This is a genomic window from Mesorhizobium sp. RCAM 05104, from assembly GCF_059683645.1.
Window position 1 is genome coordinate 2080050 of record NZ_CM185033.1, and the last position, 57671, is coordinate 2137720.

Genomic DNA, 57671 nt, shown 5'->3' on the forward strand with positions numbered 1-57671 from the left:
ACGGTCATTTCATCGCCTTCATCGATGCCAAGGGCAACATCGAAGCGGCATCGGAAGGGTTTTCGGCCCTTGGCATCTTGCCAGGCACGCTGGCTGCCCTCGTCGCTGACGTTGCGTCAGGGAGCGACCGCATCGTCAAGCGCCTCGTTCCCGGCCGCACGGCCTCCTTTCCGGCTGGTCTCGCAAGATTGACCGAGGAACGGCATCTGCTGGTGGTGATCGACGAGGACCAGCTCGACGACAGGACCACAACCGGCGAACGCCCTGAATCCATTGCCGAGACCGCACCGGCTGGCAACGCTGTTGTCCAGCCGCAGCCGAGCCAGCACACCGGGACACCGACGGACGGACCGGGCGCCACGCAACCGGCCGAAGCTATCCCGGCATCGGAAGTGCATGAGATCGCCGACGCGGCCGGGCAGGCTCCGGCGGCAGTGAGCACGCCGGGGCAGCACGATCATTGGTACTTCAAAACCGACGAGGACGAGGGGCAACAGGCGAGCCGACCGCCCCAACCCGAAGCGCGGGCCGAAGAGGCCGTCCCGGAGAGTCCCGAGGAAAACACGAGACGGAATGACGTCCATGCCCCCTCGCCGACCGCGACTCCGGCCGCTCCGGCGATAGACCGCGCCGCGGCGCCGATACGCTTCGTCTGGCGCACCGATGCCGACGGCAAGTTCAGCGCGCTGTCGCCGGAATTCGCCGAGATCGTCGGCAAGCCCGCAGCCGACATCATCGGCAGGCGCTTCAAGGATGTCGCGGCAGCCTTCGGCCTCGATGCCTCCGGCGAGATCGCCGGTCTGCTGGAGCGGCGCGACACGTGGTCCGGCCGCTCCGTGCTGTGGCCGGTCGTCGGTACCGATCTCAAGATCCCTGTCGACCTGGCCGCCCTACCCGTCTACGGCCGCAGCCGTGCCTTCGAGGGTTTCCGCGGCTTCGGCGTTGCCCGCACCGGCGACGCGGTCGTCGATCCCGAGGCCATCGGCATGGCGCTCGTTCCCAATGGCCATGCGCCGGCGGCGCAAGAAACCGCCGAACCAGCGCCCGAGGCGCCGAAGACGCCAGACCCCTTCAAGGGCGAGGTGCCAGCGCTGACCATCGTGCCGAAACCGGAGCGGCGCTTTGCCGACAAGGTGATCCGGCTGGCCGAACATCGGCAGCCAGCCAATGACAAGGGCCTGTCGACGCTGGAACGCAGCGCGTTCCGCGAGATCGGCGAGCGGCTGAAGAAGGACAGTTCCCCAGTTGAGCCCCCAGAGGCCGAGAAGCCTGAGCTGGCGCCAGCAGTCCAGGCAGAGCCGCAATCCGAGGCCGGAGGCACGATCCTGTCGACGCAAGATGGCGGCCCGACTGCGGACGCCACCCCCAATGCTGGACCGGTGGATGCGGACCTCGAGCCGGCGGCTGACGCCGTGGGCGAGGCAAGCGCCGCCGAGCCCGCCGATATCGAGGCTGAGGACGAGAAGGATCTGGCACGGCTCGACGGCGCAGATCCAGATGAGACGATAGGAGAGGAAACCCTCCGGCCCAGTCCTTCGGGCTCGCTGCTCAACCTTGCCGACCGCGACGATGAACCGACCTATGTCGCCGACAACAGCGACGATGCGCCGGTATCCGCGGAAGCGACTGAGGGTTCAGCCAAAACCGCAGCTGGCGATGCCGAAGCGCAAACGGCGGCCGGCGGCACACCACAGGTGAACGACCCGGCCGCGGACGACGACAGCATGACGTCGGCGGATTTTCGCGACGCCGAGGACAATGAGGATTGGGCGCAGGCCGACGAGGAGGCCGCCGCGCCTGATAAACAGGCCGCTGCGTCCGCCGAGGAGACTGACAATCCGAGCGATGCCCTGGAGGCGCGCGTCGAACGGCCACGCCTTCAGGTGCCCCCGCTCAAGGTCGAAGGGTTCGTGCCGTCAGCGTTTTCGGCCGGGGATGAAAACCGGGGCCCTGATACCTCGCTCCTGGGCAAGCTCCCGGTGCCACTGCTGATCCATTCGGGCGATCAGCTGCACTATGCGAACGAGGAATTCCTCAACCTGACCGGCTACGAGGCGCTCGATGACCTGGCGGATGCCGGTGGTCTCGGCGCACTGTTTGCCGACCCCTACGCCGATGACGGCGCCTCTGACAGCACCGATCGCGCGCTGCGGCTGAAGACGCGTGGCGGAGAGGAATTCCCGATCGAGGCCATCCTGCGCTCGGTTCCCTGGCGCGACGGCAAGGCGCTGATGCTGGTCGTGCGCCGCTCCGGCGAGGATGACACGCCGGCAGCCCTGCATGCCATTGGCGACGAGCAGACGCAGCCGGACGTTTCGGAGCTCAAGGCACGCATCGCCGAGATGCGCACCATCATCGACACCGCGACCGACGGCGTCGTGCTGATCGGCCGTGACGGCACCATCCGCTCGATCAGCCGTCCGGCCGAAGCGCTGTTCGGCTTCGACAGCGACGAGGTGACCGGCAAGCCGTTCGCCTCGCTGTTTGCCATCGAAAGCCAGCGCGCGGCGCGAGACTATCTCAACGGACTGTCCGAGCCCGGCGTGGCTAGTGTGATGAATGACGGCCGCGAGGTGATCGGGCGCGAGGCGCAAGGCCGCTTCATTCCACTGTTCATGACCATCGGCCGGCTGCCCAACGATAGCGGCTTCTGCGCCGTCGTGCGCGACATCACGCAGTGGAAGCGGGCCGAAGAGGACCTGACGCAGGCGCGCGCGGTGGCCGAACGCGCTTCCTCGCAGAAGACCGATTTCCTCGCCCGCATCAGCCACGAGATCCGCACGCCGCTCAATGCCATCATCGGCTTTTCCGAATTGATGGTCGACGAGAAGTTCGGCCCTGTCGCCAACGACCGCTACCGCGACTATCTGCGCGACATCAACCGCTCGGGCAATCATGTGCTCGACCTTGTCAACGACCTGCTCGACATCTCGAAGATCGAGGCTGGCCAGCAGGAGATGGCCTATGAGGCGGTGTCGCTCAACGACACGCTGGCCGAGACGGTGGCAATGATGCAGCCGCAGGCCAATCGCGAACGCGTCATCATCCGCTCGAGCTTCGCTTCGCGACTGCCGGAAGTGGTGGCGGACCTGCGCAGCGTGCGCCAGATCGCGCTCAACATCCTGTCGAATGCCATCCGTTACACCCAGGCTGGCGGCCAGGTGATCGTCTCGACCGCCTATGAGACGTCGGGCGACGTCGTCATGCGGGTGCGCGACACCGGCATCGGCATGAGCCAGGCCGAGATCGAGCAGGCGCTGAAGCCGTTCAAGCAGATCAACGCCCTGAAGCGCGGACGCGGCGACGGCACCGGGCTTGGACTGCCGCTGACCAAGGCGATGGTGGAGGCGAACCGCGCCCGGTTCACCATCAATTCGACGCCAGGAGAAGGAACCCTGGTCGAGGTCGCGTTTCCGTCGACCCGCGTGCTCGCGGAATAACCGCGCCCGCAATTCCGGACGGAAAACCGTTTCGCACTTTTCCCGGAATTGCCCCGGCAAAAGAAAAGGCGCCCAGAGGACGCCTTAAGAGATGGGATTGCTGTCACAACGGGGGCTTGAGCGAATTCAGATCCTCCGGGGATGGGGAGGAACGGGATTTCTCCCTCAAGTTACATGCGACTATCGACGCCGGGCCTTAACAACTCCTTACCGGCGCGGCGGAAAATTTACGAATGTGTACCACTCATGAAATCTAGGTAAATTCTACCGACAGGTTTCGTTAACCATCACGACTGCCCGGTCACTCGGCCAGTTGCGGCAGGTTCTTGAACAGTTCCAGCGCTTCGGGGTTGGCCAGCGCCTCCTTGTTCTTGATGGCGCGGCCATGCACCACGTCGCGCACCGCAAGCTCGGTGATCTTGCCCGATTTGGTGCGCGGGATGTCGGTGACGGCGACGATCCTGGCCGGCACGTGGCGAGGGCTCGCCCCGGTGCGGATTTTGGAGCGAATACGTTTTTCCAGATCGTCGTCCAGCCGCACACCCGCCGCCAGCCGCACGAACAGCACGACGCGCACGTCATTGTCGAAATCCTGGCCGATGCACAGCGCCTCCAGAATCTCGGGCATCTGTTCGACCTGGTTGTAGATCTCCGCCGTGCCGATGCGCACGCCGCCCGGATTGAGCGTGGCATCGGAACGGCCGTGGATGATCAGGCCGCCATGGTCGGTCCATTCGGCGAAATCGCCGTGACACCAGACATTGTCGAAGCGCTCGAAATAGGCCGCCCGGTACTTCTTGCCCTCGGGGTCGTTCCAGAAGCCGATCGGCATCGCCGGAAAGGCCTTGGTGCAGACCAGTTCGCCCTTCTGCTGCCTCACCGGCTTGCCGTCGTCGTCCCAGACATCGACGGCCAGGCCGAGGCCGGGACCCTGGATCTCGCCGGTCCACACCGGTTGCGTCGGAACGCCAAGCACGAAGCAGGAGACGATGTCGGTGCCGCCGGAGACCGAGGCCAGATGGACATCCTTCTTGATGCCGTCATAGACGAAGCGGAAACCCTCCGGTGACAGCGGCGAGCCGGTGGAGGAAATCGCCCGCACGGTCGACAGATCATGTGTGCGGATCGGCTCGAGACCGGCCTTGCGCACGGAATCGATGAATTTGGCCGAGGTGCCGAAAAAGGTCATCTTCTCGGCATCAGCGAAGTCGAACAGTACATTGCCGTCGGGATAGAAGGGCGAGCCATCGTAGAGCAGCAGCGTGGCGCCTGACGCGAGGCCCGACACCAGCCAGTTCCACATCATCCAGCCGCAGGTGGTGAAATAAAAGAAGCGGTCGCCGTCGATCAGCCCGGCATGCAGCCGGTGTTCCTTGACATGCTGGATCAGCGTTCCGCCGGCCGAATGGACGATGCATTTGGGAATGCCCGTCGTTCCGGAGGAAAACAGGATGTAGAGCGGATGCGCGAACGGCAGCCGCTCGAAGCCGACGGGCTTGACGGCAAACGGCGACAGCGCCTCTTCCAGCGCCACCGCCTTGTCGATGGTTGCGGCAACATCGGTCGAGGTGCCGAGATAGTCGACGACCAGAACCTTGCGGACCGTGCCAAGCTTGGCCGCAACCGCGGCGATCTTGTCGGCGACCTCGATCGCCTTGCCATTGTACCAGTAGCCGTCGGGCGCGATGAAGATGACGGGCTCGATCTGACCGAACCGGTCGAGCACGCCCTGCTCGCCGAAATCGGGAGAACAGGACGACCAGACGGCGCCGATCGAGGCGGCGGCCAACATGGCGGCAACCGTCTCCGGTATGTTGGGCATCATCGCCGCGATGCGATCGCCCTTTTTCACCTTGAGCGAGAGGAAGAGCTGCTGCAAACGCGAGGTCAGCGCATGCAACTCGTTCCACGACAGCCGGCGTTCGACCTTGTCCTCGCCGCGAAACACGATGGCCTCGCCAGAGCCAGTCTTCTTCAGCAGGTTCTCGGCGAAGTTCAGCGTTGCGTCCGGGAAGAAGGAGGCGCCGGGCATCTTGTCGCCGTCGACGAGCAGGAACTCGCCCTTGTCGCCGACTATGCCGCAGAAATCCCACACCAGGCTCCAGAATGCCTCGCGATCGTCGACCGACCAGCGGTGAAGGTCGGCGTAGGAGGAGAAGCTACCGCCGGTTTTCGCGGCTGCTGCCTTCATGAAAGCGGTCAGCGGCGCGGCGTCAATCTGGTCTTGCGTCGGGGTCCAGAGTGGTGCGTCGGCAGCCATGATCGTTCCTCCTTAAAGCGTGTCGCGTCTGAGAGAATCCATGCAGCGCGCTTTAAACTCTGCTTTAGGCATGCCGCTGTCCCAAAACCGCCACGAACCCTCTCGGCGCAGGCTTTGGGCGACATGCGTCAGGCTGCATCGCTTATGCATATCGCAGCGCAGCAGAGCAAGATTTTGTTCGGCCGATACGGCCAGATGTGCGCAAATGCCATCGCCGGGCCATAAAGACTTGAAATGCGTCGGCCCTAAGTCGTAGTGACGACTGGGGTTACACCCGTCAGGCGATTTTGTCGGAATGAAAGCATACGAGGCGAGATGCCATCCCCTTTGATCCGGCGTGGCGTATGGGCGATCGGCACCGCCGTGATCGTCATCGCGCTGATCGTTGCCGCCCTGCCGCTGATCGCTTCCACCCGTATCGTGCGCGACCGCATCGCCTGGGAAATGAGTGCGTGGAGCGGCTTCCGCGTCGCCATCGAAGGCTCGCCGCGCATCGAGGTCTGGCCGAATTTCCGGGCGATCCTGACCGATGTGACGCTTTCGCAATGGACGGACATCGACGCACCGCCGGTCGTCGAGGCCGAGCGGGTCGAGGTCGATCTCTCCGCGATGGCGGCACTGCGCGGCGACGTGGTGTTTTCGACGGCGCGGCTGGTGCGGCCGACGATCCGGGTCCAGCGTATGGCGACCGGCCTCTTCCTGCCCGCCGTTCCGACCGGCGGACGCATTGCGCGTTCCATCGACACGGCGCGCGGCGTGGTCAATGCCGACCCCGCCAAGCCGGACCTCGACAAGCTGCCGGCCGACACTTTCGGCACCGTGGAGTTCCGTGACGGCCGCATGGTGGCTTCCGTCGGCGGCAAGGATGTCGAGGTCCTGAGCAGCCTGACCGGCCAGGCGACCTGGGCGGCGATGAACAGCAATGCGACGCTGTCGGCGACCGGGATCTGGCGCGGTGAAAGCGTCGCCCTGGATGTCGCCTCGCCGAAACCGCTGGTGCTGTTTGCCGGCGGCACGGCGCCGCTCACGCTGTCCTTCAAGGCAGCGCCCGCCACCTTCTCTTTCGACGGCACCGCCAGCATGTCCGAGAACGCCTATTTCGATGGTCAGGCCAAGTTCTCGGCGCCGTCGTTGCGGCGGGTTCTGGAATGGGCGCAGGCCGGCATCGCTCCGGGCGCCGCGATCGGCTCCGTCAGCATTTCGAGCAAGGTCACGGCGACGGCCGGGCGCGTCAAGTTCGACAACACCGCGCTCTCCCTGGACAACAATCCGGGGATGGGGGCGCTGGACCTCTCGCTTGGCGAGGCACAACCGGTGATCTCCGGCACGCTCGCCTTCGATACACTGGACCTCAGGTCGTTCCTGTCCGCCTTCACGCCGCTGGCGCCAACCGCTGGGGCCGGTCAGGCCGAAATCGACACAAGTTTCGCCGACCGGATCAACCTTGATCTCAGATTGTCGGCGGCGCACGCCACGGCGGGCACCATTCAGTTGGCCGACGTCGCCGCCACCGCCCAGGTCAAGGATGGGCTTTCCGTCTTCGATATCTCCGATGCCTCGGCCTTCGGCGGCAACATCCAGAGCAGCCTTCGTTTCGACCGCAAACCGGAGGGCACCCAGGTCGAGATCCGGCTGCTGGCCTCCGACATCGACGGCGGTGCTTTCGCCACCGCAGCGGGGATGACGCGGCTGGTGCCGGTCGGCACGGGAACCGTCTCGGTCATCCTCAAGGGACCCGGCAGAACCTGGGACTCCATCTTCGACAATGCCGACGGCTCGGTCACGGCAACCTTCGGACCCGGTGCGTTGAGCAAGCTCAATCTGCCGGCCTTCCTCAAGCACACCGAACAAGGCGGCTTCTTCGCGCTCGACGACGTTTCCGACGGGACGCTGCCGATCGACGGCGCCGAGATCAAGGCCAGCATTTCGAAAGGCGTGGCGCGGATCGACAAGGCCGAAGCCAATTCGGCGAAGTACAAGATCTGGCTGTCCGGGATCGCGTCCTACGCGGGACGGGGACTGGCCCTGTCCGGCGGCGTCATTCAGGCGGACCAGGCGGCAGCGCAGACCAATGGCCAGCAAGGCCCCAACCAGTCATCGTTCTTCGTCGGCGGGACGTGGAGCACGCCGTTCATTTCCCCGATCAGCCGCGGCGTCTCGGGGGAATAGACCGCATCACCCGCGCTGCGCGGCCTGTTCGTCGAGCTGACGCTGCACCTCGCGCCGCTTGTTAGCAACCGAAGCGATGATGACGCCGACCGCGACAACGGCGATCAGGATGGTGCAGGCGGCGTTGATCTCCGGCGTCACGCCGAGACGAACCTGGCTGTAGATCTTCATCGGCAGCGTGGTGGCGCCAGGCCCGGAAGTGAAGCTGGCGATGACCAGATCGTCGAGCGAAAGCGTGAAGGCCAGCATCCAGCCGGACACGATCGCCGGCATGATGACCGGCAGCGTGATCTGGAAGAAGGTCTTCACCGGCGTTGCGCCAAGATCCATCGCAGCTTCTTCCAGCGAGCGGTCGAAGCTTATCAGGCGCGACTGCACGACGACGGCGACGAAGCACATGGTCAAGGTGATGTGGGCGAGCGTGACGGTGAGGAAGCCGCGGTCGAGACCGACGGCCACGAAGAGCAACAGCAGCGACAGGCCGGTGATGACTTCCGGCATGACAAGCGGCGCGAACACCATACCGGAAAACAGCACCCTGCCCCTGAACCGCGTGTAGCGCGTCAAGGTCAGCGCCGCCAGCGTGCCGAGTACGGTCGCCACCGTGGCCGAAATGACGCCGACGCGTGCCGTGACCCAGGTGGCGTCCATCAGGCCCTGGTTGTGGAACAGCGACACGTACCATTTGGTCGAGAAGCCGCCCCAGACGGTGACAAGTTTCGACTCGTTGAAGGAAAAGACAATAAGCAGGACGATCGGCAGGTACAGAAAGGCAAAGCCCAGCACGATCGAGGTGATGTTGAAGCGGCTCCAGGTGGTGTTCATTTGTCCTGCTCCTGGGCACGCGCCTGGGCCTGCTGGAAGAGCATGATCGGCACGGTCAGCAGCAGCAAAAGGATGACCGCAACGGCCGACGACACCGGCCAGTCGCGATTGGCGAAGAATTCGTTCCACAGCGTCTTGCCGATCATCAGCGTCTGCGATCCACCAAGCAGGTCGGGAATGACGAACTCGCCGACAGCGGGGATGAACACCAGCAGACAGCCGGCGATGACGCCGGGCAGCGACAGCGGGAAGGTGATCTTCCAGAACGCGCTGGTCGGCGGGCAGCCAAGATCCTTGGCCGCCTCGATCAGCGAATAATCCATCTTTTCGAGCGACGAATAGAGCGGCAACACCATGAACGGCAGGTAGGAATAGACGATGCCGATGAAGATCGCCGTGTAGGTGTTGAGGATGATCAGCGGCTGGCTGATGATGCCGGTGGCAAGCAGCAACTGGTTGAGCAGGCCCTCGGGCTTGAGGATGCCGATCCAGGCATAAACCCGGATCAGGAACGAGGTCCAGAACGGCAGGATCACCAGCATCAGCAATGTCGGGCGGATCGTTGCCGGCGCGCGCGCCATGCCATAGGCGATTGGGTAGCCGACGAGCAGCGTCAGGACCGTCGAGATCGCGGCAATGATAACGCTTGTCACATAGGCATTGAAGTACAGCGCGTCCTGCGTCAACCACACGTAGTTATCGATGCTGAGTTGCTTCAGCTGGTCGAAAAACCCGGAAATGCCGCCACTGAAATCAAGCACGGGTGTATAGGGCGGCATGGCGATCGCCGTCTGCGACAGCGAGATCTTGAAGACGATGATGAAGGGGATGAGAAAGAAGAACAGCAGCCAGACATAGGGGATGATGATGACCAGACGGCTGACGAAGGCCGCCCCCAACGTGGCCAGAATGGATTTTCCGGCACTGGTTGCCGGAGAGGCTGATGCGGTGACGGCGGCGTTCGACATGATCGCCCCCTACCGCGTCAACACGACGCCGGCGTCGGGCCGGAAAGAGATCCAGGCCCGGTCGTTCCAGCTCAGCGGATCCTCGGTGATGCGTGCCGCGTTCATCGTGCTCGCCCGCACCATCTGCCCGTCGTCGAGCCTGACGTGGTAGACAGTCATGTCGCCGAGATAGGCGATGTCGTAGACTTCGCCCTCGAGCGCATTGACGGCATCGACCGGCTTCTTAGACGAAATCTTGATCTTCTCCGGCCGGATGGCGAAGACGATGTCGGCGCCCGTAGCGGTGTCGACGGCGTTGTCGACGACGATCTGGGCTCCGCTGGCGCCGGCGATGCGTGTTGTCTTTGCCGTCCGCTCGGCAACCTTGCCCTCGAACATGTTCACGTTGCCGACGAAGTGGGCGACAAAGCGCGAGGTCGGGGCTTCATAGACTTCGGCCGGCGTTGCCACCTGCATCACCTCGCCCTTGTCGATGATGGCAATGCGGTCGGCCATGGTCATGGCTTCTTCCTGGTCGTGGGTGACGACGACGAAGGTCAGGCCGAGATTCTGCTGCAGGTCCATCAGTTCGAACTGCGTTTCCTCGCGCAGTTTCTTGTCCAGCGCGCCGAGCGGTTCATCGAGCAGCAGCACCTTCGGCCGCTTGGCGACCGAGCGGGCAAGCGCGACACGCTGGCGCTGTCCGCCGGACAGTTGATGCGGCTTGCGCTTGGCGAACTGTTCGAGCTTGACCAGCCTGAGCATTTCGGCGACGCGCTTTTCGATATCGGGCGCGGACATGCCTTCCTGCTTGAGGCCAAAGGCGATGTTCTTCTCGACCGTCATGTGCGGAAACAGGGCATAGGACTGGAACATCATGTTGACCGGCCGCCGATAGGGCGGGATGCCGCGCAAATCCTGGCCATCCAGCAGGATGCGACCGGAAGTCGGCTCCTCGAAGCCGGCGAGCATGCGCAGCAGCGTCGATTTTCCGCAACCGGAGGCACCGAGCAAAGCGAAGAACTCGCGCTCGAAGATGGTCAGCGACAGATTGTTGACGGCGGTGAAGTCCCCGAACTTCTTGGTGACGTTGTCGAACTGGATATATGGCTTGGCGTTCGGATCGTTCCATGGCGCGAAATCCCTGCGGATGCTGCCAAGCGATTTCATGTCCCACTCCGTCTTGGTTCTTGCTTCTTGCCCCAGAAAAGAATTGGTCCCGGCAGGGGGCTGCCGGGACCGTGTCGGATTGCCTACTGGCCAGTGACGATCTTGGTCCAGGTGCGGGTGACGACGCGCTGGGTCTTGGGGTCGTAGGGCGAGACCGTGTAGAGCTTCTTTATCGTCTCGGCATCGGGATAGACCGAAGGATCATCCAACAGTGCCTTGTCGACGAATTGCTGCGAAGCCTTGTTGCCGTTTGCGTAGAGCACGTAGTTCGACGATTTGGCGATGACTTCCGGCTTCATCATGTAGTTGATGAACTCGAGCGCCTCGGCGACATGTGGCGCATCGGCAGGGATCGCCATCTGATCGAACCACATCTGCGCGCCTTCCTTCGGTACGGAATAGCCGATCTCGACACCCTGCTTGGCCTCGACCGCACGGTTGCGGGCCTGGAAGACGTCACCCGACCAGCCGACCGCCAGGCAGATATCGCCGTTGGCGAGTGCGTTAATGTATTCGGAAGAATGGAACTTTCTGATGTACGGCCGAACCTTGAGCAAAGCCTCCTCGGCCTTGGCGATATCGTCGGGCGAGGTGCTGTTCGGGTCGAGGCCGAGATATTTCAACGCCGCCGGAATGATATCGGCCGGCGAGTCCAGCACGTAGACGCCGCAGTCCTTCAACTTGGCCAGGCTGTCGGGATTGAAGAACACATCCCAGCTGTCGATCTTGTCGGTGCCGAGCGCGGCCTGCACCTTCTTGATGTTGTAGCCGAGACCAACGGTACCCCACATGTAGTTGACCGAGTATTCGTTGCCGGGGTCGTATTTGGCGGTTCGCTCCGAGACCGTGTCCCACATGTTGGAAATGTTCGGCAGCTTCGACTTGTCGAGCTTCTGGAACACGCCGGCCTGGATCTGGCGCGCGAGGAAGTTGCCGCTGGGCACGACGACGTCGTAGCCGCTGCCGCCGGCAAGCAGCTTGGTCTCAAGGATTTCGTTGGAATCGAAGGTGTCGTAGACGACCTTGATGCCGGTTGTCTTGGTGAAATCGTCGATGATCGAGCTGTCGATGTAATCCGACCAGTTGAAGACGTTGACGACACGGTCCTCCGCGTGGCCCCCGACAGTGAAAAGTGTCAGAAATGCCGAGGTTGCCGAAAGCCAGAGCGCTTTGCGGATCATGCTATTCTCCTTTGATGAGTGTTCCTTCGCCGGCTCGTCGCGGACCCCGCGCGACCGGGCATTTGTTTCAGACTATTGGGCTTTCCAGGGGGCGACAAGCGCGAACTGCCGGCACAATGGGGGTGGTTCGATGCGCGGCAGGTGATGGCTCCGTGTCCCTGTCTCGGCCTGGGAGGCGTGCCGATGCCGTCAGAGGCTTTCGCCGTGGCGTGGGCAGAGATACGATGATGTGGTCCGGTCTCGATCTGACCGGCAGGGAGACTTGGCAAGATAAGCCTGTCTTGTTGTTGCCGTATTCCCAGCCTGCCCGGGCGGCAACGACGTTGTCAATGGCAAAGCTGCAGACCGCGTCAATTAGGCGACGGCACCCCGGTGACCCCCGCGCGCACGGGCCGTGTCTGGCGCTTGAACTCTAGCCCGATATGGACGAGCAGCGCCGTGACCACCACCGCGCCGCCAACGATGGTGCGCCCGGACGGCACCTCGGAATGAATGAGCCAGACCCATATCGGCCCGAGGATCGGCTCGAACGTGCCGAGCAGCGCCGCGATGGCCGCCGGGATCAGCCGGGCGCCGGTGGCGAAGAAGGCGAGGCCGAGGCCGAGATTGACCACGCCGAAGGCGAAGAGAAAGCCCATGTCGCCGGCCGATACGGTGAAGGTCGAAGCCTGCGAGGCGGCAAAGCCCGCCGCCAGGATCGTACCGAGACAGGTCGCCGGCGTCATGCGCACGCTGGAAAACCGCCGCGTGATGACGGTGGCGATCGAGAACATGAACGCGATCAGCAGCGCCAGCCCGTCGCCGATCGGCGAAACGGCGCCGTCAAGGGATTCCGACACCATGATGGCGACGCCGGCGATGACGGCGGCAATCGCCAGCCAGGTCGAGACAGTCACCCTTTCGCGAAAAAGTGCCCAGGCAAAGAGCGCCGCCAGAAGCGGCACGCCGGCCTGCATCAACAGGATGTTGGCGACGGTGGTGTAGGCAAGTGCCACGACGAACGCGGTCGATGCGATGGCGAAGCAGAACCCCACGGCAAGGCCGGGAAGGCCCATGTCGCGGAACAGTCTCAGCGTGCCTCGCCAGCCGTCGCGCCAGACCATGAAGCAGAGCAGGAACGCGGCAGCCCAGACGGAGCGCCAGAACACCACGGTCCAGCTGTCGTCGACGCTGATGAAGCGGGCGATGGTGCCGCCAAAACTCCACATCAGCGCCGACAGGAACACCAGCAGGAAGCCGATCCGCTCCTCCCGTTGCGGGGCGGGCGCTGCAACAAGGCTCGGCGATGATGCTGTGTCGGTCATGGGCGCGACTGTCGAGCTTTTGTGGACGGGACGATGCGCAAGGGACGACAGAAAAGTACCCTGTTCGCGTAACGCAAAGGCGACGGCCAGGGGTGAGCCAGAGACCGGCGACAATTGTGGCACCTTGCCACGGCGTCACTGGAAGTCGAAGGCACTCAAGCCCGTCACCATCTCGTCGAGGCCGAGGGGACGCGTCACCGGCGGTTCGGCGCGCGCCAGGCAGCCGACACGCTCGCAAAGCCGACAGGCAGGTCCCACTGGCGTCGCAGCAACGTTGCCGGCCTTTGCGGTGATTGCCGTGCCAGGAAGTGCCGCGCCATAGACGATGTCGTCACGAAAGCCGATGTCGCAACCGAGCAGCAGCGCCGTGCGGCGCGGGCGCTCGGAGAATGCGCCTTGCGGTCCCTCCAGCGTGCGGGCAATGCACAGGAACTCGGCGCCGTCGGGCATTTCCACCGCCTCGACGAAAATCTGGCCGGGCTGGGTGAAGGCGACATGCACAGGGAGCTTGGGACAGCCGCCGCCGAAGCGGCTTTGCGGAAAGCCCTGGCTACCGGCCTTGCGAAAGCGATTGCCGGCATTGTCGACCTCCAGCATGAAGAACGGCACGCCGAGCGCGCCTTGCCGCTGCAGCATGGTCAGCCGGTTCGCCGCCTGCTCGAAGGAGACGCCGAAGCGCGAACGCAGGACGTCGATGTCGTAGCGCGTGCGCACGGCAGCCGCATGAAAGGCCTGGTAGGGCATCATCAGCGCATGCGCCGCATAGCGGCCGAGTTCGAAGCGGGCGAGGCGGCGGGCCTCGTCCGTGCTCAACTTGAGTGCCTGGATCTCGCCGGCGACCGCAACCGTCATGCGGATCAGGCAGGCTTCCATCGCGACCTCGCGCAGCTGGTCGAACGGTGACAGGCGTTCGGACAGGAACAGGCGCTGCGAATGGCGATCATAGCGACGGCGCCAGTTCGGCATGGTGGCGACAGGCAGCACCTTGACCACGATGCCGTATTCGCGCTTCAGCCAGGCCTTCAGCGCACCGAACAGGTCGTCGCCGGGATCGAGCACCGAGGTGAATGCCGCGGCTTCCTCTTCAAGCGCCGCGAAATGGTTCGGCCGCCGCTCGAAGATCTCGTGCACCTCGTCGATCGGCAGGCGGGCACCGGAAAGGGCCGTCGCCCGCCCCTCGCGCGCCAGCAGCTCGTTGAGGTCGGACAGGCGCTCGGCCTGCTCGCGATAGGCGCGAAACAGCTTTATCACCGCCGCCGACGCATTGGGCGCCGCCTCGGCAAGCTCGATCAGCTCCTGATCGCCGGGCAATTCGCCAACCAGAAGGGGATCGGTGAACACTTCCTTCAAGGCGGCGACAGACCCCCTTGCCTCGCCCTGCAGTTCGTGTGGGTCGACCTTGTAGACGGACGCCAGTTTGAGGATCAGCTGCACGGTCAAAGGCCGCTGGTTGCGCTCGATCAGGTTGAGGTAGGAGGGCGAGATGCCGAGCCCCTCGGCCATCGCCGTCTGGGTCAGGCCCTTGGCGTTGCGGATACGGCGTATGCGCGGCCCGGCAAATATCTTCTGATCAGCCATCGACTGTCCTTGACAGGAATTTACACGACCTTCGCGGAATTTTGCTCCGCCGCCCTTTTACAATAATGACAGATTTACAGCAGCTCCCTGTCAAACACAACACAGGTTTTCTCTTATATTTCGCCATTTTCTTTGAATTCCCTGGCGCATTTTGCACCGCAATGTAAATTCAGTCACATTCCCAGGTCCAAATAACTGGCGCCCGGACACATCGCAGCAATCCTTCGGAGTGACCAATGACTGATTTTTACAACCTTGTCCCATCGGCACCGGAAGGTCGCTTCGACGGCATCGAACGCCCCTATTCGCCGGAGGATGTGAAGCGGCTGCGCGGGTCGGTGCAGATCCGCCAGAGCCTCGCCGAAATGGGGGCCAACCGGCTGTGGAAGCTCATCCACGAGGAGGACTTCGTCAACGCGCTCGGCGCCATGTCCGGCAACCAGGCGATGCAGCAGGTCCGCGCAGGACTGAAGGCGATTTACCTGTCGGGCTGGCAGGTTGCTGCAGATGCCAACACCGCCTCGGCGATGTATCCGGACCAGTCGCTCTATCCGGCCAATGCGGCACCGGAACTGGTCAAGCGCATCAACCGCACGCTGCAGCGCGCCGACCAGATCGAGACCTCCGAAGGCAACGGGCTTTCGGTCGACACCTGGTTCGCGCCTATCGTCGCCGATGCGGAGGCCGGCTTCGGCGGGCCGCTCAACGCCTTCGAGATCATGAAGGCATTCATCGAGGCGGGCGCTGCCGGCGTTCACTACGAGGATCAGCTGGCATCGGAAAAAAAGTGCGGCCATCTCGGCGGCAAGGTGCTGATCCCGACGGCGGCGCATATCCGCAACCTCAACGCCGCGCGCCTGGCAGCGGACGTGATGGGGACGCCGACCCTGGTCGTCGCGCGCACCGACGCGGAAGCCGCGAAGCTGCTGACCTCCGACATCGACGAACGCGACCAGCCTTTCGTCGACTACAGCGCCGGGCGCACCGTGGAAGGTTTCTATCATGTCAGGAACGGCATTGAGCCCTGCATCGCCCGCGCCATTGCCTATGCGCCTCACGCGGACCTGATCTGGTGCGAGACATCGAAGCCGGATCTGGCGCAGGCCAAGAAATTCGCCGAGGGCGTGCGCAAGCATCACCCGGACAAGCTGCTCGCCTACAATTGCTCGCCATCGTTCAACTGGAAGAAGAATCTCGACGACGCGACGATCGCCAAGTTCCAGAAGGAGCTCGGCACCATGGGCTACAAGTTCCAGTTCATCACGCTCGCCGGCTTCCACCAGCTCAACTACGGCATGTTCGAACTCGCCCGTGGCTACAAGGCGCGACAGATGGCGGCCTATTCCGAGTTGCAGGAAGCGGAGTTCGCGGCGGAAGCCAACGGCTACACCGCGACCAAGCACCAGCGCGAGGTCGGCACCGGCTATTTCGATGCTGTCTCGATGGCGATCACCGGCGGCCAGTCGTCGACGACCGCCATGCATGAATCGACCGAGCACGCGCAATTCAAGCCGGCCGCCGAATAACGAAAGAGAACACCGAGGAAACGCCCAGCAGGGCTGAGACACAGGAGAAGACCAATGGCATCGATAAGCCGCGTCAAGGAACGCGCCGAAGAGCAGTCCACCACGATGAGCGTCGACCAGCAAGCGACGATCCGCATGCTGGCCAACGATCTGCACCGCCTCAACCAATCCGTGATGAAGGCGGTCGAGGCAGGCGTCTCGGTCGAGCTCGTGCGCTCGGCACGGCATCACGGCGGTGACGGCAACTGGGGTGATTTGCTGATCCCGGTGATCGTCACGCAGCAGAGCCACGGCTGATCGAATCCGCTCAACCCACCCTTCACCTGCGCAGTCTCTGCGCAGGTGAATTTTCTTTTACGCAACGCATCGTGTGGACAGGCCAGTACAGTAGCGTTGCTTGAAATCACTGCCGCTGGAGACGGTTCCGAACTGTTTTATTTCAACTTGACATGGGCCGCGATCTCACGCCAATTGCGCTCCAGATTTCAACTCTGCATTGAAATGGGAGCGAGCTTCTTGGTTGACTTGGGTGCCCAGTGAATCGTGAGGATGAGACTCCAAAACGCCTGAATTTGGTGACCCGCGACCCGAGGACCGAGACGATCCGTGATCCGTCACACGTGCTTGTCGTCGGGAGATCGCCAATCAACCGGGTGGTGATTTCGAAGATCATCGAGCGATCCGGGCTCAAGCCAATCTCGGAATCGCCCGACACGGCGGCCAAGGTCTTGCGGTCCCTCATTCCGGGAGCCGTTGTCCTTGATGGCGGCGCCGACAACAAGGACTGCGACAACCTGATGTCCGGCATCGATGCGTTGCGGCGGGCCTCGGGCAAATCGCTTCCACCGGTGATCCTGCTTTCAACCAAAAATGGCACGCCGGAGAGCCTGGGCCTGTCGAGCGTCATCGACGTGGTGGTCGCCAAGCCGATTACACCCGAACGGTTGCAGCCGGTGATCGACCGCCTGATCAGCCGATAGAATAATTCCAGGAAAAGTGTGTAGCGGTTCTCCGTCCGGAATTGTGCAAAACAAATAGCCGAGGCCCACGATCAGCCTGGGTTCATGATGCTATTGACCAGCCCGGGCAACTGTCCGAGATCGGATATCAGGCGGAACCTCGGCTCGGCAACCGGAGCCTCGATATGCTCCAGCGCCCAGGTCAGTTCATGTGGCACATGGACACCCCAACCGCCGGCCTCGATGGCGGGCACGACGTCGGACTTCAGCGAATTGCCGACCATCATGCTTCTTGCGGGACCATCGCCGTGACGACTGAAGAGGCGGGCATAGGTGGCGGCATTCTTGTCACTGACGATCTCGACCGCGTCGAACAGATCCCCCGCCCGGATTGCGCCAGCTTGCGCTCCTGGTCGAAGAGGTCGCCCTTGGTGATCAGCACGAGGCGGAATGCGCCGGCAAGCTTCTCGACAGCCTCGCGCGCATGCGGCAAGGGTTCGATAGGATGGCTCAGCATCTCGCGACCGGCATCGAGAATCCCTGATATGACCGAAGCCGGCACGCGGCCTTGCGTGACCTCGATCGCCGTCTCGATCATCGACAGCGTGAACCCCTTGATGCCGAAGCCATAGACGGCAAGGTTGCGTCTTTCGGCCTCCAGCAATCGTGCCGAGATATGTCCCGCCTCGCCATGGTCGGCAAGCATGGCGGCAAAGCGCTTCTCCGTCATGCGGAAGAACTGCTCGTTCTGCCAGAGCGTGTCGTCGGCATCAAAGCCTATGGTGGTCAGTTCGCTGTTGTTTCGCATCGATGCCTTCCGGGCTGGGAAGCGCCCAAACCTAAGCCGACCGGCGCGATTTTCAACCGGGACGAGGAATGCCGGTCATGGCTCCCCTTCCCTTCCTCAGGGGGGCACGGCTATACTCCGAAATCCGCAACCCAATCTGGTGAATGATGCCGCCTGCAAAAAAGGAAGTCCGTCCGTCGAGCCGCGGAGGACGCGCCCGTACGCCTGCCTTCGTGAAAAACCACCGTGGCGTCAAGAACTGGAAGGAAGTCAGCGCCTGGCTGGAATGGCGCGGCATCGAGGATATCGAATGCATCACACCTGATCAGGCGGGTGTGGCGCGCGGCAAGATGATGCCGTCGAAGAAATTCACCTCCAACACGTCGCTGGCATTGCCGTCGGCCGTGTTCATGACGACGATTTCCGGCGGCTATCCCGAGGATGGCAACGGCTTTCACTATCCCGAGGACGACGGCGACCTCAAGCTGATGCCTGATCTGTCGACGCTGACGGTTGTGCCTTGGGAGGAAGACCCGACGGCCGCGGTCATCTGCGACCTCGTCCACCAGGATGGCCGCTCGGTCGAGTTTACGCCACGCAACGTCTTGAAGCGCGTGGTTGCAGCTTACGACAAGCGCGGCCTGAAGCCAGTGGTGGCGCCCGAAATCGAATTCTACCTCGTGCGCAAAAACCCGGATCCGGATTATCCCCTGACCCCGCCTGTCGGCCGCTCGGGGCGTGCAATCGGCGGTGGTGCCGGCTATTCGATCGCCGGCGTCAACGAGTTCGATGAACTGATCGACGACATCTACCATTTCTCCGAAAGCCAGGGCCTCGAGATCGACACGCTGATCCACGAGGAGGGTGCCGGTCAGCTCGAGATCAATCTGCGTCACGGCGACCCGATCGAACTGGCCGACCAGGTTTTCATGTTCAAGCGCACCATTCGCGAGGCGGCGCTCAAGCACGAGATCTACGCCACCTTCATGGCCAAGCCGATCCAGGGGCAGCCGGGCTCCGCCATGCATATCCATCAGTCGATCATCGACAAGAAGACCGGAAGGAACATCTTTTCGGCGGAGGACGGGTCGGAAACCGAAGACTTTTTCCATTTCATCGGCGGCATGCAGAAGCATGTGCCGAACGCGCTGGTGATGTTCGCACCCTATGTCAATTCCTACCGCCGGCTGACGCAAGCGGCGTCGGCTCCGGTCAACAACAAATGGGGCTATGACAACCGCACCACTGCGTTTCGCGTGCCACGCTCGGATCCGGCGGCACGGCGCGTCGAAAACCGCATCCCCTCCTCCGATGCCAATCCCTATCTGGCGCTGGCGGCATCGCTGGCCTGCGGGCTGATCGGCATCACCAACAAGATCAAGGCCGAGCCTCCCGTCCTGACCACCGCCAATGCCGACGAGATCGACCTGCCGCGCGGCCTGCTCGAGGCCGTCGACCTGTTCGAGGGCGACAAGGAACTCTGCGCGCATCTGGGCAAGTCCTTCGCCGCGACCTATGCGGCGATCAAGCGAGCGGAATTCGAGACGTTCATGGAAGTGATCAGCCCGTGGGAGAGGGAATATCTGCTGCTGAATGTGTGACGCGAATAGCGAATAGCGAATAGCGAATAGAAATGACGAGGCAGGTGACGTAGCCCGGAGTCCACTCTCAAATCTTCCCTATTCCCTACTCGCTATTACCCCCTTCCAAATCCCCGAGTCTTTGCCGATCATGCCCTACCAATCCCCCATCTCCCCCGGCCGTTCCTGGTACGAGGACACCGTCGGCCATCGGCCGGAGTACCCGACGCTCGACGGCGACCTGACATGCGACGTCGTCATCATCGGCGGCGGCTTTACCGGCCTGTCGGCAGCCGCCCACCTTGCCAAGGCGGGCACCAATGTGGTGCTGATCGAGGCCCACCGCTTCGGTGATGGCGCATCGGGCCGCAATGGCGGCCAGCTCGGCACCGGCCAGCGCGCCTGGGCCGAAGAACTGGAAGCCGAGTACGGCTTCACCCGCGCCAAGGCGTTGTTCGATCTTGCCGAAGAGGCCAAGACGCATCTCATCGAATTCGCCGCCGCCAACCAGATCGATATCGACTATATGCCCGGCCAGATGTCCGTGGCGCACAAGCCGCGTTATGTCGATGACTACAAGGCGCATGCCGAGATCATGGCGAGCCGGTTTTCTTACCCACATATCTCGTTCATGGATGCGAAGGAGACGGCGGAGCGGCTGGGCTCGACGCATTATTTCGGCGGAACGCGCGACACTGGCACCGGCCACATCCACCCGATGAAGCTGGTGATCGGCACGGCGCGGGTGGCGGCGCAAGCCGGCGCCCAGCTGTTCGAAGGGACGTCATCGACCGGCATCATTTCCAGCGGCGGCAAGGTGAAGGTTTCGACGCCGAGAGGCACGGTGTCGGCGCAGAAATGCCTGATCGCGGTCAACGCTCATGGCGGCGCGCTCGAACCGGTAAGTGCCGCGCACATCATGCCGATCGGTTCGTTCATCGGTGCGACCGTGCCGCTGGGAGCGGATTCGAAAGTGCTGCCGGGCGGCGAGGCCGTCGATGATTCCCGCTTCGTCGTGCGCTATTTTCGCAGATCGAAGGACGGGCGGCTGCTGTTCGGCGGACGCGAGATCTATGGCGTCAACGATCCAAAGGATATCCACATCCACATCCGCCGTCAGATCACGGAACTCTACCCGGCGCTCAAGGATGTCGAGATCACGCATGGCTGGGGTGGCTATGTCGGCATCACGGTGCCGAGAAAGCCGTTCGTGCGCGAAGTGATGCCCAATGTCATCTCGGCTGGCGGCTATTCCGGCCACGGTGTCATGCTGTCGAACTTCTTCGGCAAGCTCTATGCCGAAACCGTTGCCGGCAACCGCGACCGGCTGAAACTGATCGAGGACCTGAAGATTCCGCCGTTCCCCGGCGGTCGTCGCTTCCGCGCGCCGCTGCTTTTCCTCGCTCTCAACTGGTTCGCGCTGCGGGATCGGATCTAGCAGCTCGGTCCAATGTAATAATATTGTAACATTTGTTGCCCGGCCGACGCATTGCGCAATCCGCGTCAAGGGCGCAGAATCCTGAGCATTGGCGCACTGATGCCACAATCGCGGGCGAAAGATGCCGGTTCTGGGCGATTGTTCGGGGATTGCTGCGGGCCTGCCCGCGTTGATTTTGGGACCGATGCCGATCCGATGCCGGACTTCCGGCACCGATCGAAAGAACATCGGCCCGCTTATGGAGGTGGCGAGAGTGAGAGAGCCCTTCAGTTTCGGCACGCCGGAACGTCGGCGCTTTGCCATGCAGTTCGGATACGACATGCGGCCGTCCTTCTGGCAGGAAGTCCGTTCCAACTCGCATCTGGTGATCGCCGCGATCGGCACCGCCGCACTGCTTGGCGTTGCCGCAGTGGCGCTGTGGCTGGCAATGCCGGCCAGTGAGAGGCAAGCGGCGGCGAGCCCCGAGCAGACCATTCCGACCATTCCGGTGAAGACGACGAAAATCGCCCCTGTGGGGGCTGCGGTGGCCACCGCGGCCGTGCCGCAGGCGGCACGCAAGTCCAATAAGGTTTCACCGACGGTGGCGAGAGCGGAAGCCACCATGCAAGCGCTCGCGGCCAATGATCCCCGTTGGACCAATTCGCAGTCCAAGGCCGCCTCCGCCCCCAGCCAGGTGGCGAACCAGACCGAACAAGCGCCGGACAAACCGGCGGCGTTCGCGCAGCCGGCAGCCGAGACCGACGCCACCACCGAACTTGCCAAGGTTGCCGCACCCACCAGCGCGGCGGGCGGCGATCCCGATGGCGCGCAAACCGCCGCCATCCCGGCGGTGCAGCCGCAAGCGTCGGAACAGCAGCCCGAGGCAACCCGGAATGACAACAGTCAAGCCAAGGCGAAGCCACCGAAAGTGGTGGCCGCCGGAACCGGCCGCATCCTGAGGGCCGTGACCATGCGCAGCGGCCCGAAGAAGAACGCGGCCGCCATCAGCACGGTGCCCGCCAAAACCTCGGTGCAGGTGATGAGCTGCCAGAAATGGTGCCAGATCGTCTACAACGGAAAGACCGGCTGGATCTACAAGACCTACATCAAGACCGGCGCCTGATGCGTCGGAGGTGTTGAGAAGCTCTACCGCGACCTGCCGCCGAAAATGCGTCGCAAACGCCGCCACCTTCTGGCGCGCCTGCGTTGCCTGACATAGTCGCGATGCTGCTCAAAAGGCACTTCATACAGGCCGCAGGTGCCGCAGCCCTCCCGCTTGCCGCAAACGGGTACCCAACATTTGACATCGTGCGTCCAGGCAAGCGCCACTCTCTCCAGGTGCAGATTGGCAGAACTCTTGAGCAGGATCAGTTCGCCGGCCACGGCGGTCCGCTTGATATGGTCGGAGACTTCCTGGGGAGTGCGCAACTCAACAAACCGGCCGCTGTCGCGATCAGCCTGCCCGGCCCGCGAGCGATGCGCATTGTCGCCGGTATAGATGACCTGATCGGCGATCTCGCGCGCCGTCTTGTAGGCGTAGTGGTACTTCCTGGTTGAACCCGCATAGTCGGAAATCTGGCCGAGAACGATCCGCTTTCGCGTGGCAGTGGCCTTGGCCATCATGTCGAGAGCAAGATTGATCGAATGCCAGGGCGCCTTGGCGGCGTCGATGAGGAACTGCGGACCACCGTCGATGACCAGCACCTCACAGCGATTGGCCAACGGTTGGAACGTCGCCACCCTGGCCGCTACCGTCTCGGCCGGCACGCCAAGCTCAAGCGCAGTGGCCACGGCCGCGGCGGTCGGCAGCCAGAAATGTTCAGCCGGAAACAGCGTATCGAGTTCAAGGACGCCGTCCCGCCAATGGATCGAAAGCTTCAGCCGGTCCGGATAGGCGGCGCGGATATCGCTTGCACGATAGTCCGCCCGTTCCGACTGGCCGAAGGTGACGCTACGATGCCGAGTGCCGGCAGCCATGCCAAGCACGAGAGGATCATCCGCGTTGAGGACAGCAAAGCCGCCCGGCTGCAGCGCATCGACCAGGGCGCGCTTCTCCTGGGCGACGTTTTCCAGCGTCTTGAAGGCACCAAAGTGCTCGAGGCGAACCATGGTGACGATGGCCACGTACGGCAGCAGCATTTCCGCCATCGGCTTGATCGAACCGACGCCGGACGCCCCAGCTTCGAAAATGACGTAGTCGACCTCACCATTTTTCTTCATGCGCTTGTACAGCGTGGCGACCAGCGACTTGATCGAATTGGCGAGAATCTGTGGGTAGACCGAGCCATGACCGGCCAGTATGTGGCCAAGCAACGCCGTCACCGTCGACTTGCCGGAACTGCCGGTGACGCCGATGAAGATCGCCTTGCTTTTGGATCGGGCGCGTCTTGCCTTGAAGGCCCTGACATACTGCCGCAGGTCTTCGTGAACTCTCCGCAGTATGGCGTTCCTCACGGCACGGCCCCAAAAGCCCGAAGAAGGCTTTATGCCGCCTGCTCATCGGCCAAGTCAAATCGACGCCGGATGGCAAGCGCCCTCAGATGCAGCGTCCGCCGTCGACCTCCAGCGCTACACCGGTGATGAAGGCGGCTTCGTCCGAGGCCAGCCAGAGTGCGGCGTTGGCTATATCGAGCGGCGTCGAAAGCCGGCCGAGCGGGATCGATGCGCGGAACTTTTCACGGATCTCCGGCGTGTCGGCGCCCATGAATTTTTCCAGCATGCCGGTCTCTCCGGCGACAGGACAGAGGCAGTTGACGCGGATGTTCTTCGGCGCCAGTTCCACCGCCATCGATTTGGTGGCGGTGATCGCCCAGCCCTTCGACGCATTGTACCAGGTGAGGCCGGGCCGGGGCCGGATGCCGGCGGTGGAAGCCGTGGTCAGGATGACGCCGCCGCCTTGCCGATCCATGATTGGCACCACGGCAAGTGCCGCGTGATAGATCGCCTTCATGTTGACAGCGGTGATCAGGTCGAAGGTTTCCTCATCGACCTTGAGCATGTCGCCGTTGCGATGGGTAAATCCGGCATTGTTGACCATGATGTCGATACGGCCAAAGGCGCTTTTGGCGGCATAGACCATTTCGTCGAATTCGGACCGCAGCGAAACATCCGTCTGGGTCCAGATCGCCGCTTCGCCGATCTCCTTGGCAACGCGTTCGGCGCCCTTGGCGTTCAAGTCAGCGACAGCGACCCTGGCGCCTTCCCTGGCAAAGCACCTGGCGATGCCTTCACCGAAGCCCGACGCGGCACCGGTGACGACGGCAACCTTGTTTTGCAGACGCATGTTTTTCCCGCTCATGATTGGTGAGGATAGACCAGCGCGCCAGCGACGCACATCGGTGAAAAGCCACGGCTTCTGGCAAAGGGGTCGAAAGATGTGCGGCCATCGTCGATTTCTCCTTTGGCTTTCGCCTCGATCCCGCTCTATGCTGCAGCTGCGAAGGCTCCTGGAGCCGCGCTGTCGACAAGCCTCCGAGGTGTCGGACTGTCAAGGGGCAGGTGCAAACACTCAGATGTGACACCATGGCACTGGAATATTTAAATCGATTAGATTATATCAGCCGCGTTCTTGCGACCGGCGTCAAAGCGGACAGACCATGACCAGCCAGATCATCCCCGTCGACCCGTTCGACTTCATCATTTTCGGCGGCACCGGCGATCTGTCGGAGCGCAAGCTTCTGCCGTCGCTCTACCATCGCCAGCGCGACCATCAATTCTCCGAACCGACGCGCATTATCGGCACGTCGCGCTCGAAAATGAGTGACGAGGAATTCCAGGCTTTCGCCAAACAGGCGATCTCCGAGCACGTCAAAGCGGCCGATATCGACGCCAAGGAGCTGAAGACCTTCCTGGCACGGCTTTCCTACGTCTCGGCCGATGCAACGAGCGGTGCTGGATTCGACAAACTCAAGAAAGCGATTGGCGACAGCGACCGCATCCGTGCCTTCTACCTGGCGGTGGCGCCGGCGCTGTTCGGCGACATTTCGCACAAGCTGAAAGAGCACAATCTGATCACGCCGAACTCGCGTATCGTGCTGGAAAAGCCGATCGGCCGCGACCTTGCCTCGGCGCGTACGCTCAACGATCTGGTCGGCGACGACTTCCATGAAAGCCAGATCTTCCGCATCGATCACTATCTCGGCAAGGAGACGGTGCAGAACCTGATGGCGCTGCGCTTTGCCAATGCGCTCTACGAGCCGCTTTGGAACTCCGCCCATATCGACCATGTGCAGATCACCGTAGCCGAGACAGTGGGGCTGGAAGACCGCGTCACCTATTACGACAAGGCCGGCGCGCTGCGCGACATGGTGCAGAACCACATGCTGCAGCTCTTGTGCCTCGTCGCCATGGAAGCGCCGTCGTCGATGGACGCCGACGCGGTGCGCGACGAGAAACTGAAGGTGTTGCGCGCGCTGAAGCGCATCAATGGCAACGAGGCGCCGAAGCAGACCGTGCGCGGGCAATATCGCGCCGGAGCCTCGGCAGGTGGACCCGTCAAGGGCTATGTCGAGGAACTCGGCCACGACAGCAACACCGAGACCTTCGTCGCCATCAAGGCCGAGATCGGCAACTGGCGCTGGTCGGGCGTTCCGTTCTACCTCAGGACCGGCAAGCGGCTGGCGACCCGGGTTTCGGAGATAGCCATTGAGTTCAAGCCGATCCCGCATTCCATCTTCGGTGACAGCGCCGGACCGATCTTCGCCAACCAACTGGTCATCCGGTTGCAGCCGGACGAGGGCGTCAAGCAGTTCATCATGATCAAGGACCCGGGCCCGGGCGGCATGCGACTGCGCCAGATCCCGCTCGACATGAGTTTCGCGCAGTCCTTCCACGGCCGCGCGCCGGACGCCTATGAGCGGCTGATCATGGATGTCATCCGCGGCAACCAGACCCTGTTCATGCGACGCGACGAGGTCGAGGCGGCATGGAAGTGGATCGACCCCATCCAGCACGCCTGGGAAAGCGCCAGGCAGGAGGCGCAGGGCTATACGGCCGGCACCTGGGGGCCTTCGGCCTCCATTGCACTGATCGAACGTGACGGGCGGACATGGCACGAGAGCAACTGAACAGCGCCGCCTACAATTGGCATGCCTTTTCCGGCCGTCCGGAACTGGCCATTGCGCTGGCCGGCCGCGTCGCCGATCGCCTGAGCAAGGCGATTGCCGAGCGCGCCACGGCGCTGCTCGCGGTTTCCGGCGGCACGACGCCGGCAAAGTTCTTCGCGGCGCTTTCGGCCGTGCCGATCGCCTGGGACAAGGTGATCGTGACGCTGGTCGACGAGCGTTTCGTGCCGGCCTCCTCGCCGCGCTCCAACGCAGGCCTGGTGGCCGCCAATCTGTTGCAGAACGCGGCCAAGGCAGCACGTTTCGTGCCGCTATACCATGAGGCCGTCGGCATCGAGGATGCCGCCGCATCCGACGATGCGGCGCTCCGGTCGCTGCCCTGGCCGCTCGATGTCGTCGTGCTTGGCATGGGACCGGATGGCCACACCGCCTCGTTCTTTCCCGACGCCGACGATTTGCCGAAGCTGCTCGATCCAGCCTCCGACCGGATCGTGCTGCCCGTTCACGCGGCCAGCGCCGGCGAGCCGCGGCTGACCCTGTCGCTGGCGCGCATCGTCGATGCCGGCTTCATCGCACTTCACATAGAGGGCGAAGACAAGCGAACCGCCTTCGACGGCGCGGTTGCGCCCGGACCGCGAAAGCCAATTCGCGCCGTGCTCGATGCCGCACCGAAGCCCGTAGAGGTTTTCTGGGCCCCCTGACTTGAACTTGCTGTGGGTCCCGGCAGAAAGCCGGATTGTGTTCCGGGACCTCGCCTGAAAGGACCGACACCATGACCGCAAGACGCGACATCGAAGCCATCACCGAGCGCATCCGCCAGCGCTCCAGACCGGGCCGCGAGCGCTATCTTAGCCGCATCGCCGAGGCGTCGAACCGCACCGCCAACCGGGCCGTGCTGTCCTGCGGCAACCTCGCCCATGGCTTTGCGGTCTGCAGTCCCTCGGAAAAGCTGGCGCTGGGTGCCGACAAGGTGCCGAACCTTGGCATCATCACCTCCTACAACGACATGCTGTCGGCGCATCAGCCGTTCGAGACCTTTCCAGCGCTGATCAAGGACGCGGCGCGCGAGGCCGGCGGCATCGCCCAGGTGGCTGGCGGCGTGCCGGCAATGTGCGACGGCGTCACGCAAGGCCAGCCCGGCATGGAGCTGTCGCTGTTTTCGCGCGACGTGATCGCCATGGCGGCCGCGATCGGCCTTTCGCACAACATGTTCGACGCCGCCGTCTACCTCGGCGTCTGCGACAAGATCGTGCCGGGGCTGGTGATCGCGGCACTGACCTTCGGCCATCTGCCGGCGGTGTTCATTCCGGCCGGACCGATGACCACCGGCCTGCCCAACGACGAAAAGGCCAAAGTCCGCCAGCTCTATGCTGAAGGCAAGGCTGGGCGGGCCGAACTGCTTGAGGCCGAGTCCAAGTCGTACCATGGGCCGGGGACCTGCACCTTCTACGGTACGGCGAACTCCAACCAGATGCTGATGGAGATCATGGGCCTGCACACGCCAGGCGCTTCCTTCGTCAATCCAGGTACGCCGCTGCGCGAAGCGTTGACCCGGGAAGCGACCAAGCGGGCGCTGGCCATCACCGCGCTCGGCAACGCCTACACGCCAGTCGGCCGGATGATCGACGAGCGTTCGATCGTCAATGGCGTCGTCGGCCTGCACGCAACCGGTGGGTCGACCAACCACACCATCCATCTGATTGCCATGGCGGCTGCCGCCGGCATCGCGATCACATGGCAGGACATTTCGGATCTCTCGGAAGCGGTGCCGCTGCTGGCCCGGGTCTACCCGAACGGTCTTGCCGACGTGAACCATTTCCACGCCGCCGGCGGGCTCGGATTCCTGATCCGCGAACTGCTCGACGCAGGCATCCTGCATGAGGACGTGCAGACCGTGTGGGGTGAAGGATTGCGACCCTATGCCGTCGAGGCAAAGCTTGGCGCCGATGGCGGTGTGGTGCGCGAGGCCTCGCCGCGGATAAGCGGAGACGAGAAGGTACTGGCGCCATTCAACAAGGCGTTCCAGGCAACCGGCGGTCTGAAAGTGCTGTCGGGCAATCTCGGCCACGCCGTGATCAAGACCTCGGCGGTGAAGCCGGAGCGGCGCATGATCGAGGCGCCGGCCAAGGTGTTCGACAGCCAGCAAGGGCTGAACGAGGCGTTCAAGGCGGGCATGCTGACAGGCGATTTCATCGCCGTCATCCGCTTCCAGGGTCCGAAGGCCAACGGCATGCCGGAGTTGCACAAGCTGACCACCGTGCTCGGCATCCTGCAGGATCGCGGCCAGCGCGTGGCGCTGGTCACCGACGGACGCATGTCGGGCGCGTCCGGCAAGGTGCCGGCGGCGATCCATGTGACGCCGGAAGCGGTCGAGGACGGGCCGATCGCCAGGATCCATGACGGCGACATCATCCGGCTGGACGCCGATGCAGGCACGCTGGAAGTGTTTGTGCCGGCTCCGGAATTCGCGCTGCGCCGCACGGCGGAAGCCGACCTCATCGGCAATGAATTCGGTTTCGGCCGCGAACTGTTCGCCGGATTCCGGCAGCTGGTCGGCCGTGCCGACCATGGCGCCAGCGCGTTTGGAACGGCTTGACGGCAGTCTGCGCAATTCATGAAAAAGGGCGGCTCATGGCCGCCCTTTTTCGGTCGTGCATACGATTCTATCGCACAGTCAGCTCGGCTCGCTCGCCGGCCTTGACCGTCACGGTGCCTTCCTTCGAGCTGTTATCCGATTTCTCCGACACGACGGCGTAGTCGCCCGCCGGTATCGCCGCCTGATACTTCTGGTCGTACGCGTAGCCAAGCGACTTGCGGTTGCCGTTGATGTCCTTCTTGGCCTCGAAAATCTCGATCTTCGAGGCTCCGGGCGCGGTGATCGCCAGCACGCCGGCATTCATGGCGATCTTCACCTCCTGAAATTCGCCGACCTTGACGGTGAACGGCTGCTCGACGACGGCGAGATCGACCGTCGCAATCAACACGTAGTCGTCGGGGGGCAGATCGAACTTGCTGTCGGGCCCATAGGCATAGGTCACCTCGTCCCTGGTTCCGTCGATCTTCTTTTTCGCCTTCACGACCTTGAAGCCGATACCCGAACCGTCCGCCTTGTCGCCACCGGCGGTATAGTAGGCATTGGCAACGACATGGCCGACGCCGGCGATCATGTCCTTTTCAACGGTCTTGCCGGCAGCGAGCGGTATCGTCTCGGTGACCACGCCCTGCCCGATCGTGACAGTTACCTTCTCGTCGCCCGCCGGTAACACGGCTTTCGTGGTCCCATAGTAGGTCGCGGGCATGTCGGCGCCCGGATAATCGATCACGACGGACGCGCCATCGACAACATCCGCTCCCTCGGCCGGTCGCGGATGGATGATGAGCGTGCCGGCGTTCAAGATGAAGAGCGGCTTGGCGACCTGGCCTGCCTCGATCTTGACCTTCTGCTCAACCTTGGCCTCGCCGTCGCGCGCGACGATGATGTAGTCGCCCGGTTCCAGATTGGCTTTGTAGGCTCCGTATTCGGTGGTGACGTTGTCGCCCCGCGTGCCGTCGGATTTCGCCTTGTAGACTTCCCAGGCATTGCCGTCGGTGACCGGATCACCGCCCTCTGCCAGCACCGCGGTCGGCAGAAAATTGAATTCCGGTTTTTCCGGCGCGGGCGCAGGGGCCGGAGCAGGCGCCGGTTCAGGTGCTGGCGCGGGAGCCGCCACTGTCTCGACAAGCGCGTCCTGCAGCGCCTTCTCGTCGGACGCCTGGATATATTTGCCGCCGGTGTTGTCGGCAAGGCAGGCGATCTGCTTGCCTTCGTCAGCGGTAAGGCCAAAGCCGACGACGTCGGCAGTGAAATCGACGCCGGACGCTTCCAGTTCCTTGCCGAGCGCGCAAGGGTCGCCGCCGCAGGTCTCAAGCCCGTCGGTGATCAGCACGACGGTGGCCTTGTCCTCGGTGTATTTCAACGCTTCGGCGGCCTGCTTGACGGCCGCCGTCAGCGGCGTCTTGCCGAGAAACTTCAAACTGTCGGCGGCGGCCGAAATGGCGCTTGCCGAGCCGGCCTGCGGCGGCACGATCAACTGAATGTCGTCGCAGCTGCCTTTTTCGCGATGGCCATAGGCCATGAAGCCGATTTCCTCATCGTCGGGGGTCGATTGAAGCACGGTTCTCAGCGACTCGCGGGCGATTTCAAGCTTGGGCTTGCCGTCTATCTGCGCCCACATCGAGCCGGAGGCATCGAGAATGATGATGACCTTGTTCGCGGCGAAGCCGAACGTCGTCATCGACAAAAGGAGGATCGCCGCAGCGACGCTCCGTGCTAGTCCCGCCATCGCAATCTCCTGAGTCCGCCCCTGGTTCAGCGAGGCAAACTATTTGACGCTGCATCAGGACACAAGCCGGGACACGGAGCATGGGAGGATAGGCGTCAGCGGTGGGGGCGAAAACCCCGCTCAGTATGTCGTGCGGCGCTCTTCCGAGGGCGGCCTGCCGAATTGCAGCCGGTAGCTCTGGGCAAAATAGGAATGCGAGGTGAAGCCCGTCGCGATGGCCACGTCGAGGATCGGCATGTTGGTCTGGCGCAGCAACTCGCGCGCCCGCTCCAGCCTCAGCCGCATGTAGTAGCGGCCAGGCGTGACGCTGAGATGGCGCAGGAACAGGCGCTCGACCTGGCGCACGGACAGGCCGGCGGATTTGGCGAGCTGCACCGCCGACAATGGCTCGTCGAGGTGGTCGGCCATCAGTTCGACAATGCGCCTGAGTTTCTCCGACTTGCCGGTCAGGTCGCGTTCCGGCCCGACGCGCTGGCGGTCGCCGGCCGAACGGATGCGTTCGTGCTGGAACTGGTTGGCGACGCCATTGGCGAGGTTGGAGCCGAAATCGCCGCGCACGATCTCCAGCATCAGGTCGATCGAGGTGGTGCCGCCGGCGCAGGTGTAGCGCTTGCGGTCGATCTCGAAGACGTTGCCTGTGCAGTTGATGTCGGGAAAGCGCTCGACGAAGCCGGCGCGGTTCTCCCAATGGATGGTGCAGCGATAGCCTTCGAGCTGGCCGGCCTCGGCAAGCAGGTAGGATCCGACCGAAAGCGCACCCAGCGCATTGCCGCGCCGGCCCCAGCTGCGTAGCGCCGCCAGCACCTTGCTCTTGCCGGGAAATTCCGTCGTCAGACCTACCGAAACGAAGAGGATGTCGACCGGCGGCAGGTCGGCGACAGCGTAGTCGATCTTGAGCGGCAGGCCGTTGGAGGCCATCACCGGATCGCCGTCGGCCGACACCGTGGTCCAGCCGTAGAAGTCGCGGCCAAGCAGCCGGTTTGCCGACCGGAACGTGTCGATCGCGGCGGCCAGCGAGAACATCGAGAACTTGTCGACCAGCAGGAAAGCGAACTGCCGGCCGCCTTGAACGGGATCAGTCATGACCGGCCGTTCCTGGGGAATAGGGGGATTCGGCAAAGCTGGCGCTCTCAGAAGGTCAGAAGGAGGGCCGTTTCAATCCGGCCGCAAGGTAGGCCGAGGCTAACGTATTGGCCATCAGCATGGCAATGGTCATCGGCCCGACGCCACCGGGCACTGGCGTGATGGCGCCGGCCGCCTTGGCCGCTTCGGCATAGGCGACATCGCCGACGAGGCGGGACTTGCCCTCGCCCTTCTCCGGTGCCGGAATGCGGTTGATGCCGACATCGATGACGGTGGCGCCTGGCTTGACCCAATCACCCCTGATCATTTCCGGCCGGCCGACGGCGGCGACAAGAATGTCGGCGGTGCGGGCAAGTGCTGGCAGATCCTTGGTGCGGCTGTGGGCGATGGTGACAGTGCAGTTGGCGGCGAGCAGAAGATTGGCCATCGGCTTGCCGACGATGTTGGAACGGCCGACGACGACCGCATTGAGGCCGGACAGGTCCTTGCCGCGCACGCGCTCGATCAGGAGCATGGAGCCGGCCGGCGTGCAGGGAACGAAGGCGGTGTCGAGTTCACCGGTGCCGAGCTTGCCGACATTGATGAAGTGGAAGCCATCGACATCCTTCTCCGGCGCTATCGTCTGGATGATCTTGCCGGCATCGATATGGGCAGGCAGCGGAAGCTGCACCAGTATGCCATTGATGGCCGGATCGGCGTTGAGGTCGCCGATGATCTTGAGCAACGCTTCTTGCGACGTCTCGGCCGGCAGCGTGTGCTGGACAGAGTGAAAGCCGCATTCCTTGGCGGTGCGCGACTTGGAAGCGACATAGACCTGGCTCGCCGGATCCTCGCCGACGATGACCACGGCAAGACCGGGCTTGGCCTTGCCTTTGGCAATGAGTTCGGCCGTCAGGCTCTTGACCGTCCGCACCACGTCTTCGGCGACGCTTTTTCCGTCAATCACTTCAGCCATGAACCACCTTCAACACCGTAATGCCCAAGCGCGCGCCGCTTCCAGAAGCGACGCGCTCCGGATCTCTCCCAGCGCGGCATCTTCACGAAAATTCGGCCGGGCAATCTCGTCAAAGCGCCGTCCCATGCCGTTAACTCGAAACCGGCGACTTTTATTCGAAGTTCAGAAATAGCGCCGGCGAGCACGGCTTTCCGTGAGTTCGCGGACCGCTTCGCGGAATTCGCGCAGGCTGGCGCGGATTTCATCGATCGGAGCTTGCGGCTCGACGTCCTCTGGGGACCGCGGTGCCTCCGCCGATGGCGCATAAGGCTGGGCGGCATGCTGCGGTGAGGCGGGCTGCTGGGGATAGGCCGCGGCAGCGGGCTGATGCGGATAAGGCATCTGCCCGGCATAGGGCGCCATGGCCCGCGCATAGGGGTAGCCAGCCGGCGGCTGCGGCGGCCAGGGCTGCGCCTGCGGATAGCCCATCGGCTGCGCATAGGGATAGGGCTGCGGGGCCGAATGCGGCCGCTGCTGCGGATAGGAGAGAGGGACGCCGTGCTGGAAAGGCGACGGCGGATGGCCTGCCGAACCTGGCTGCCGAGGAGCAAAGGCAGGCGCCGGCTCGGGATAGGCGGGGTAGCTCGGATTTTCCGCGGGTTTGCCGTTTTCAGCGAGGGGCAAGACCCACTCGCCCGTATCGACAAGCTCCTCCGAGGACGGCTTGCGGGAGAAGGCCTTGCGCACCTTCGACAGCAGCGCACCAATCCGGCCGGGACCTTCGGCCGGCGCGGTCTCAGCCTGATCAACAGGCGGTGGCGCCGCGGGCGGTGGTGGTGCTGGCGGTTGCGGTGCTGATGGTGGTGCTGGCGGCTGCGGCGCCGGCGGGGGTGCTGCCTGATACGCCTTGTCTTCGTAAGGTGTGCGGCGGTCGCCCACCCTGGAGGCGCGACGCGAACGCGACGTTGCGGTCTCGCGCAGGCTCTCATAGGCGCCACGCATGGCGCCAAGGCCGACACCGGAGGCAAAGCCCAGCAGCAGGCCGGCCAACGCGACCAAGGCTCGCGACGGTCCGTTTGCTTCGAGTGGGGGTTGGGCGGGGGAGATCACATTGATGTTGGCGGTGTTGATATCCTTCTGTTCGCCAGTCTCCTTGGCGCGCAGAAGATATTGTTCGTAGACGGAACGCTTGGCGGTGGCATCGCGCTCCAGTTCGCGCAACGTGACCAGGTCGCTGTTGACGTCGCCGCTTTGGACCTTCGCCTGCGCCAGCCGAGAAGCGAGGTCCTGTTCGAGCTGGACCGCGCGCTTCAGGTCGACCTGCAGCGAAGAGGCGATGCGGCGCAGTTCGGCGGCGATGCGCTCGCGCGCGCCGGCAAGCTGGGCGTCGAGGGCCTGGAGTTCGGGATGACGTGGCCCGAGCCGGATCGCGGCGCGGTCAGCCTCCTGCTTCAGCGCCGCATATTGCGAGCGCAGGTCGCTCATGGTGTTGGAGTTGATCTCTTCCGGCAAGGTGCCGGTGAGAACCGAATTGACGTCTATCGAACGCGCCGACGCTGCCCGGGCATTGAGTTCCAGCGTGCGGGCGCGAGCGACGGAGAGCTGCTCGCTGAGCTTCAGCATCTGGTCGTCACTGATCAAATGGCCTTGCGCGTCGACAAGGTCATGCGTGGCCCTGAAATCCTCGACCTTGCGCTCGGCCGCCTCGACACCCTTGCGCAGCTCGTCGAGCTTGGATGTCAGTTCGCCCGTCGCGCGGCCGGCCATGTCGGACTGGTATTGACCGGTCTCCTGCTGGAAGACGCTCGTCGTCGTATTGGCAATGAGAGCCGACTTCTCGCCATTCTGGGTGGTGGCGCTGACGGAGATGACAAAGGTCTTGCCGGTGCGCTCGACCGAAAGGCTCTCGGCCAGATTGCCGACCGCCAGCGCCTGGCGGCGAACTTGGTCGGCGCCGCCCGGCCCATCATGGCGCGACAGTATCGAGCGGATGAGTGACATGACGCCGAGGCCGCCGGAACCCTGACCGTTGAACTCGGGATCGTTGACCAGATTGAGCTTGTCGACGACCTTGTTGAGAACATTGCCGGATGTAAGCATCTTGATCCGGGTTTCGACGACGGCCAAAGCGGCATCGGGCTGACCCACCGATTGGGTGAGATCGCGATCGGAAAGCTTCAGGTCGCCCGGCTCGATGATCAGTTCGGTGGTGGCTTCGTATTTCTTTGGTGTCGACAGCGCGATGGCGACGCCGAGCCCGGCGCCCAATATCGTCGTGGTGATGATCAGCAGCTTCGACCTGGCAACGCCGCGGACCACCTGCATCGGATCGATCAGCGGCTTCCATTGCTGGCTGTCCGCGCCATCGCCGACGGATGCATCCGCCTCGTCCGCATAGCGAGACCCGGGCGCGCCATGAGGGCGACCGATGCCGGAAAGCCCTTCGGGGGCGGTCCTTGCGCGCGACGCGGCTGTCGGCAAATCGCCACTACCGGCTTCCTCCTGCGAGCGCCAGGCGTGACCTTGTGCGGTCGCTGACGGCTGCTCGCCAGGCTGGAACCGCTCTGCTCCAGCCGCAGCAGACGGTGTCGGGTTTGCGCGCGCCTCGCGCCGTGAACGGGCAAGACGATGGCGCGTGGCGGCATCCTCGCGCCAGGACGAGTTTGTCCGATCCCCTATCGAGACCAGGGACGCCTCGGAATCATCCTCGCCGCGCACAGCCTGCCCCAGTGCGAGCAGCGATCGCTCGCGCTTCCAGTCCTCGCGGTTTTCCCTGTCGACCATTGTCCTGGAGCTTACCCTTGGCGGCCTGCAAACGGCGGTTGGCCATTCGTTAAGCCACGCTAAACAGGCATGGAAAACAAAAGGTTAATTTTTCCCGGGCGAACGTGCACTTTCCCTCTTCGGTTGCATGATTTTCTCAATACCTACAAAGGTTCCAAAACGGCACGTTAAGCTTTCCCGCCTATGCTTTTCAGCGACACATGACGCAGGCCAGTGACATACCGCAAAGGCGGCCCCTCGCCCGGATCGGCAGCTTTTTGGCCGAACGACGGGGGCTGCTTCGCGACTATTTCTCGGCGATCAGCGGCGCCGGCGGGCGGCTGGTTTTTTCACTCGCCTATTTCATCGCTCTCGCCAACACGCTGTCGATTTCCGAATTCGGCATGTTCGCCACCGCCTCGGCGGCCGGCGTCATGCTGTCGCGCGTCCTCGCCTTCGGTTTCATCTCGGCACTCTATCGCACCGCCACCATCCGCCCCAATCTGATCGGCACCTTCACCGCCGGTTTCCTGCTGCTCGGCGCACTGTCGCTGCCGCTGCTGGCCGCCGCCTCGTTCGGCGTCTACCTGATCTTCTTCGCCGACACCGTGCCGCTGTCGGTGTTTTCGGCAATCGTCTTTGCCGAGGCGCTGTTGTGGCGACCGGTGGAGGTGGCGCTGATCGTCAACAACGGCCTCGGCAAATTCGGCCGTGCCGCCCTGCTGGCGATCCTGGCGACCGCGTTGCGGGCGCTTGGCGCGGTGCTGTTCATGTTCTGGGCGCAACACAGCGTCTGGGTATGGTCGTGGTTCTATATCGGCGCCAATGCCGCCTCGCTGCTGATTGCTTTCGGTTTCTTCTACCCGCGCCAGCGGCTGCGGCTGCGCGTCGAGCTCTATTTGCGGCGGCTGGCCGATTCGATCTACGTCGCCGGCGCCGAGGTGCTGTTCTACCTGCAGATGGAGTTCGACAAACTTCTGGTTCTGGCAATCGGCGGACCGCATCTGGCCGGCATCTACGCCATCATCATGCGGCTGGTCGACCTGACGGCGATTCCGATCCGCACCTTCTCCATGATGCTGGTGCAGCGCATGATGCGCGCGCCCGAACTGCTGTCACGGCTGGCGGTGAAGAGCGGCATCGAGGGCGGCGTGTTCGCGGTCTCGACACTGGCGCTGGCGACGCTTGGCATCGTGCTGCATTTCTTCCCCAACGCGCTCGGCAAGAATGTCGCCGAGGCCGCCCCGCTGGTGGCGCTGGCGATCTGCGTTCCGGGCTTGCGCAATCTGGTAGAATACCAGGCCGAGCTCCTGTTCGCGCGCGGCCAGACGCTGGTGCGGGCGCTCAATCTCGGACTGCTCGCCGGGCTCAAGGCGGTGTTGCTGACCTATGTGCTGACGACCATCCTCGACACGCCGAACCTGGTGCTGTCGCTCAACGTCGTCTTCCTGCTTTTGTATCTCGCCTCGACGCTGCTCACCTATTCGGCGATGCGCAAGCCGGCCAAACCGGTCTAGGACCTGTCATTCGAGCATGATCTTCCGGGATCAGGCTTTAGTCGAGCCCGATCAGGCGGCGGATGCGGCCGATATCGGTGCCGATGAAGGATTGCATGCCGATCGCTACCTGGTCCGGCGCCATGGCGGCAATGAAGCGGCGGAATTCGTCATCCGACAGCGCTTCGCCGGTCCAGTGGACGCGGCAGAACTCTTGCGAACCGTGGAAGTGGCCAGCCCTCGACAGCAAATCGTCGACGTAGCGGCCGTAGATCATGCATTCGGAGAATTTGCGCGCCGAACCGACGACCTCGACCCAGCCGCGCGCATGGACCTTCTCGATCTCGCCGCACATGGCCAGCACGGTGTCGCGCCGCCATGCGATCAGCGTCGAAATGTAATCGTGAGTCGATATCCGCGACGGGTCGATGCCGAGTGCCGCCCCGGCGTTGCGCGACCAGATGCGATGCTCCTCGTGACCTTCGCCTGCCAGCACGCCGTCGCGGCGGAACAGTCGCACCTTGCCGTCGCGCCAGAAGGCGCCGCAATCGAAAGGCTTGAGGAAGGCTACGTCGGAATCGCAGAAGATCAGCACGTCTTCCCTGGCGTGTGCGGCGATGGCGATGCGGCGCAACTGCTGCACGTGCCAGCCGCGCAATGGCTGGGTCTTCAGGCTGAGCCATATGCGCCGCCGGAACAGGCTGAGCGGATCGTCGAAGGCACGCAGCCAGTGCGGCAGCAGTTCGCGCTCATCGACGACGGTGCGGCGGTTGGTCTCCAACCGACGGAACAGCGCGACGTCGCGATGTTCGACCAGGATATAGTGGTGCGCAGCCCCTGAAACATGCCGGTCAAGGGTTTCGCATAACAGGCGGCAACGCTCGAAATCCGGCGCATAGCTTGCCGTCACCACCGCCGCCGCCGGCGTCTCGCGAAGCGGGCTGGGGGCGACAGCGGCGCCTGGCACGAACCGGCTGTTCACCTGGCATCTCCGGTAGGCGCACGCGAGAGTTTCTGCCTGGCAACACGCCACAGGAACAAGGGATTGCCGACCATATAGCGGCGCCACAGGCGACCCGGTTCGACAGCCAACCGAAACAGCCATTCGAGACGCAGCCGGCGCATCCACAAGGGTGCCCGTGGCACGGCGCCGCTCAGGAAATCGAGCAATGCTCCAACCGCGATCGGCAGCGTGCAATGGCGTGCATCGATGTGGCGCGCGATCCACAATTCCTGGCGCGGTACACCCATGGCGACGAGCAGCACATCCGGTCGCAATGCTTCGATCCGGTCGACTATTCCCGCCTCCTCGGCAGCCGAGAAATAGCCATCATGGATGACCACGAAATTGTGCTGCACGGCAAGCGCCGCCAGTTTCCTGGACGCCGCTTCGGCGTTGACGCGCGTTGCACCGAGCAGCCCGACTGTCAGCGGCCTTGTCGAGGCCTGCAGGAAGGCCGGCACGAAATCGGTGCCGTTGAGGTTGTCCGGAAACGGCGCGCCATAGAGTAGCTTGGCGGCGAGATCGACGCCGATGCCATCCGGCAGGATGAGGAAGTCGTCGAGCGCCCGGGCAAAGACCGGGTCGGTGTAGGCGAGGTTGGCATTGTGGGCGTTGAGGAAACTGACCTTGGTGAAGCGCCGCTCGGCAATCAGGCGGTTCAGCAAGGCGATCGCATCGTCCCAACGAATGGCGAGCACCGGGATGCCGAGAATCGTCTTCAGCGTGTCGAGTCCGGTCGCGGCGCGGACGGCATGCATGTTCATGCAAACGCCTCCTGGCTGACAGGCACAAGCTTTTCGAGACCGAACCGGATGGCGGCGTCGAGCGCCTTGACCTGCCGGCGGTGGAACGCGCTGCCGTCAACGTCGCGGATGTCGGCCGCCGCGGCCTCCAGCGCTTTGGCAAAGTCGACCGGATCATCGGTGACGACGCAATTGGCCGGGCGGTGGTCGATGCCGCGCAGCGAGCGGCTGGTGGCGACGGAAGGCAGGCCAAGCTCGAAGGTCTCGATCGTCTTCAACTGGACGCCGCTGCCGGCGGTGCTGATCAGCGGGATGACGGCGGCGCCGCGCACGAAGTCCTGTGCATCTGGTACGCGGCCGACAAATTCGACACCCGGATGCGTGGAGGTGACGCCCGATGGCATCCGGCCGGCGATCCGGATGCGGAAGCCGGGCCGCAGATGCGGCACCACCTTGCCCAGGAACCAGTCGAGGCCGATGCGGTTCGGCTGCCAAGTCCAGGTGCCGATCAAGGCTGCGTCGCAGTCGACATGGCGCACGCCTTCGTGCGCTGGCGCTTTGGCGCCGGTTACCAATGGCAGCACAGCCGAACGGTCGTCAGAGGCGACCCCGAGTGCAGTGCGGTCTTCCTCGGCCAGCGTGAAGACGAAGCGCGCGCGGCGGCAGAGCCGCTCTTCCATGGTCTCGAGCAATCTCGCCTCGCGGCGAAACAGCAGACGCTGGAAAAGACTAGCGGCGGCGGCGGCGTTCTCCCGCGCCGAAAGATGCTCGACATTGTGGGCGACGAAGATCGAAGGCCGGTCACCGAACAGCTTTTCGAAGGCGCCGGCGAACTGCACGGAATTCAGCACGTAGCCGTCGAAGGGACCGACGCGTTCGACAGCGGCGAGAACATCGCTGTCGGACACCGCGCGCAATTTGACCGATGCGAAAGTGAGGCCCGAAAGCATCGCCTTGCCGACCCAGGCGAGCCTTTGCCATGCAGAGGCATTTTCCGTGCGCACGTCGATGGCACCCAGAACCACGGTGTTCTCGGGATCGGCCGCTGCTTTCCCCGGCCAGGTGAAGCCGATGACGGTGACGCGCGCGCCGGCACGCCGCAAGGCGGCTATGATCGCGGCATTGGCGATCTCGTAGCCCGAGGCGAGAGCGCCGTCGGGCACGATCGATGTGGCGAACAGCAGATGCATCTCACCTATCCTGTGGTGTAGCCGGTAGCAAAGCGCGGTGAACCCTTGATTAAGCGAGCACAATCAACGGCCGAAAGCCCGTGCCTGGCGGGCTTCTCCGCGCAAGGTGATTAACGAAACGTTATCACCGGTGGTGTTACCAGAACCCCAACTCACCATGTGGCTGGACACGGATGATCCCTTTGCCATCGGACGGTTCGGTATCGATCGCGGGACGGTCTCCCCGGCTTGACGTGGAGGCCATCGAAGCGGTCGTCACCTTGCCGACCTTCAAGCGCCCAGAGCAGCTCCTGGAAACGCTGGCGTCGCTGCGGGCGCAGAGGACCGGCAGGCGCTTTGCCGTCATCGTCATGGAGAACGAAGCCGAGGCGCGCGCGGGCGCCAGGGCCGCGCTGCCGTTGTTCGAGCGCGGCGAGATGTCGGGTCTGGTGATCATTGCGCAAGAACGCGGCAATTGCAGCGCCTACAACGCCGGCTGGCAGACGGCGATCCTGCAATTCCCCAACTTCAGGCATTTGCTGGTCATCGACGATGACGAGATCGCCGATCCGCAGTGGCTGGAACGGATGTGCGGCGCAGCCGAAACGCTCGGAGCCGATATCGTCGGAGGCCCGCAGGTGCCTGTGTTTGCCGATCCCGCCCATGCGAGATGGGCTGACCATCCGGTCTTCGCGCCTCCCTACCGTGAGACAGGACGAGTGCCGGCGCTCTATTCGTCAGGCAATCTTCTGGTCGGCCGCAACGTGCTCACCGCCATGGGGCCGCCTTTTCTCGACCTCAAATTCAACTTCATGGGTGGCGGCGATTCCGACTTTCTCAGCCGGTCTGCGCAGAAGGGCTTTGTGCTCGGCTGGTGCGCCGAAGCCAAGGTGCAGGAAACCGTTCCGGCCCGGCGTGTCGAAGCCGACTGGATCCGTGCCCGCAGCCTGCGCAACGGCGTGATCTCGACGCTGGTCGAAAAGAAGAAGCGCGCCGGCACGCCGCTGGCCAGCGCCAAGGTGCTGTTGAAGAGTCTGGCGTTGCTTGCCGCCTCGCCGTTTCGCGGCATGGTCCGGCTGGCGCGAACGGGATCGCCGGCGATCGCCATCTACCCCGTCCATGTGGCGCTGGGCCGCGTGATGGCCGAATTCGGATATGCCAATGAGCAGTACCGCCAGCCTGAGAAAAACTGAGCGCGCACCGCTTAGCGCAGCATTCACGCGCGAAGGCGTGGCGACCGCGATCGCGGCGCTTTTGTTCACCGTCATCATGGTGTCCTTCCGCCCGTTCCAGCCAGCCGGCGCCGAACTGACCGGTCAAGGCGGCGACATCGTCAATCAGCTCGGTTTCAGCTCACTCGGTGCTGTTTCGATCTTCTCGCTGATGGCCTTCGCCGATCCGCGCATCGTGCGTTCGCTGCTCAGCCCGTCCTGGATGCTGATGCTGGGCTTTTTCTTCCTGTCGGTGGTGATGGCAACCGATCCGCCGTCGGCCATGCGCGCCGCTTCGTTCACCCTGATCGGCATTCTGACGATGGCGACGGTCCTGGTGTTGCCGCGCGACGCCGAAGCCTTCTCAAAAGTCATTATCTTCACTGCCGTCGTGGTCATGGGACTGTCCTATCTCGGCCTCATCGTCTTTCCGCACGAGGCGATGCACACGGCCGACTCACAGGAACCAGAGCATGCGGGCCTGTGGCGTGGCGTGTTCACCCACAAGAACATCGCCGGGCCGATCATGGCCTGTTTCAGCTTCGCCGGGCTCTATCTCTACCGGCGTGGGCAGCGGTTCTGGGGCGCGGGGATCTTCTGCGCGGCGATGATCTTCATGCTGCACACCGGCTCCAAGACGACGGCCGGCCTGGTGCCGTTCTCGATCCTGATCGTCATGTTTCCGAGCCTGGTGGGCATGCGGCTCGGCACCCCGATCCTGTTCGCGCTGGCGATCATGGCCACGGCGGTCGGCACGCTGGGGATCGTCTTCCTGCCGCCTGTGAAACAGCTGGCGGCGATCTATTTCCCCGACCTCACCTATACCGGGCGCACGACGCTGTGGGAGTTCGCCGGCTCCATGCTGGCGAAGAAGCCATGGACCGGTTACGGCTATGAAAGCTTCTGGGGCACGCCACTGCTGCTCAACCAGGACCAGCCCTTCGACCGGCCCTGGGACATCCGAACCATCGTGCACGGCCATGACGGCTATCTCGACATCGCCGTACTGATGGGCATTCCGGCACTTTGCGTCGCGGTCTATACCTTCCTCATCGCGCCGCTGCGCGACTACATGCGCATTCCGTTGCGCAAGGAAAACATCTATCTCGGCGACTTCTTCATGATGGTGGTGCTGTTCACCGCGCTCAACGCTTTCCTCGAAAGCTTCTTCTTCCATCGCGGCGACCCGGTCTGGCTGTTCTTCGTGCTCGGCGTGCTTGGCCTCAGGCAAGTGTCGCTGCGGCCGATCGCGGTGCGCAACCCCGATCGCGGAGAGCGATTTTCTCCGTCCTAACGGGGCTTCCCCACGGATGCGCGAGCGTCTATGTGAAGGCCTTCCTTCGGAGGGTTCCATGACGATCAGGCTTGTTCTCGCCGGCTGCGGCAATATGGGTTACGCCATGCTTGCCGGCTGGCTGAAATCCGGCAAGCTTCATCCCTCGGCGGTTTTCGTGGTCGAGCCCAATGCCGACCTGCGCAATCGCGCGGCAGCGCTTGGCTGCGGCGCCGCTGCGGATGCCAGCGATATTCCAGCCGATGCCGTGCCTGATCTCGTCGTCATCGCGGTGAAGCCGCAGGTGATCCGCGACGTGACCGCCGGCTACAAGCGTTTCGGCGATGGCCGCACCACCTTCGTCAGCATCGCCGCCGGCACGCCCGTCGCCACCTTCGAGGCGATCCTGGGCAACCGCGCGCCGGTCGTGCGCTGCATGCCCAACACGCCTGCCGCGATCGGCAAGGGCATGATGGTGGTGTTTTCCAACAGCTTGGTCTCAGATGAGACCAAGCGCTTCGTCGCCGATCTGCTTTCGGCGAGCGGGCAAGTGGCCACCATCGAAGACGAGGGCCTGATGGATGCGGTCACCGCCGTATCAGGATCGGGGCCGGCCTATATCTTCCATTTCATCGAAGCATTGACCATTGCTGCCGAGGAGGCCGGGCTGCCGACAGCGACCGCCAAGCTGCTCGCCATGCAGACCGTCTACGGCGCGGCCTCGCTCGCCGCCGAAAGTGGTGAGGAACCAGGTGTCCTGCGCCAGCAGGTGACCAGCCCCAACGGCACGACGGCAGCGGCCCTTGGCGTGCTGATGGGCGAGGACCGGCTGACAAATCTGCTGACCGAAGCGGTCGAAGCGGCGCGGCTGCGGTCGATCGAACTGGGGAAATAGAGCCTCAGTTCGCTCCGTACAGCATCGCGTCCTGCAGCCGGCGCAGAGCGAACAGCCTCGTCGTCTGGTCGGGTGCGGCATTGTCGGCAGTCAGCAATTCGCCTTTCCTGACCGCTTTCAGCACCGTGCCGCCCTCGAGCAGGCCGACCGGCACGGCGCGCTGGCCGCGGGCTTCGCCGACGGTCATCGTCCACGAGCGGTAGCAGGTTTCGCCGATCGCATCGAAGGTCTCGCCGGCGACGAGATCGCGCTTGGCGACCGCGCACACCTCGGCCACCGGCCTCGGCAGCGGCACCATGTCGGGCTTGCCGAAAAGCACGATGCGGGCGGCGGTCAGCGGCACTTCCAGCGAGGTCAAATGATAGGGCCTGAACAGGCTGTAGTAGGGTCCGTGGCCGATATGCAGATCGTCCATGCGCTCGATGACGCGCGGATGCGTCGCCTCGACGATGACGAAGACACCGGGCGCGACGCCCTTGCCGACCGTGTAATCGACGACGCCCTTCTTCGTCAGCAGACCGCCATCCTCGCGCGGAATCAGCACCTTGGCGAGATCGTCGCGGTCGGCCTTCGGCCCGTGCATGCCGGGCACATCAGGCACCAGACCGGTGGCATTGGCGATGGCGCACATCTCGACCATGGTCTTGGAGCCGTCGACGAATTCGACCAGCATGCGCGGGTTCATGTTGCGGCGTAGCGCTTCCTCGCGATAGTCGTCCGGTACGGCATCGTGGTTGAGAGGGTTGTTCTTGCCCTTGCCGGCCGAGACGATGGTCAGCCCCAGCGCGGAGGCGAACTCGATCAGTTCCATGCAGCTTGACGGTTCGTCGCCCGCGCCGACCGAATAGACGACGCCAAGCCGGTCGGCCTGCTGCTTGAGATAGCAGCCGATGGTGACATCGGCCTCGACATTCATCATCACCAGGTGCTTGCCGTGCTCCATCGCCATCAGGTCGAAATCGGCTGCAACGCCCGGCTTGCCGGTGGCGTCGATGACGACGTCGATCAGCGGATTGGTCACCAGCATCTCGTTGGAGGTGATGGCGATCTTGCCGCTCTCGATGGCGCCGGTGACTTTCGATGCGGTGTCGGCCTCGACCGCCATGGCTTCGTCACCATAGGCAATGCGGATGGCCGCGCGCGCGGTGTGCGGGCGCCGTGTCGAGACCGCGCAAACCGAAATGCCCGGCATCAGCATGCCTTGCGTGACCAGGTCGGTGCCCATCTCGCCCGAACCGATGACGCCAATGCGCACCGGACGGCCCTCGGCCGCACGCCTGGCGAGATCGCGGGCAAGCCCGGTCAGGGCGACATTGGTCATGCGGGAGCGTCCATGGTTCTTGATTTGGAGGCGGCAATAGCAGGGAATCGCCCCCTCTTGCCAACGAAACCGGAGTCGGTGGCAATTTCTCGCCCGTCAAAGCAGGCGCAAACGCCCCTGACTGTGGGGGGCACACGAACCCATGCCAATCGTACGATCGGTCGAGCGAGGCGTTACACCACTCTGAAGTAGCTGGTCATTCCCGATTTCTGGTGCTCGATGATGTGGCAGTGCAGCAGCCAGTCGCCAGGATTGTCGGCGACGAAGCCCAGGCTCACCTTCTCGTTGGGCTGAATGAGATAGGTATCGGAAATCAATGGCTGAACCGGGCGCGTCGAGGACGACAGCACCTTGAAGCTCATGCCGTGCAAGTGCATCGGATGGGATTGCGGCGTCAGATTCTCCATGTCGATGACATAGCTGCCTCCGAGCTTCAACTCGGCCAGCGGCGCGGTCGGATCTGACGTATCGCCCGACCACGGCACCTTGTTGATCGCCCAGAAGCTGTAGCCAAGTGAACCACAAATGCTGTCGCTCGGGATGTTTTCCGCCGTAGCGCTGAGCGCCAGGGGAATATGCTCGGCAGCGGTGAGATCCACTTCCTTCACCGGATTGACTTCCAGGGGCGCAACGTCACGAATGTCCCGCTTGAGCGAGCTTCCAGTCGCGCGCAGGATCGCGAGCACCTTGGGCTTGGTGCCCCTGACGTCTCGCAGGCTTACAATAGCCTCCTCGTCGTCGGGCATGCGTATGGCGAGTTCCATGCGCTGGCCGGGTCCAAGCAGCAAGGCATCGGGTGAAAAACGCTGCGGCACCGGATTGCCGTCCAGCGCCATGACTGCCGCCTCAGCGCCGTCGACGCGAAAGGCATAGATGCGCGTGACGTCGGTGATGGCGACCCGCAGCCGCACCAAGCCACCGGCCGGCGCGTCATATCGCGGCTGATCGAGCCAGTTGGCCGTGCGCACCGTGCCGTATGTGCCGGTTCTCGCGGCATCGCGCGGCCGGAACTGCTCGATGAACTGGCCGTCGTCGCCAAGACGCCAGTCGCGCAGATTGAGGACCACCTCGGAATCGAATTTCGGATCGCCCGGATCCTCGACCACGATCACGCCTGCCAGGCCGTGACCGATCTGGGTCAGCGTGTTGCAATGCGGGTGGTACCAGAAGGTGCCAGCGTCGGGCGGCGTGAACGCATAGTCGAAATGATCGCCGGTGTAGACGTAAGGCTGGACCAGGAACGGAACGCCGTCCATCTTGTTTGGAACGCGAATGCCGTGCCAGTGGATCGTCGTCGGATCGTCGATCGCGTTGACAAGGCGCGCGGCGAAGGGCTCGCCTTTTTTCATTCTGAGCACAGGAGGCATTCCGGCGTCGCCATAAGTCAGCACGTCGCTGGTCTGGCCGACATCCATCAGCTTCGCCTGGATCTTCGCCGTCCGCAGCACCACCGGCTCAGGGCCGGCGGCGGCCCAGCCGCCGAACTTCATGGCCGAAAGCCCGATCCCACTCGCTCCGGCAACCGCTGCAGTTTTCAAAAGTCCGCGGCGTGTGAGTACGGTCATTTAGCGCTCCAACTGCAAAGACGGCTGCCCCGGGGATTTATCGCTTTGGATCGCGGGCGGGCAGCCAGCGCAGATGCGGATATTGGCACATCGTATCTTGATGATGCCATGCGACCCGATGACATTTGCTTGTGGCAGGGCGTGAGCCGCGATCGGGCTTGGTCAGAACCAGGCACGCGGCGCTTTGGCGTCAGTGCAGTTTGGCAAGCAAGACCTGCGGGCTTTTCCGATGATCCCTATCCACGCTTGCCAAAAAAACGGGCGAAGATCGGATCGAAGCGATCCGGCGAATCCCAGAATGGCGCATGGCTCGACTTGTCGAGCAGGTGGGTCCTGCCTCGAGTTCGGCGAGGCGCCTGGGAAGCGGAAAGCGAAGACGCGGGTCCGCCATCGCATCATTCCCTAGTATTTTAGAATCAGCTAACTTTATGCGGCGGCGGGACCCCAACCCCGCCGAGGCCGGCGCTCGATGGAGCACCCAAATCCCGAGGGCGTCGGCCGCACCTGGCCGAGCGGCCTATATCTCCGAACCTTGGTACTGTACGGCCTCCTTCCACAATGTCAGGGCCGTTGTTGGCGAGCGGCCTTTCACTTGAATATCTCGACCTCTGTACTTTCCAGCAGCGATCCACACTGTCTTCGAACGCTGGTATATGGTGATGCCTCGTGCAGTCGCGCGAGCGCACAGCTCTGGATCATTTCGATACATTAAAGCCACCCCCCGGTTGCCCCATCAAATGTAACACGAAAGCGAGAAAATGCCAGCAATGAATGAGCTATGATTTGGAATCGCAGCCCCTTTACTTCAAAGTCGAGAGCGAACTCGCCGGGGGGTTGCCCCAACCCCAACTGTCCCCGGCGAGCCGAACCTGATTTGTGTCCCAAATCAGGACCGGGATTAGCCGGCACAACGGCAGTTGCAAGACGAGTGCCAGTCCTGTTTTCGAAAACGACCATCGACCGCAGTGACCGCTGGCCAGCTTTTTACAGCCTGACCTTGGCGCTCGACCCTAACCTTGTGGTCGATCACTTTTGCCAACCGGTCCGCCGAACAAGACATGTCCGGCCTCCAGGATGGAGCCGGGCTCGAACTGACGCATCTGCACAGCTGACAACCGCCGGAGCGCCAACGCGACCAATTCACGGAACCAGGGAGACCGGTGCTGCGAGAGAGGATTTGAAAGCCATCGCTTCAAGGCCTGCGGTGAAACCGGCAACGGCACGGAACCAGCTGTCCGCCTCTCTTATTCGGTGCCGGCGAGCCACCGCACCATGTTCGCCATCAGCTTGCCGTAGAGCGGCCATTGGAGAAAATCCTGCGAGAGCCAATGCGGACCGATGTCGGTCGCCCAGGCGACCGTGCGGCCGCGGCCATGGCTGCGAACGGCGAGGAGCGGCCAGTCGGTGCCGCGATGGTGGCAGGTCGCCAGCAGCCGGGACGAGCCGTCGCGCCTGAAATCCAGCTTGTTCATACCGAGGATCGGCGGCAAAGGTCCCTCCACCCCGGCAAAGATCGGGTGGGAAGACTGCAGGATTGACGCCTGCAGGCCCTGGGGCACCTCCATGCCGTCGCAAAACGGCAAACAGCGCACGGGCAGCACGTCTTCGACCGGGGTGTCATGGAACCGCGCCGTCCCGAACATGCCCTGAAAGCCCATATAACCGCCGGCCAGCATCAGCCCGCCGCCGTTCTCGACATAGGCTTTCAGCACTTCGAGGCGGTTGACGCCGACACGCCCGGCGCGGGCATCAGGCGTGACCAGCAATGTCAGAGCGCCGACATCGGAGATCACCACCGCCTGATACCGGGCGAGCGCGTCGAGGTCGTAGGGAAACTCGGCGGCGCAGCGGTCGCCGCCGATCTGCGTGACAGCAATGTCCTCCATGGCCAGTGCGGCGTTGAACGCCGTTGCGCCATTTGTCGAGGTCGCACTTATCAAAACATCGCCGCCGACGGCGACCGAGGTCGTAGCCGCGAAGGTTTCACCTGCAAGCAACACGTTCATCGTCGCACCTGCGCCAATCGGTCGATCAAAGAGACGCAGGGACGCCAATCAAGTTGACGCCCCCAGCGCGGATTCAGTCGGCAGGATCAGAACTTGAACTCGGCCAGATTTTCGGGAGTCACAATTTTCGCCGGTCCAAGGATCAATTCGCCGCCGGCCCCAATCGTGTATTCGCCGAGCCTGCCTGCCTTGAACTTCTCACCTTCCTTGCCGGTGATCTTGCACTGCGCAAGCGCCTGGGCCGTCTGATAGGTCAGATAGCCAAGATCGGTGACATTCCACCAGATATCCTGCGCGGCGCCATCCTTAATGTATTTCGAGATCAGAGTGGCCGGTGCCAGGCCGGTCAGCTTGACCTTGCCGATCATGCCCGCCTCCTCGAGTGCACGCGCGGCCGCCGGAAGGCCTATGCCTGCAGGAACGATGATCACCTTGAGATCCGGAAACGCCTGCACCAGCGCCAGTGCCTGCTGCTGGTTGATCTGCTCGCTTTCTTCGCCATAAGCGACCTGCACCAGCTTCATCTTGGAGAACTTCGGCTCGGCCGCCATCTTCGCCTTCATGAAGTCGATCCAGGCGTTCTGGTTGGTCGCCGTGGGGGTCGACGACAGGATCGCGAATTCGCCTTCACCGCCGCTGAGATTGAATGCACTTTCCAGCATCATTTCGGCGAGACTGTCACCCTTCACCTGATTCACGAATACCGCGCGGGCATCGGCCGCCACATCGGAGTCATACGAAATCACCCGGACGCCCTGCTGGACGGCGCGCTTCAGCGCAGGCGCAACCGCATTGGCGTCGTTACCGGCAATTGCGATGACCCCGACCTTCTGCGACACGAGGCTGTTGATGAATTCGATCTGCGCCTCAGCCGTGGCTTGCGATGGGGCGACCTGGGTAGCGGTGCCGCCAATTTCCTTCGCCGCCTCTTCGGCGCCTCCAAAAGCCACCTTGAAGTAGGGGTCGGTGTCGAGCTTGGGCAGGAACCCAACCGTTACAGGTTCCTTGGCGCACTCCTGGCTGAGGGCCAGCGAGGTCGGCGCGAGCAGAACCGCGGATGCGAGCAGGGCTAATCTAAACGCTTTCATTGTAACTCCTCCGTCAAAAAATCGGGCTTGAAGGAAGGGGCCCGAGATCACCCCTTGGTCTCGCGCATGGCGCGCGATCTGCTGAGCATCTCCTGTGTGGAGCGCCAGTAATTGCCGACCAGCAGCGAACCGATCAGGAGCAAGCCGATGATCATGCCCTGCGCGTCGCCACCGATCTGGTTGAGCGCCAGCACGTTGCGGATGATGGCGATCAGGACCAGCGCCAGCATGACGCCGGTCAGGCGGCCCTTGCCGCCAAAGACGCTGACGCCGCCGAGCAGCACGATGGTGATGACATCGAGTTCCATGCCGAGCGCATTGTTGGCGCGGGCATTGGAGAGGCGGGCGGTATAGACGATGCCGGCAATGGCGGCGATGATGCCTGAAACCACGAACAGGTTCAGGACCATCCGGCGCGTGTTGATGCCGGAATAGCGCGCCACTTCGGGGCTGCCGCCAAGCGCGTAGATGCGCTTGCCGGTCGGCGTCTTCTGCAGGATGACGGCAAACACTGGCGCCAGCACCAGGAATGGCACGATTGTCCACGGTATCTCGGTGCCGGGCAGGTTGTTGATGCCGAAATCGACGACCGCGGGCGGCAGGATGTTGACCGAACCGGTGCCGAGCAGGATGTAGCCAACACCTCGATAGAGCGCCATGGTGCCGAGCGTCACCACCAGCGACTGCAGTCCCAAGCCCGAGACCAGATAGCCGTTGAAGGCGCCGAGCAGGCCACCGGTGACGAGCGTCAGCGGGATCGCCGCCAGCGTCGGCATGCCGGCCTGGACGAGCAGGCCAAAGACCACGGATGTCAGCGCCAACACCGAGGCGATCGACAGGTCGATTTCGCGGGTGATGATGAGCAGCGTCATCGGCAGGATCAGCAACGCCTTTTCCGAGGCGCTCGCGGCCAGTTGAGAGAGATTGAAGCCGGAAACGAAGTTGGGCACGAACATCGCCGCGTAGAGGAATATGGCCAGGCAGGAGATCGCCAGCAGCAGATCCCAGAAGTCGATCGAACGGAGGAACTTTCTCATCTCGCCCTCACCTGTCTTGCCTGCTCCGCGCGCCGCACGATGAAGGTGTCGATGCCGATGGCGACCAGGATCACCAGGCCGTAGACGCCCTGCAGCCACAGCGGGTCGACGCGCACCAGCGTCAGCCCGTTCTTGATGACCAGCAGGGTGAGCGCGCCAAGGATGATGCCGAGCAGCGTGCCCGAACCGCCGCGGATGGCGACGCCGCCGACCACCGCCGAAGCGATCACGGTGAGTTCGAAGCCGAGCGCGACACGCGCATCGATGGTGGCGTAGCGGGATGCCCAGAGCGCGCCGCACAGGCCGCCGAGCAGGCCGGCCATACCGAAGGCCAGAAGGATGCGGCGGTCGACGGGGATGCCGATGAGACGCGCCCCGTCCGGGTTGGAGCCGGTGGCGAACAGTTCGCGCCCGGTGGCTGTGCGATAGAGCAGCACGTAGCCGGCGCACAGGATGACAATGGCGATGACGACGATCAGCGGCACGCCGGCGATCTTCAGGCCGGTCATGTCGAGCCAGGCCTGCGTGACCTCGTCGGCGCTGATCTGGTCGCCCGCCGCCCAGATCGAATTGAAACCGCGAAAGATCGACATCGAGGCCAGGGTGACGACGATGGCGGGGATCCTTCCCCTGGTGACGACAAGGCCGTTGATCAGACCAGCGACACCACCGACCGCGCATGCGGTCGCCAGGCCGATGCCGATGTCGAGTCCCGGATAGGCCTGAACCATGCTGGCCGCCATGTAGGCTGAAAGACCGATCACCGCGGCGATTGAAAGGTCGATATTGCGGGTGATCAGCACCAGCATCTGTGCGAGTGCCGCAACAACCAGCAAGGCAGCATCCATCGACACGGCGGTCAGGTTTGCCGCGCTCACCATGATGAGGTGGAACGGCCCGCTCCGACAGCATCAAAGTGCTAACGTGGTCGTTGTTGCAAACGCCACAAGGAGGGACCGTTCCGTGAAAGATGTTACCACTATCGGGCTGGACTTGGCCAAACAGGTTTTTCAGGTTCATGGCGCCGACGCTGACGGCGCGCCGCTGTTCAACCGGAAGCTACGCCGCGCCGAGGTTTTGCGCTTTTTCGAGAAATTGCCACCGTGCCTGGTTGGGATGGAAGCATGCGCGAGTGCGCATTACTGGGCGCGAGAGATCGCGGTCTTCGGTCACAACGTCAAACTGCTACCACCTCAATACGTGAAGCCGTTCGTCAAACGCGGGAAGACAGATGCCGCCGATGCGGAGGCCATCAGCGAGGCCGTAACGCGAAAGACCATGCGGTTCGTCCCGGTCAAGACGGCTGAGCAGCAGGCAGCCGTGATGGTGCTCAAGACGCGTGCATTGCTCGTCCGTCAGAGAACTCAGACGATCAACGCCCTGCGCGCTCATATGGGCGAGTTGGGCATCATCGCTCCAATCGGGATTGCCAACGTCAAGGCATTGGCCGTCATCATCCGGGATGGGGCTGATAGCCGCTTGCCGCCGGCTGCGCGATTTGCTCTCACAGAGATGGTCGACCAGATTGAGCTTCTTGCAGCGCGGATCGATAGACTTGAACGTGAGATCGTTGTTCAAGCCAGGCAAGACTCGGATATGCGTCGGCTCGCTACCATCCCCGGCGTGGGGGCCATTATTGCCATGGCCATCAAAGCGCTCGTTCCTGATCCCGGCGGATTCAAATCGGCTCGGCACTTTGCTGCCTGGATAGGCCTGACACCAAAGGCCCATTCGAGCGGCGGCAAGGATCGCCTGGGGCGCATTTCCAAGATGGGCAATTCAGAATTGCGATCGCTGCTTGTGACTGGGGCCGCATCCGTCCTTCGCCATGTGCGAACTGACGACAAGGCGCGGCCGTGGCTGAAGGACTTGCTTGGCAGACGCCCTTTCAAGGTCGTGGCAGTTGCGCTGGCCAACAAGACGGCGCGGATCATCTGGGCTTTGTTGACCAGAGGTGGAGTATACCGCAACCCAATGGAAACAAGGGCGAACGAGATCCCCGCTTAAGGATCCGGACCGCCCATACGAGCTGACCGGCAAGGGCCGGCAGAAGCGAGGTGCAAAAGCAGACGATGAACCCACGGGACTAAATCCCGAAACAGGACAGGCCGAAACCCGTGACGCGCACAAAAGCGCGCCCCCTTGATCCAGCCACCTGTTTCGCGGACTTCATCGAGGCCAGCGGTCATGTGCCGCGCAGAAAGGCCGGACATATGACCGCACCGTCCTCATGTGGTGAAATCGACTGAAAAGCATCCTTGCACCGCGGGCCGTTCCACATATGCGCGGGTTGATGATGGTGACCGGAATGGCGACCGCCAAGATCGCGGCGAGCAGCCCGAACTCTCGCCGCTTCAGGAAATCGAGCGGTCCTTTTTTCTTCTCGTTGAAGACGGCACGTTCCGCCTGGGTCGCCGGATCGACGCGCTCGTCGGTCTTCGTCGCCGCTTCGAGCACCTTTTCCTGGGTGGCTTCGCCCCTGGCGAATTCGGCCATCCGATGACCTTCGCGCAGAACGACGATGCGATCGCACATGCCGATGAGTTCGGGCATCTCGGAAGAGATCAGGATGATCGCCATGCCCTGCGCCGCAAGGTTGGCGATCATCGCGTGCACTTCCGCCTTGGTGCCGACATCGATGCCTTGCGTCGGCTCGTCGAGGATGAGGACGCGCGGTTCGGTGCGCAGCCATTTGGCCAGCACCACCTTCTGCTGATTGCCGCCGGACAGTTCCTTGACTGGCTGTCCGTAGCCGGAAAAGCGCAGCTTCATGCGCTTCAGCCAGTCCGCAACCAGATCGATCGCGCGATCCGTGCCGTAGAGGCCTGCCGGGGCGGCCTTGTCGAGTATTGGCAGCACGGCATTGTCGAGGATGGAGAAATCCATCACCAGGCTCTGGCCCATGCGGTCTTCCGAGACATAGGCGATGCGCGCATCCATGGCGTCGCGCGCCGTTGCGAAGCGCACGGCTTCGCCGTCGATCAGGATTTCGCCGGCGTCCGGCTGGTCGATGCCGAACAGCACGCGCGCGATCTCGGTCCGCCCACTGCCGACCAGGCCGCCAAGCCCGAGCACCTCTCCAGCGTGGAGCTTGAGATCGATGCCGGAAAAGCCGCCGGCGCGTGACAGCCCCCTCGCCTCCAGCACAAGCGCGCCGGTGGCGTGGCGCCGTTCGGGATAGAGGTCGGTCAGTTCGCGGCCGACCATCATGCCGATGGCGGCGGCACGGCCAAGCTCCGCCTTCGGCTTGACGCCGACAAGGCGTCCGTCGCGCAGCACGGCGATGCGGTCGGCGATGCGGAATATCTCGTCCATGCGGTGGCCGACGAACATCATCGCCACGCCATGCAGGCGGAGATCGGCAACGACGGTAAACAGCCGCTCGACCTCGCGTTGCGACAGGGCCGCCGTGGGCTCGTCCATGATCAACACACGCGCGTCGAGCGAGAGCGCGCGGGCGATCTCGACCAATTGCTGTTCGGAGGTGCGCAACGTTCCCAGCCGCGTTTCGGCCGGCACGTCGAGGCCGACCGTCGCCAGCACCTTGCGCGCGCCAGCCAGGATGGCTGCGTTGTCGATGCCGCCGAAGCGATCGCGCGGCATGTGACCGAGATAGATGTTTTCTGCGACCGAAAGGTCCGGGAACAGGCCGGGATGCTGGTGCATGACCGCAATGCCGGCGGCCTGGGCGTCGTGCGGCGAATGGAAGACCACATGCTTGCCGTCGACCTCGACATGGCCGCTGGTGGGAGAATACACCCCGGCCAGCAACTTCACGCAAGTGCTCTTGCCGGCGCCGTTTTCGCCAAGCAGTGCCAGCACCTCCCCGGAGCGCAATTCGAAGGACGCGTCCTTGAGAGCGATCGTGCCACCGAAGGCCTTTGTCGCCTGAACCAGGGCAACGGGGACAGCCACGTTCCTCGTCACCGCGGCATCGGCTCCGCCATGTGCGCCTGAGTGCAGCACCTCTCCTCCCTAGTATGATCCAGTCATTGTTATTTTTTCAATTTGCTATATTAAATGGGCCGAAGCCGCAACAGGAAAATTGACTTCCATTGCCCCGGCGGGCACTGTCGTGTAGCGCACAAGCGCGGTCGGAACGCCTCGACCGCAGCAGCTCACAGCTGTGGGCGGCCGGGCTGGCTCGATGAGAAAATGAATGGAGGCGCCGGTTTTGTCTGGAAAAGGCAGTAATTCTGTCAAGGTTCGGCATTACAATGAGCGTTTCGTGCTCGATGCCATCCGCCGACTGAAGGAGGCTTCCAAGTCTGACTTGGCGCGCGCCGCAAATCTGACACCGGCCGCTGTCGCAACCATTGTCGATGGGTTGGAGTCGTCTGGTTTCGTAAAGCAAGTGGGAAAAAGGTTCGGGCAACGCGGATCTCCTTCCACACTTTACAGGCTCATGCCGGAGCGAATCTACAGCGTCGGCATCAAGATCGGCCGGCGAGCGCTGGAAGCCGTGCTGGTAGACTTCGCCGGCGAGGTCCGTGCCCGCGAGTCACACGAATATCGGTTTCCGGACCCCGATCTGGTACTCAGGGCCGGAAATATGTCGCTTGCCAATTTCGACAAGGTGGTCGCCGGACTTGGCGATGCCAGCATCGTCGGTGTCGGCATTGCATCGCCCTATTTCCTCGGTGGCTGGAGCGAAGAGCTCGGCTTTCCCGATGATCTTGGCAGCCGCTGGGATGCGATCGACCTGACGACATTCTTCGCGACCCGGTCGAAGACCCCGGTCTTCGTGGAGAACGACGCGTCATCGGCGGCGTTGGCCGAACTCATCCAAGGGGCCGGCGCACGGTTCCGCGACTTCATGCATATCTCGATCGACACTTTCGTCGGCGGCGGGCTGGTGCAAGGCGGCAAGGTCCATACCGGTCCGCACGGCAACAGCGCCGCGCTCGGCCCGTTGCCGGTCTCGCCTTCAAGCCTCGATTCGGTGGCAGCCAAGCCGGCGCGCTACCAGAGCCTGCTGCATCGCGCCTCGATCTACGTGCTGGTCAATCATCTCAAGTCGCGCGGCGTCGAGATCAACCGCGTGCGGGAACTGGACCCGCTGCCGCCGGGGGCGCGCGAGCCATTGTTCGAATGGATCGACGATTGCGCCAACGCGCTGGTCGAGGCGATCATCGCCATCACCTCTGTCATCGACATCGAGGCGATCGTTCTCGACAGCATCTTGCCGCGGCCCATCCATCTCGAGCTGTTGGCGAGGGTGCAGACCCAGTTCAACCGGACCAGCGCCATCGGCATCGTGGCGCCGGAAATCGTGTCGGGACAATTCGGCCCCGAGGCGTCGCCAATCGGCGCGGCCATGTTGCCGTTCTCCGCGCTGCTGGCCCCTGACAGCGGCGTGCTGATGATCGGCAAAGACAGAACAATGTTGCTGGGTAGCCTCTCGAGGCTTGCCGGCCAAAGGTAAAGAGCAAGATGCTCACTATCTTGCATGCAAGGCAGATGCGCTGCAATTCAAAGAGTTATTTCAATGGCTTACACGTCACTTTGTAACATTGTGACGGACATCGAAATGGACCAAAATTCCACGGCCCGCCCATTGAAACGACGTTGACCGCCAAACGCGCGATTAGACTACGTCACCAGAGCCCTATAGGCTATAGTCTTGACGAAAATCGGACCGACCTGCCAGGATGCAAGAGGCAATTGCCGACCGGCGCCCGATATTCAGTTTCGCGAAGATTCGCCTTATGTGCTCGCGCACGGTGTAGCCGCTGATGCCGAGTTGCCTGGCTATCTCCTTGTCCAGCTTGCCGTCCGAGATCAAGAGAGCGATCTGGAGTTCGCGTCGCGTCAAGATCTCCGCAGGTGAACCCGGCAGGCCAGCGGGAGCGGCAGGCGCGCCGTCCGCGTCGTAGATCAGATAGTGCGTTCCGGCACATATCATGTGGCCTACAGGCAGGCTGAGAGGTGCATTGGCACTCGGGCCGCCGCGCCCGTCACTGTCAATGTCACGGATTGCGATCAATGAATGGCCGTTAACGATGAAGCTGGACGCGTCTCTCTCCTTATTAGACCGCGACGAAGAATTTTCGTCAGCGACATCGGAAAGTCTCCGCAAGTTCTCGACACGCATAGCCATGGCAGAACGCCTTGGTTCGCACGAAAAACACTACAACGCACCCCCGCGGTGCCCCAAGAAAATCGTCACGCCGCCGAAACCCCCGGCGCGACCACTATTTAACGCTGCACTGATGCCCTTTTCATGGACTATATCACTTCCCCGAACATTAGCATTCCAAAAAGTAAAATTGAGCTCGTCACTGTCCTAGACGAATCCAGCAAGGATGGAGCGCTGAAGGTCCGGCGTGATCCTGACGCCACGGTTGAACAATCCGGCTGGAGCAAGCGGCACACCAGGTCGGCAACCCCAAGCGCCTTCGGAATGGGGTCGCGGGCCGGCCGTGTGAACCGCGATGACGATGGGCGCGCCGCCCTGCTGGCGATGAATCCAGACAGGCGCGCCGCTATGGCCCGGGCAGGTGTCGACGCTGTAGAAGAGCTGCCGTCCGGCGATCCGGTCGAGCCGCTCTGAATGTTCCCATTGTGTGCCGTGCGGCTTGTCGGCCGGATAGCCGGAAATGTGAAGCAAGCGCGAGGCCCGAAGCCTTGCAAGATCTTGGCGAGACGGCGACCACAGCCGGAAAAAGCCGGGCGACGGCGAAAAGGGCCGCTCCAACTCGATCAGCCCGACATCGTGCAGTGCCGACGGGCGGCGGCGGTAGGGCGGGTTGACGCGCCATTGCTTCGCCCATTGCCAGCCGAAGGGTCGGGCATCGCGAGACGCCCGGCCGGGAGTGACGCGGATTCGCGCCGCCAGATTTGGAAGACCGAGGCGCTGCCGGATGGGACTGGTAATGCAATGCGCCGCGGTGAGCAGACGTGTTGGCGAAATCAGGAACGCAGTGCAGCCTGTCAGCCTACCGTCGCCGAAATCGCGTTCGATATGGCAGACCGCGCTGTGCGGAAAGCGGTTTGTGTGAACAACCCTGGCGCGGCCATCGGTCGGCCCGACCACCGCATAGTCCGCCTCGTCGGCCAGCCGGTCGAGCGCGAAGGGGAGGTCGTCGAACAGCGTCATTTTTCTTGTCCCGGCTCGGTCCCAGGGGGCTCGGCCACGGTGAGATCGGCCTCGCCGGCCGGGCCGTCTTCGGCGCTCTCGTGGCGGCCAACGGCTGCGTCTCCGGCCCGGTCAAGGCCAAGCATGTCGCGCAGGCGCTCCATCAGACGATAGGCCTCGTCACCCCGGCCGCCGAGATAAGCCGTCGCCCGGTGCATGAACTCCTCGTCGGAGCGAAACGGCACCTCCTCCTCGGGCGTCGGTGCCTCGGCGGTGTGTGGTGCTGCCGGGCGCAGCGCCTTGACCTCCTCGAGAACGATGGCGTCGAGATTGGCCCATACAGACCTTGAGCGGTTAGTGATTTGCCCGTGCATCGGGACCTCCTCTGGTTCAACGGATCAGGCCGACTTCATCGAATGTGGTGCTGTTGGGGTCGTAGAGCAGCGGCCGCTCCCGGTCCTGCAGCCAGCCCTCGTAG

Annotated in this window: 44 protein-coding genes and 1 pseudogene (2 of these 45 cut by a window edge); 17 read left to right on the forward strand and 28 right to left on the reverse strand. The window is 63.3% G+C overall.

Translation table 11 applies throughout. The annotated features are described in order from the left end of the window. On the forward strand, positions 1 to 3440 hold the 3' portion of the coding sequence (locus tag AC56QP_RS10380) for a PAS domain S-box protein (protein ID WP_489859796.1). Its footprint begins 424 nt before the window's first position; only the last 3440 of its 3864 coding nucleotides appear in the window; its start codon lies beyond the left edge, outside the window; its stop codon occupies positions 3438 to 3440. 301 nt (positions 3441 to 3741) lie between these two features. Here the strand turns inward: AC56QP_RS10380 and AC56QP_RS10385 are convergent, their stop codons facing one another. Then, on the reverse strand, positions 3742 to 5700 hold the full coding sequence (locus AC56QP_RS10385; protein ID WP_489859795.1) for an acetoacetate--CoA ligase: 1959 nt from the start codon (positions 5698 to 5700) through the stop codon (positions 3742 to 3744). Positions 5701 to 6015: 315 nt separating this feature from the next. Between AC56QP_RS10385 and AC56QP_RS10390 the strand changes: the two genes are divergently transcribed. Further along, positions 6016 to 7869 (forward strand): AsmA family protein, encoded by a 1854-nt coding sequence (locus AC56QP_RS10390; protein WP_489859794.1) that lies wholly within the window; start codon positions 6016 to 6018, stop codon positions 7867 to 7869. A gap of 6 nt (positions 7870 to 7875) precedes the next feature. Here the strand turns inward: AC56QP_RS10390 and AC56QP_RS10395 are convergent, their stop codons facing one another. The 6 genes from AC56QP_RS10395 to AC56QP_RS10420 form a co-directional block, all read right to left on the reverse strand. Beyond that, positions 7876 to 8694, reverse strand: coding sequence for an ABC transporter permease (locus AC56QP_RS10395; RefSeq protein WP_489859793.1), 819 nt, complete (start codon positions 8692 to 8694; stop codon positions 7876 to 7878). Then, complete coding sequence (locus tag AC56QP_RS10400) at positions 8691 to 9662, reverse strand: ABC transporter permease subunit (protein WP_489859792.1); 972 nt, start codon at positions 9660 to 9662, stop codon at positions 8691 to 8693. Before AC56QP_RS10400 ends, AC56QP_RS10395 begins: the two co-directional genes overlap by 4 nt. 9 nt (positions 9663 to 9671) lie before the next feature. Then, positions 9672 to 10811 (reverse strand): ABC transporter ATP-binding protein, encoded by a 1140-nt coding sequence (locus AC56QP_RS10405; protein WP_489859791.1) that lies wholly within the window; start codon positions 10809 to 10811, stop codon positions 9672 to 9674. A gap of 83 nt (positions 10812 to 10894) precedes the next feature. Further along, positions 10895 to 11992 (reverse strand): polyamine ABC transporter substrate-binding protein, encoded by a 1098-nt coding sequence (locus AC56QP_RS10410; protein WP_489859790.1) that lies wholly within the window; start codon positions 11990 to 11992, stop codon positions 10895 to 10897. A gap of 350 nt (positions 11993 to 12342) precedes the next feature. Then, positions 12343 to 13296 (reverse strand): DMT family transporter, encoded by a 954-nt coding sequence (locus tag AC56QP_RS10415; RefSeq protein WP_489859789.1) that lies wholly within the window; start codon positions 13294 to 13296, stop codon positions 12343 to 12345. Between the two features lie 135 nt (positions 13297 to 13431). Beyond that, entirely contained in the window at positions 13432 to 14874 is a 1443-nt protein-coding gene (locus tag AC56QP_RS10420) for a helix-turn-helix domain-containing protein (protein ID WP_489859788.1), read from the reverse strand. A gap of 236 nt (positions 14875 to 15110) precedes the next feature. Between AC56QP_RS10420 and aceA the strand changes: the two genes are divergently transcribed. From aceA to AC56QP_RS10435, 3 genes are all read left to right on the forward strand, one after another. Beyond that, positions 15111 to 16400, forward strand: coding sequence for an isocitrate lyase (gene aceA, locus AC56QP_RS10425; protein WP_489859787.1), 1290 nt, complete (start codon positions 15111 to 15113; stop codon positions 16398 to 16400). 54 nt (positions 16401 to 16454) lie between these two features. Continuing rightward, the gene (locus AC56QP_RS10430) at positions 16455 to 16697 is read left to right on the forward strand and encodes an SMc00767 family acetate metabolism repressor (RefSeq protein WP_006202762.1); all 243 of its coding nucleotides are present in this window, start codon (positions 16455 to 16457) and stop codon (positions 16695 to 16697) included. A gap of 278 nt (positions 16698 to 16975) precedes the next feature. After that, positions 16976 to 17380, forward strand: a complete 405-nt coding sequence (locus tag AC56QP_RS10435; RefSeq protein ID WP_489859786.1) for a response regulator — start codon at positions 16976 to 16978, stop codon at positions 17378 to 17380. Between the two features lie 71 nt (positions 17381 to 17451). On the opposite strand, the pseudogene AC56QP_RS10440 reads toward AC56QP_RS10435, so the two are convergent. After that, a pseudogene (locus AC56QP_RS10440) lies at positions 17452 to 18167 on the reverse strand (HAD family hydrolase). 143 nt (positions 18168 to 18310) lie between these two features. On the opposite strand from AC56QP_RS10440, the gene AC56QP_RS10445 reads away from it, so the two are divergent. From AC56QP_RS10445 to AC56QP_RS10455, 3 genes are all read left to right on the forward strand, one after another. After that, positions 18311 to 19747: a glutamine synthetase family protein gene (locus AC56QP_RS10445; protein WP_489859785.1), complete on the forward strand. Its 1437-nt coding sequence runs from the start codon at positions 18311 to 18313 to the stop codon at positions 19745 to 19747. A gap of 130 nt (positions 19748 to 19877) precedes the next feature. Next, positions 19878 to 21164 (forward strand): NAD(P)/FAD-dependent oxidoreductase, encoded by a 1287-nt coding sequence (locus AC56QP_RS10450; protein ID WP_489859784.1) that lies wholly within the window; start codon positions 19878 to 19880, stop codon positions 21162 to 21164. A gap of 253 nt (positions 21165 to 21417) precedes the next feature. Beyond that, positions 21418 to 22266, forward strand: a complete 849-nt coding sequence (locus AC56QP_RS10455) for an SH3 domain-containing protein (RefSeq protein WP_489859783.1) — start codon at positions 21418 to 21420, stop codon at positions 22264 to 22266. Between the two features lie 23 nt (positions 22267 to 22289). Here AC56QP_RS10455 and AC56QP_RS10460 read toward each other — a convergent pair whose 3' ends face one another. Next, positions 22290 to 23597, reverse strand: a complete 1308-nt coding sequence (locus tag AC56QP_RS10460; RefSeq protein ID WP_489859782.1) for a Mur ligase family protein — start codon at positions 23595 to 23597, stop codon at positions 22290 to 22292. 82 nt (positions 23598 to 23679) lie between these two features. Continuing rightward, the gene (locus AC56QP_RS10465; protein ID WP_489859781.1) at positions 23680 to 24426 is read right to left on the reverse strand and encodes an SDR family oxidoreductase; all 747 of its coding nucleotides are present in this window, start codon (positions 24424 to 24426) and stop codon (positions 23680 to 23682) included. A 313-nt stretch (positions 24427 to 24739) separates the two neighbouring features. Here AC56QP_RS10465 and zwf point away from each other — a divergent pair, with 313 nt between their 5' ends. From zwf to edd, 3 genes are all read left to right on the forward strand, one after another. Next, the gene (gene zwf / locus AC56QP_RS10470; RefSeq protein WP_489859780.1) at positions 24740 to 26209 is read left to right on the forward strand and encodes a glucose-6-phosphate dehydrogenase; all 1470 of its coding nucleotides are present in this window, start codon (positions 24740 to 24742) and stop codon (positions 26207 to 26209) included. After that, positions 26191 to 26907, forward strand: coding sequence for a 6-phosphogluconolactonase (pgl, locus tag AC56QP_RS10475; protein WP_489859779.1), 717 nt, complete (start codon positions 26191 to 26193; stop codon positions 26905 to 26907). The genes zwf and pgl overlap by 19 nt, the downstream gene beginning before the upstream one ends. 71 nt (positions 26908 to 26978) lie before the next feature. Next, the gene (edd, locus tag AC56QP_RS10480; RefSeq protein WP_489859778.1) at positions 26979 to 28802 is read left to right on the forward strand and encodes a phosphogluconate dehydratase; all 1824 of its coding nucleotides are present in this window, start codon (positions 26979 to 26981) and stop codon (positions 28800 to 28802) included. 67 nt (positions 28803 to 28869) lie between these two features. Here the strand turns inward: edd and AC56QP_RS10485 are convergent, their stop codons facing one another. The 4 genes from AC56QP_RS10485 to AC56QP_RS10500 all read right to left on the reverse strand — a co-directional run bounded on the left by AC56QP_RS10485 (position 28870) and on the right by AC56QP_RS10500 (position 35329). Continuing rightward, complete coding sequence (locus tag AC56QP_RS10485; protein WP_497100570.1) at positions 28870 to 30528, reverse strand: vWA domain-containing protein; 1659 nt, start codon at positions 30526 to 30528, stop codon at positions 28870 to 28872. A gap of 120 nt (positions 30529 to 30648) precedes the next feature. Beyond that, positions 30649 to 31611: a GlxA family transcriptional regulator gene (locus AC56QP_RS10490; protein WP_013530232.1), complete on the reverse strand. Its 963-nt coding sequence runs from the start codon at positions 31609 to 31611 to the stop codon at positions 30649 to 30651. A 55-nt stretch (positions 31612 to 31666) separates the two neighbouring features. After that, a complete protein-coding gene (folD, locus tag AC56QP_RS10495; protein ID WP_489859777.1) occupies positions 31667 to 32566 on the reverse strand; it encodes a bifunctional methylenetetrahydrofolate dehydrogenase/methenyltetrahydrofolate cyclohydrolase FolD in 900 nt (299 codons plus the stop codon). A gap of 162 nt (positions 32567 to 32728) precedes the next feature. Beyond that, positions 32729 to 35329: a GumC family protein gene (locus tag AC56QP_RS10500; protein WP_489859776.1), complete on the reverse strand. Its 2601-nt coding sequence runs from the start codon at positions 35327 to 35329 to the stop codon at positions 32729 to 32731. Positions 35330 to 35529: 200 nt separating this feature from the next. Between AC56QP_RS10500 and AC56QP_RS10505 the strand changes: the two genes are divergently transcribed. After that, positions 35530 to 36825 (forward strand): lipopolysaccharide biosynthesis protein, encoded by a 1296-nt coding sequence (locus tag AC56QP_RS10505; protein WP_489859775.1) that lies wholly within the window; start codon positions 35530 to 35532, stop codon positions 36823 to 36825. 37 nt (positions 36826 to 36862) lie between these two features. On the opposite strand, the gene AC56QP_RS10510 is transcribed toward AC56QP_RS10505, so the two are convergent. Genes AC56QP_RS10510 through AC56QP_RS10520 form a run of 3 tightly spaced genes read right to left on the reverse strand, consistent with a single transcriptional unit; the run spans position 36863 to position 39740 of the window. After that, positions 36863 to 37786 carry a DUF6492 family protein gene (locus AC56QP_RS10510; protein ID WP_489859774.1) on the reverse strand — a complete coding sequence of 308 codons (924 nt, stop codon included), beginning with the start codon at positions 37784 to 37786 and terminating at the stop codon, positions 36863 to 36865. Then, positions 37783 to 38571, reverse strand: a complete 789-nt coding sequence (locus AC56QP_RS10515; RefSeq protein WP_489859773.1) for a WecB/TagA/CpsF family glycosyltransferase — start codon at positions 38569 to 38571, stop codon at positions 37783 to 37785. Before AC56QP_RS10515 ends, AC56QP_RS10510 begins: the two co-directional genes overlap by 4 nt. Continuing rightward, positions 38568 to 39740 (reverse strand): glycosyltransferase family 4 protein, encoded by a 1173-nt coding sequence (locus AC56QP_RS10520; protein WP_489859772.1) that lies wholly within the window; start codon positions 39738 to 39740, stop codon positions 38568 to 38570. The genes AC56QP_RS10515 and AC56QP_RS10520 overlap by 4 nt, the downstream gene beginning before the upstream one ends. A 173-nt stretch (positions 39741 to 39913) precedes the next feature. Here AC56QP_RS10520 and AC56QP_RS10525 point away from each other — a divergent pair, with 173 nt between their 5' ends. From AC56QP_RS10525 to proC, 3 genes are read left to right on the forward strand one after another with little or no spacing between them, the layout of a single operon-like run. Beyond that, positions 39914 to 40912: a glycosyltransferase family 2 protein gene (locus AC56QP_RS10525; protein ID WP_489859771.1), complete on the forward strand. Its 999-nt coding sequence runs from the start codon at positions 39914 to 39916 to the stop codon at positions 40910 to 40912. After that, a complete protein-coding gene (locus AC56QP_RS10530) occupies positions 40881 to 42224 on the forward strand; it encodes an O-antigen ligase family protein (RefSeq protein ID WP_489859770.1) in 1344 nt (447 codons plus the stop codon). The genes AC56QP_RS10525 and AC56QP_RS10530 overlap by 32 nt, the downstream gene beginning before the upstream one ends. 58 nt (positions 42225 to 42282) lie before the next feature. Continuing rightward, positions 42283 to 43098, forward strand: a complete 816-nt coding sequence (proC, locus tag AC56QP_RS10535; protein WP_489859769.1) for a pyrroline-5-carboxylate reductase — start codon at positions 42283 to 42285, stop codon at positions 43096 to 43098. A 4-nt stretch (positions 43099 to 43102) separates the two neighbouring features. Here the strand turns inward: proC and AC56QP_RS10540 are convergent, their stop codons facing one another. The 6 genes from AC56QP_RS10540 to AC56QP_RS10565 form a co-directional block, all read right to left on the reverse strand. Next, positions 43103 to 44419 (reverse strand): NAD(P)H-dependent oxidoreductase, encoded by a 1317-nt coding sequence (locus AC56QP_RS10540; protein WP_489859768.1) that lies wholly within the window; start codon positions 44417 to 44419, stop codon positions 43103 to 43105. A 173-nt stretch (positions 44420 to 44592) separates the two neighbouring features. Then, positions 44593 to 45984 carry a multicopper oxidase family protein gene (locus AC56QP_RS10545; protein WP_489859767.1) on the reverse strand — a complete coding sequence of 464 codons (1392 nt, stop codon included), beginning with the start codon at positions 45982 to 45984 and terminating at the stop codon, positions 44593 to 44595. 1244 nt (positions 45985 to 47228) lie between these two features. Next, complete coding sequence (locus AC56QP_RS10550; RefSeq protein ID WP_489859766.1) at positions 47229 to 47990, reverse strand: glutamine amidotransferase; 762 nt, start codon at positions 47988 to 47990, stop codon at positions 47229 to 47231. A gap of 86 nt (positions 47991 to 48076) precedes the next feature. Next, on the reverse strand, positions 48077 to 49129 hold the full coding sequence (locus AC56QP_RS10555) for a rhamnose ABC transporter substrate-binding protein (RefSeq protein WP_489859765.1): 1053 nt from the start codon (positions 49127 to 49129) through the stop codon (positions 48077 to 48079). Then, positions 49126 to 50115: an ABC transporter permease gene (locus tag AC56QP_RS10560; RefSeq protein WP_489859764.1), complete on the reverse strand. Its 990-nt coding sequence runs from the start codon at positions 50113 to 50115 to the stop codon at positions 49126 to 49128. The genes AC56QP_RS10555 and AC56QP_RS10560 overlap by 4 nt, the downstream gene beginning before the upstream one ends. Beyond that, positions 50112 to 50996 (reverse strand): ABC transporter permease, encoded by an 885-nt coding sequence (locus tag AC56QP_RS10565; RefSeq protein ID WP_489859763.1) that lies wholly within the window; start codon positions 50994 to 50996, stop codon positions 50112 to 50114. Before AC56QP_RS10565 ends, AC56QP_RS10560 begins: the two co-directional genes overlap by 4 nt. 82 nt (positions 50997 to 51078) lie before the next feature. Here AC56QP_RS10565 and AC56QP_RS10570 point away from each other — a divergent pair, with 82 nt between their 5' ends. Further along, complete coding sequence (locus tag AC56QP_RS10570; protein WP_489859762.1) at positions 51079 to 52122, forward strand: IS110 family RNA-guided transposase; 1044 nt, start codon at positions 51079 to 51081, stop codon at positions 52120 to 52122. 162 nt (positions 52123 to 52284) lie between these two features. Here AC56QP_RS10570 and AC56QP_RS10575 read toward each other — a convergent pair whose 3' ends face one another. Further along, positions 52285 to 54081, reverse strand: coding sequence for a sugar ABC transporter ATP-binding protein (locus tag AC56QP_RS10575; RefSeq protein WP_489859761.1), 1797 nt, complete (start codon positions 54079 to 54081; stop codon positions 52285 to 52287). A gap of 439 nt (positions 54082 to 54520) precedes the next feature. On the opposite strand from AC56QP_RS10575, the gene AC56QP_RS10580 reads away from it, so the two are divergent. Further along, positions 54521 to 55540 carry an ROK family protein gene (locus AC56QP_RS10580; RefSeq protein ID WP_489859760.1) on the forward strand — a complete coding sequence of 340 codons (1020 nt, stop codon included), beginning with the start codon at positions 54521 to 54523 and terminating at the stop codon, positions 55538 to 55540. 183 nt (positions 55541 to 55723) lie between these two features. On the opposite strand, the gene AC56QP_RS10585 is transcribed toward AC56QP_RS10580, so the two are convergent. The 4 genes from AC56QP_RS10585 to AC56QP_RS10600 all read right to left on the reverse strand — a co-directional run. Continuing rightward, positions 55724 to 56215 (reverse strand): response regulator transcription factor, encoded by a 492-nt coding sequence (locus AC56QP_RS10585; protein WP_489859759.1) that lies wholly within the window; start codon positions 56213 to 56215, stop codon positions 55724 to 55726. A gap of 186 nt (positions 56216 to 56401) precedes the next feature. Further along, positions 56402 to 57214, reverse strand: a complete 813-nt coding sequence (locus tag AC56QP_RS10590) for a trypsin-like serine peptidase (RefSeq protein ID WP_497100568.1) — start codon at positions 57212 to 57214, stop codon at positions 56402 to 56404. After that, complete coding sequence (locus tag AC56QP_RS10595; RefSeq protein WP_497100567.1) at positions 57211 to 57567, reverse strand: hypothetical protein; 357 nt, start codon at positions 57565 to 57567, stop codon at positions 57211 to 57213. The genes AC56QP_RS10590 and AC56QP_RS10595 overlap by 4 nt, the downstream gene beginning before the upstream one ends. A 16-nt stretch (positions 57568 to 57583) precedes the next feature. Further along, positions 57584 to 57671, reverse strand: partial view of a hypothetical protein gene (locus tag AC56QP_RS10600; RefSeq protein WP_489859757.1) — the final stretch only. The gene runs 599 nt beyond the window's last position; the window shows 88 of its 687 coding nt (coding positions 600–687); its start codon lies beyond the right edge, outside the window — the gene reads right to left on this strand; it ends in the stop codon at positions 57584 to 57586.

Excerpts from the sequence above, each read along its gene's own strand:
- AC56QP_RS10585 (WP_489859759.1), bottom strand. The coding sequence starts at position 56,215 with ATGGCTATGCGTGTCGAGAACTTGCGGAGACTTTCCGATGTCGCTGAC.
- AC56QP_RS10445 (WP_489859785.1), top strand. The coding sequence starts at position 18,311 with ATGATGCCGCCTGCAAAAAAGGAAGTCCGTCCGTCGAGCCGCGGAGGA.
- AC56QP_RS10385 (WP_489859795.1), bottom strand. The coding sequence starts at position 5,700 with ATGGCTGCCGACGCACCACTCTGGACCCCGACGCAAGACCAGATTGAC.
- AC56QP_RS10550 (WP_489859766.1), bottom strand. The coding sequence starts at position 47,990 with ATGAACGTGTTGCTTGCAGGTGAAACCTTCGCGGCTACGACCTCGGTC.
- AC56QP_RS10420 (WP_489859788.1), bottom strand. The coding sequence starts at position 14,874 with ATGGCTGATCAGAAGATATTTGCCGGGCCGCGCATACGCCGTATCCGC.
- AC56QP_RS10430 (WP_006202762.1), top strand. The coding sequence starts at position 16,455 with ATGGCATCGATAAGCCGCGTCAAGGAACGCGCCGAAGAGCAGTCCACC.
- AC56QP_RS10450 (WP_489859784.1), top strand. The coding sequence starts at position 19,878 with ATGCCCTACCAATCCCCCATCTCCCCCGGCCGTTCCTGGTACGAGGAC.
- AC56QP_RS10505 (WP_489859775.1), top strand. The coding sequence starts at position 35,530 with ATGACGCAGGCCAGTGACATACCGCAAAGGCGGCCCCTCGCCCGGATC.
- AC56QP_RS10415 (WP_489859789.1), bottom strand. The coding sequence starts at position 13,296 with ATGACCGACACAGCATCATCGCCGAGCCTTGTTGCAGCGCCCGCCCCG.
- AC56QP_RS10540 (WP_489859768.1), bottom strand. The coding sequence starts at position 44,419 with ATGACCAATGTCGCCCTGACCGGGCTTGCCCGCGATCTCGCCAGGCGT.
- zwf (WP_489859780.1), top strand. The coding sequence starts at position 24,740 with ATGACCAGCCAGATCATCCCCGTCGACCCGTTCGACTTCATCATTTTC.
- AC56QP_RS10485 (WP_497100570.1), bottom strand. The coding sequence starts at position 30,528 with ATGGCGGGACTAGCACGGAGCGTCGCTGCGGCGATCCTCCTTTTGTCG.
- AC56QP_RS10515 (WP_489859773.1), bottom strand. The coding sequence starts at position 38,571 with ATGAACATGCATGCCGTCCGCGCCGCGACCGGACTCGACACGCTGAAG.
- folD (WP_489859777.1), bottom strand. The coding sequence starts at position 32,566 with ATGGCTGAAGTGATTGACGGAAAAAGCGTCGCCGAAGACGTGGTGCGG.
- edd (WP_489859778.1), top strand. The coding sequence starts at position 26,979 with ATGACCGCAAGACGCGACATCGAAGCCATCACCGAGCGCATCCGCCAG.
- AC56QP_RS10390 (WP_489859794.1), top strand. The coding sequence starts at position 6,016 with ATGCCATCCCCTTTGATCCGGCGTGGCGTATGGGCGATCGGCACCGCC.
- AC56QP_RS10465 (WP_489859781.1), bottom strand. The coding sequence starts at position 24,426 with ATGCGTCTGCAAAACAAGGTTGCCGTCGTCACCGGTGCCGCGTCGGGC.
- AC56QP_RS10490 (WP_013530232.1), bottom strand. The coding sequence starts at position 31,611 with ATGACTGATCCCGTTCAAGGCGGCCGGCAGTTCGCTTTCCTGCTGGTC.
- AC56QP_RS10545 (WP_489859767.1), bottom strand. The coding sequence starts at position 45,984 with ATGACCGTACTCACACGCCGCGGACTTTTGAAAACTGCAGCGGTTGCC.
- pgl (WP_489859779.1), top strand. The coding sequence starts at position 26,191 with ATGGCACGAGAGCAACTGAACAGCGCCGCCTACAATTGGCATGCCTTT.
- AC56QP_RS10500 (WP_489859776.1), bottom strand. The coding sequence starts at position 35,329 with ATGGTCGACAGGGAAAACCGCGAGGACTGGAAGCGCGAGCGATCGCTG.
- proC (WP_489859769.1), top strand. The coding sequence starts at position 42,283 with ATGACGATCAGGCTTGTTCTCGCCGGCTGCGGCAATATGGGTTACGCC.
- AC56QP_RS10395 (WP_489859793.1), bottom strand. The coding sequence starts at position 8,694 with ATGAACACCACCTGGAGCCGCTTCAACATCACCTCGATCGTGCTGGGC.
- AC56QP_RS10400 (WP_489859792.1), bottom strand. The coding sequence starts at position 9,662 with ATGTCGAACGCCGCCGTCACCGCATCAGCCTCTCCGGCAACCAGTGCC.
- AC56QP_RS10405 (WP_489859791.1), bottom strand. The coding sequence starts at position 10,811 with ATGAAATCGCTTGGCAGCATCCGCAGGGATTTCGCGCCATGGAACGAT.
- aceA (WP_489859787.1), top strand. The coding sequence starts at position 15,111 with ATGACTGATTTTTACAACCTTGTCCCATCGGCACCGGAAGGTCGCTTC.
- AC56QP_RS10410 (WP_489859790.1), bottom strand. The coding sequence starts at position 11,992 with ATGATCCGCAAAGCGCTCTGGCTTTCGGCAACCTCGGCATTTCTGACA.
- AC56QP_RS10565 (WP_489859763.1), bottom strand. The coding sequence starts at position 50,996 with ATGGTGAGCGCGGCAAACCTGACCGCCGTGTCGATGGATGCTGCCTTG.
- AC56QP_RS10525 (WP_489859771.1), top strand. The coding sequence starts at position 39,914 with ATGATCCCTTTGCCATCGGACGGTTCGGTATCGATCGCGGGACGGTCT.
- AC56QP_RS10580 (WP_489859760.1), top strand. The coding sequence starts at position 54,521 with ATGCCGGAGCGAATCTACAGCGTCGGCATCAAGATCGGCCGGCGAGCG.
- AC56QP_RS10590 (WP_497100568.1), bottom strand. The coding sequence starts at position 57,214 with ATGACGCTGTTCGACGACCTCCCCTTCGCGCTCGACCGGCTGGCCGAC.
- AC56QP_RS10560 (WP_489859764.1), bottom strand. The coding sequence starts at position 50,115 with ATGAGAAAGTTCCTCCGTTCGATCGACTTCTGGGATCTGCTGCTGGCG.
- AC56QP_RS10595 (WP_497100567.1), bottom strand. The coding sequence starts at position 57,567 with ATGCACGGGCAAATCACTAACCGCTCAAGGTCTGTATGGGCCAATCTC.
- AC56QP_RS10520 (WP_489859772.1), bottom strand. The coding sequence starts at position 39,740 with ATGCATCTGCTGTTCGCCACATCGATCGTGCCCGACGGCGCTCTCGCC.
- AC56QP_RS10530 (WP_489859770.1), top strand. The coding sequence starts at position 40,881 with ATGAGCAGTACCGCCAGCCTGAGAAAAACTGAGCGCGCACCGCTTAGC.